Raw genomic sequence first — 57671 nt, forward strand, 5'->3', positions numbered from 1 at the left:
CGCCGCCAGCGTTCGTCCTGAGCCAGGATCAAACTCTTTATAAATGATATTTATCACTTAAAAAGTGTTAAATCGTTTCGCTCAGCACGCAATCGCTTGCGTCCTGTGTGAATTACTTTGTTTGGAATTGTTTAACGTGTTTTTCCAACACGAAAATAGGTTCCGTTACAAGTTTTTCGATATTGTTCAATTTTCAAGGTCCTGTGCGCCTCAGCCTTAGCGGCTGACGACTTGATTATTTTACCACAGAAGTGATTTTTTGTCAAGCTTTATTTTTGAGAAGCTTCTGAAGTTTTGCGAACTTGGAGTGCTTTAAGTTTCTCGGTATCAGCCGGAACTTTTCAGCGTCTATTGGTTCTTTTCAAGGGCTTCCTGCCGAGCTTTCAGAAGTCATTCTTTTGTCTCAGCGCTTGGCGCTCAAGTATAATACCACACCCCGGTGCTCTTGTCAACACTTTCTGACATCTTTTTTCCAAATTCTTTGCGCAGGGCAAAAATCCCCCTGTTTTTCTCTTATTATAATAGCCGCCTTTTCTTGACAAGGCGGCGGACAGAACGTATCATGGAGTCATCCCGTATCCTGTATGATATAGCTATACTTTAATATAAAGGAGAAGCGCCATGTCCTGTGTTCCTGTCCGTGACTGCCGTATCGGCGAAGGCCGCCCCAAAGTCATTCTGCCCATTGTAGAACGCACCGAGGCTGCGATCCTGGAAAAGGCCGCTGCGTTTTCCACACTGTGCGCCGATTGTGTGGAATGGCGTGTCGATCTGTTTGATGCAGCCACCGACCCCGGTGCAGTGGTGCACTGCCTGGCGAAGCTGCGGGTCCTCTTAAAGGAAAAGCTGCTGCTTGTGACCCTGCGCACGAAGGAAGAGGGCGGCAGCATACCGGTCAGCCATGAGGGATATCTCCGTTTTCTCCGCACGGTTCTGGATACCGATTGCGCTGATCTCATTGATATTGAGTTCTTCACCGCAGGCACAGACCTTCCCGCACTGGTTCAGGACGCGCACACCGCCGGGGTCAAGGTCGTGTGCTCCAGTCACGACTTCCACAAGACCCCGCCCAAAGCCGAGCTGGTCTCCCGGATGGTGGCCATGCAGCAGGCAGGGGCTGACCTGCCCAAGCTGGCCGTGATGCCACAGAGCCGTGCCGATGTGCTGGAGCTGCTGGCCGCCACCGCCGAGATGACCGACCACCACCCCGAAACGCCCGTCATTACCATGAGCATGGGCGCACTGGGAGCCGTGAGCCGCCTGTGCGGCGAGGCCTTTGGCTCCGCCATGACCTTTGCCAATCCCGGCACGGCCAGCGCCCCCGGTCAGGTGGGGCTGGATGTGGTCAATGCTGTGCTGGACAGCCTGCGGCTCAGCTGATCTATCAATACACAGCGCCCCCGGAGAGCGATTTGCCTTCCGGGGGTGCTTTCTGTTTTATTCTGTTTCTATTTCCCGCACGATCTTCTGAAAGCAGAAGTACGGGATCACGGTTCCGGCCACAAAGGAAGCGGGCCAGCCAAGCCAGACCACATCCAGATTCCGCATTCCCCATGCACCCACAGCCACCACTGCAATTTTTGTAATGAGCTGCATCACGCCGCCCATCAGTGCCTGATTTGCCCTGTCAATGCCGCGGAGCACCTGCTGATACACCTGCATCACACCGGCCAGGATCCCCGGCACCGCCGTGATCAGCAGAAACCGCTGCACCACAGTCAGGATCTCCGCAGACGGCTCTGCGAGGAACAGCCCCGCCATCTGGCGGCCGCAGAGCAGCAGAAACACTCCCAGCACGGTGCTGACCACCAGAGACAGCTGCAGGGAGGCCTGTACCCCTTGCCGGATGCGCTGCGGCTTGCCGGCTCCGTGGTTCTGGGAGGCATAGACGCTGAGGGAGGAACCGATGGTCTCCACCGGCATCAGGGCCAGCGTTCCGATGCGGCTGGCGGCAGTGTAGGCCGCCATGGTAGCCTCGCCAAACAGATTGACCGCGCTCTGCGCCACCAGATTGCCCAGATTGTTGAAGGCAGACTGCACCGCAATGGGAATGGCCAGCACCGTGATCTGCCGCAGCAGCTTTCCATGGAGCCGGAGGTCCTGCCGCCGCATCCGCATCATGGGATATTTGCGGAACAGCAGCACCGCCGCCACCACTGCCGACAGGGCCTGCGCCAGTGCCGTAGCCCAGGCAGACCCGGCCACTCCCCAGCGGAACACAGCCACAAACAACACATCCAGGCCAATATTGCTCAGAACGGAGACGATCAGGCAGTACAGCGCTGTCTGGCTGTCCCCCAGCCCCCGGAATGCACTGGAAAACAAATAATACATCAGGGGGCAGATCATGGTGATGAAACTGATCTCCAGATAAGCGGTGGCTTCCTGCAGGGGGCCCTCCGGGGTTCCCATCCACCGCAGGATGGTGCCGGAGAAGTTCAGGCCCAGAACCATCATCCCTGCCGACAGGAACAGCCCCAGATACAGGCTGTTCACAAAAGCCCTCCGCATCAGTTCCTCGTTCTTCTGGCCAAAGTACCGGCTGATGATGATCCCCACGCCCACATTGATGCCGATCATCAGGGCTGCCAGCAGCAGGATCACCGGCATGGTGCTGCCCACCGCCGCAAGGGCAGTCTGCCCGAGATACCGCCCCACCACGATGCTGTCGGTGATGGAGTAGACCTGATTCAACAGGTTGCCCATCAATGTAGGAAAGGTAAAGGCCCACAGCAGGGAGATTGGCTTTCCCTCTGTCATATCCAGATTTTTCTTCACGCACATCCTCCTTTGCATCAAAAAGCTCCTTCAGAATGCCCGCAAGCACGTAACCCCGGTTTCAGGGGGGTCCCTGTTTGCAGCACTCCAAAGGAGCCTTTGTTGATTTGATTTTTCTGATACCAGAATACCACAGCGGCGCTGATTTGTCCAGCGCTCCGGGGTCAGCGGACAGAGGTGCGGACGAGGGCGCGCTTGAGGCGGGCCTGGGCCAGCTCATATTCACGCTCATCCAGGTCCTTCCGGGCCAGGATCTCTTCGGCGCGCTTCTTGGAGGCCTCAGCGCGGGCCTGGTCGATCTCCTCGGCCCACTCCCAGGTGGTAGCGACCAGATGGACATCCCCGTTCAGCACGGTGAGCATCCCGCCCATGCAGGCGGCGCGGCGGCGCTGGCCGTCCGCGTCCACGATATGGGCTTCGCCCATTCCCAGCGCGGTGCAGTAATCACCATGCTTTGCCAGAATGGCAAGGTCGCCGTCGATGGCACGGCAGACCACCCGTTCCGCCTGACCGTCAAAGGCACAGCCGTCCGGCGTGACCACCGTCAGATGAAAGGTCGTCATGGTTTACCCTTTCTTCGCCTTGGCGAACACATCGTCGATGGTGCCCGCGAACAGGAAGGCGCTCTCGGGCAGGTCATCGCACTCGCCGTTCAGGATCATCCTGAAGCCGCGCAGGGTCTCCTTCAGCGGCACATACTGACCGGGCATACCGGTGAACTGTTCCGCAACATGGAAGCTCTGGCTCAGGAAGCGCTGCACCTTGCGGGCGCGGCTGACGGTCAGCTTGTCCTCTTCGCTCAGTTCGTCCATACCCATGATGGCAATGATATCCTGCAGCTCCTTGTAGCGCTGCAGCACCTTCTGAACATCACGGGCGATCTCGTAGTGCTCCTGACCCACGACCTCGGGGCTGAGGATCCGGCTGGTGGAATCCAGCGGGTCCACAGCGGGGTAGATGCCCTGAGATGCAATGTCACGGCTCAGGACCGTGGTGGCATCCAGATGGGTGAAGGTTGTGGCAGGGGCCGGGTCGGTCAGGTCGTCGGCGGGAACGTAGACAGCCTGCACCGAGGTGATGGAACCCTTGCGGGTGGAGGTGATGCGCTCCTGCAGAGCGCCCATCTCAGTGGCCAGGGTGGGCTGGTAACCAACGGCAGAGGGCATACGGCCCAGCAGAGCCGAGACCTCAGAGCCTGCCTGCGTGAAACGGAAGATGTTGTCGATGAAGAGCAGCACGTCCTGATTTTTGACATCGCGGAAGTACTCCGCCATGGTCAGGCCGGACAGGGCCACGCGCATACGGGCTCCGGGAGGCTCGTTCATCTGACCGTAGACCAGAGCGGTCTTGTTGATAACGCCGCTCTCGGTCATTTCACCGTACAGGTCGTTGCCCTCACGGGTGCGTTCGCCAACGCCGGTGAACACCGAGTAGCCGTTGTGCTCGGTGGCAATGTTATAGATCAGCTCCTGGATCAGGACGGTCTTGCCGACACCGGCACCGCCGAACAGACCGATCTTGCCGCCCTTTGCGTAGGGGCAGATCAGGTCAACGACCTTGATGCCGGTCTCCAGGATCTCTGTGGTGGACTGCTGCTCCTCATAGCTGGGGGCAGGGCGGTGGATGGGCCAGTAGGCCTCCGGGGTGGGGGCAGGCTTGTTGTCCACCGGCTCACCCAGCAGGTTGAACACGCGGCCCAGGCACTGGTCACCCACAGGCACCCGGATGGACTCGCCGGTGTCCACGGCATCCGTGCCGCGCACCAGGCCATCGGTGCTGCTCATGGCAATGCAGCGGGCCACATTGTCGCCGGTGAGCTGAGCGACCTCCACCACCAGCTTCCGGCCGTGGTTGTCGATCTCAATGGCGTTGAGCAGGTCCGGCAGCTCGCCATCCTTGAACTGGATGTCCAGCACCGGGCCGATGACCTGGATCACCTTGCCGATGTGTTTTTCGGACATAGGCTACAACTCCTTTTTTAGATTTCTGCGCCTGCCACGATCTCGGTGATCTCCTGCGTGATGGCAGCCTGACGGGCGCGGTTGTAATACAGATTCAGATGGTCGATCATCTCGCCCGCGTTCTTGGTGGCGGCATCCATGGCGGTGCGGCGGGCGGCCAGCTCACTGGCCACGCTCTCGCACACGGCACCATAAACGATACCGGCCACATACTCGGGGATGATGGCGCGGAACACTTCCTCGCTGCTGGGCTTGTACAGGATCTGACTGCGGCGGGCAGCGGCCTTCTGCTCCTCGGTGGGCTCAATGGTCAGGGGCAGCACCTCCATGGTGACAGCGGTCTGGGTCATCATCGAGTCGAACCGGGTGTAGCAGAGTTTCACTGCGTCGTAATCGCCCTTCAGGTAGCCCTCGGTGATCTTCCGGGAGAGGGCAAAGCACTCACCCACCGAGACATCCGCCGCCAGCAGCACCTCTTCGGTGAACAGGTCGGCCCCGTGGTGGGCAAAGTACTCCTGACTTCTTTTGCCAATGGGCAGCACCGTGACCGGGCCCTGCTGGGTCTCCGCCTGCTTGAGCACGTTGGAGTTGTATCCACCGGCCAGGCCGCGGTCGCCTGCAATGACGACCAGCAGGGTGCGTTTGATCTCTGCCCGGCGCAGGTAGGGGCTGCGGGCCCGGGGGTCTGCAGCCGCAATGCCGGTCAGCGTGTCGTGCAGCGTTTCAAAGTAGGGGCGGCTGTGTTCCACCCGCTCCTTGGCACGGCGCATTTTGGAGGAAGCCACCAGCTCCATGGCCTTGGTGATCTGCATGGTACTCTCTACGCTTTTGATGCGCAGCTTGATGTCCTTCATGGAACCTGCCATGCGTTACGCCTCCTTCCCTCAGTGCGCCTTGACGAAGCTCTCGGTGTAAGCGGACAGAACGCCCTTGAGTGCTTCCTCGGTGTCCTTGTCCAGATTGCCGGTGGTGCGGATGGTCTCCATCACAGCGGCACCGGCGGCATCATTCTCGAGATATTCGTACAGGCCCTTTTCGTATTCGGCCACATCAGCCACCCTGACCTTGACCAGAAGATCATGGATGGTGGCATACAGGATCGCCACCTGCTTTTCCACGGGCACGGGGGCCGAGCGGTTCTGCTTGAGCACTTCCACAATGCGTTCGCCCTGTGCCAGGCGGGCCTTGGTGTCCGCGTCCAGATCGGAACCGAACTGGGCAAAGGACTGCAGCTCGCGGTACTGGGAGTAGATCAGCTTCAGGGTGCCGGCCACCTTCTTCATGGCCTTGATCTGGGCGTTGCCGCCAACACGGGACACCGAGATGCCGGGGTTGACAGCGGGCATAACACCCGAGTGGAACAGCTCCGTTTCCAGGAAGATCTGACCATCGGTAATGGAGATGACGTTGGTGGGGATGTAGGCCGAAACGTCACCCGCCTGGGTCTCGATGATGGGCAGAGCCGTCAGGCTGCCGCCGCCCAGCTCATTGGAGAGCTTGGCCGCGCGCTCCAGCAGACGGGAGTGCAGGTAGAAAACATCGCCGGGGTAAGCCTCACGTCCCGGGGGACGGCGGATCAGCAGCGAGAGGGCACGGTAGGCCACCGCGTGCTTGGAAAGGTCATCATAGATGATGAGGACATGCTTGCCCTGGTGCATGAAATATTCGCCCATGGCACAGCCGGAATAGGGGGCGATATACTGCAGGGGGGACAGCTCGGAGGCCGTGGCGGACACCACGATGGTGTAGCTCATGGCACCGGCCTCGGTCAGGCTCTGCACCAGGTTTGCCACGGTGGAGCGCTTCTGACCGATGGCGACATAGATGCAGATGACATCCTTGCCCTTCTGGTTGATGATGGTATCCGATGCAATGGTGGTCTTGCCGGTCTGGCGGTCGCCGATGATCAGCTCACGCTGGCCGCGGCCGATGGGGATCATGGAGTCGATGGCCTTGATGCCGGTCTGCAGGGGTTCCTTGACCGGCTGGCGGTCGATAATGCCGGGGGCCGGGCTCTCGATGGCCCGGAACTCGGTGGTCTCAATGGGGCCTGCGCCGTCAATGGGCTGGCCCAGTGCATTGACCACGCGGCCGATCATTGCCTCGCCCACGGGCACGGAAACGACCTTGCCGGTGCGCTTGACGGTGCTGCCTTCTTTGATGCCGACATCGGAGCCCAGCAGAACGATGGAGACCGTGTTTTCCTCCAGGTTCTGGGCCATACCGTATTCGCCGTTGTCAAACTGAAGCAGCTCACCTGCCATGCACTTTTCCAGGCCGCTGGCCCGGGCGATGCCGTCGCCTACCATGATGACCGTGCCGACTTCGCTCTGCTCGATGACATTCTCGTAGTGCTTGATCTGGGCACGGATGATCTTGGAGATCTCTTCAGGTTTCAGTTGCATTGTCTTGTATTCACCACTCAATTCTTAAAATCTTTCGGGTGGAAATTCGATGGATCACAGTGTCACGGACGCGATATCCCTGCGCAGCGCCGCCAGACGGTTCTGAACCGTTCCGTCCAGCTCGGTGCCCTCGATATCCAGCCGGATGCCGCCCAGCACAGCCGGATCGACCTTTGTTTTCAGGTCGATGGTCTTGCCGGTGAGCTTTTCCAGCTTTTCGTGCAGGCTCTTCACCTGCTGCTCCGTCATTGCCACTGCAGTGGTTGCCGCTGCTTCCAGAATACCGTGTGCCTGATTGTAGCGCACCCGGTAGGCCCGGGCGCAGCCGGGCAGCTCCCGCAGGGTGCCCTTCTCGCACAGGATCTTCAAAAAGTTCAGCACATAGAGGTGGACCCGATCCCGCAGTGCTTCGTCCAGCAGGCCGCAGCGCTCCTTTTTGGGGATGCTGGGGGTGCTGAGCAGATGCAGATACTCCGGGCTTGCCTTAAAAAGCGCCACGGCCTCGTCCAGCTCGCCCAGAATGCGGGTCTCCAGCCCTTCCTCTGCTGCCAGGTCATACAGGCTTCCGCCGTACATCCTTGCTGTCTCGGTCATGATGCTTCACCCACGTTTTTGATAAATTCGTCGATCAGGTCCTTGTGGTCGGCTTCCTTGATCTCACGCTCGACCACCTTGGAGGCGATCTCCATGGCCATGCCGCCGATCTCGTCCTTTGCCTCGTTCACGGCCTTCTTGCGCTCCTGCGCAATGTCAGCCTCCGCCTTCTGCTTCAGGGCAGCGGCCTGTGCACGGGCCTCGCCCACGATCTCTTCACTGCGGGCGGTGGCCGTTTTCTGGGCACGGGCAACGATCTGGTTGGCCTCGGCGCGGGCATTCTGCAGGTTCTGCTCGTACTCCGCTTTCATGGCCTCAGCCTCGGTGCGCAGCTTCTGCGCATCTGCGATCTCGCTGTCGGCTTTTGCCTTGCGCTCGGCGATCACCTTTTTGACCGGATTCAGCAGGAACTTTTTGAAGATGAGCAGCTGGATCATCAGGTTGCAGATCTGGGCCAGAAAGGTCCAGCCGTCCAGCGTGATCAACGCCTGGTACAGTTCCATAAGCGTCTCCTTTCGTTCTTTTGTAAAAGGTTCCGCTTATGCCAGGAACTTCATAAACATGCCGGGTGCCAGGAAGATCAGCAGCAGGCCGGTAACAAAGCCGTAAATACCGGTGGTCTCGGAAAGTGCAACGCCCAGGATCAGGGTGCTGGTCACGTCGCTCTTGCACTCAGGCTGGCGGCCCACGGCCTCACAGGCAGCGGCGGCAGCGTTGCCTTCGCCGATACCGGGGCCGATACCTGCGATCAGTGCGCAGCCTGCGCCGATGCCGCAGCCTGCCAGGGCGATACCACGAGCAAGGTACTGAAAGTCAGTCATAAGTTTTGTCCTCCAAAAAAGTTTTTGTTTTGGGAGATGCCGTTGTGAGGGCTTAGTCCTCACCGGCAGCACGTTTGATGAAAATTGCGGTCAGGGTACAGAAGATGAACGCCTGAATGCAGCCGCCGAACCAGTCGAAATACAGGCCCGTGAAGGCCGGGATGCCGATCTGGAACAGCTGGATCTGGCTCAGGAAGCCGGGCAGCCAGCCGAAGATGACATGGCTCAGGCTTGCCAGCGCCCAGTACAGCAGTGTGGAAATGACAGTACCGGACAGGATGTTGCCAAAGTGACGGAACGCCATGCTGACGGGGGTCGAGATCTCCGACAGCACATTGATGGGTGCCATGATGAAGATCGGGTCCAGCAGGCCCTTCAGATAGGAAAGGATGCCGTTGGTCTTGATCTTGTAGTACATGATCAGCACAAACACCACAATGGCCCACGCGGCCTCGGTGTTCAGGTCGGCTGTGGGGCTCCACAGGCCAATGACACTGATGAGGTTGCAGCCGATGCTCAGAGCGAAGATCGAGCCGATCAGGGGGATATACTTGTCAAAGTGATACCCCATGTTGTCGTGCACGAACTGATCCAGCCGCTCCACGATGAACTCGGCTGCGGCCTGCCGCTTTGAGACATTTTCCAGCTTGAGGTTGCTGCCCAGCCAGATGGCCAGGCCCGAAAGCAGCGCCATGACGATCCAGGTAGTGACTAGGGTCTGGGTGATCTTGAGATCGCCCAGCAGGGGGATATCGGTATGGATGGTATACAGGATCTTTGCGCCGTTCAGTTCCATTTGTTACGTTTCACCCCCTTCGTCACGGGGTTCAGCCTCCGGCTCCGGGGCGGGTTCGGGGTCGTCCTCCACAGAGACATCCACCGAGGGCCCGGCCGGTGCAAGGGGCTTGTACTTGCCGGTTATTTGCAGGTAGTAGATCGTGACACGGGGGAACAGCAAGGGCAGAACGCTGGCAAAGGGCTGGAAGCAGGGTGCCCCGATGGACACGATGATCCACACCGCCTGTAAAAGCATTCTGACGTTGTAGGAAGCTTGTAATGTGGCTTTGCGCCGCTTCTCATCCTGCTCGTCGATGACCTTCTGACACACGATGCAGATGCCCGCAAAGTTGCCGATGGCCACGGCTGCGCCGATGAGACTGCCCAGAACGACAGTGTAATCAAATTTCACCCAGCCAACCAGGTGCAGCGCTGCAAACACCACCCACAGGGCAGCGGTACAGATGGCCGTGCCGCAGGCGATGCGCGTCAGCTCCTTTTTGGATTCCGGCTGTAGTTTCATAAAGGGGAACCTCCTGTGATGTTTACTGATGTGAGTTGAACCCCACCCGCTTCGGTTTTTCCTTTTTGGTGCGGTCCAGGTGTTCCTTGGCAAAATACCAGAAGTTCTGCGCCCCGGAGGCAAGGCCCAGCAGGATGGCCGGCAGGAACACCCATTCCGGCCAGCTCCAGCTGTTCACCGCCCACCAGGCACCGCCCAGGCACATGACCAGCGGCAGCAGCATATTCAGGCCCAGCTGAGTCAGCCAGACAAGATCTTCCAGCGCCTTGTACCAGCCCTTCATGCGGTGTCGCCCTCCCTTTGTGCGCAGACCCGAAACAGCAGCCCGCCGCACCCTTTCGCAATGGTTTCGCTCCGGTTAAGAAGCTCATATGGATAGTATAATTCAATCCACTGAACTTTTCAATCAATTTTCCACCGATTTTTGGTAAAACTTCATAGTTCGTTCACACTAACGCCATAATTGTACGTCCACGGTGGAGTATGTCCGTCTCCGGCAGCATCAATACCAAAAATATGATGGGTTTCTTGTGCAAAACACAAAAAACCGCCCAGCTCATTTGAGAGCCGGGCGGCGGTTATCCTGGAAGTGCGGGGGTCAGCTGTCCTTGCGCCTGATCCACACCTGCGTGCCGTAGAAGGGATTGGCAGTGCCAAGGCACAGGCCCTGGTCGGTGGCGGCGAAGGCCCGCAGACCATGGTTATAGGGGTCTCCAAAGCCGTCCACGGTGATGGTCTGGAAGTTCACGCCGTCCTCCGAAACATACAGGTCAAAGCCCTGCTTTGCCTTGCGCATGTAGTTGAGCAGCCGGATGGCACTGGCGATGTTGCCGATCGTGATGTTTTTGAACACGAATTTGTAGGAAAACTTGATGGTCTGGGCCAGGGTGTCGGGGTTCCCGTTGCCGTCGGGGTCCGTCGCCTGCAGTGCCTTCATCAGGGTCTTGAGGTATTCCCACTGGGTCTTCCACTGCGCGGGGGTGCGCGTCAGCAGGTTGCCGTTGACGAACTGACCAATGCACTCCAGCATGCTGCTGGTGTCAAAGGTGCCCACATACAGCTTGCCATCGTACACCTGCATCCGCCAGATGTACTGGTTCTCGCTGCGCCCAAAGCCGGATCCCAGCCCGGACAGGCTGCCGGAGGGAAACATCCTGGTGGCATTGCCCACCACAAGCTCCATGTTCTCGTCCCTGTCCATGCGGTACAGGTTCACCGACTGCTCCAGATTGGCGTTGATGAATCGGCAGTCCAGTCCGCCGCCAAACTGACCGTTGGCGTTCTTGCCGGTCTTGGCAAAGAGGATGCGTTCCAGCGCGATCTCTTCATCGTTGTACTCACCAATATAGAGGTGGTCGTTGTACACGATCAGGTTCGCCGCACCGGAGCGGGTGCGCTCCGGGTCGATGCCGAAGGTGTAGCGGGCACCGTCCTTTTCCTGATCGCCCGCCACGGGTGTCCATGTGAAGGTGCCGTCCGCATTCTGGTCGCCCCGCACCAGTGCAAAGGACTGCATGGTGTTGTCGTCCGGCATATTGTCCTCGGTGCCGGTGCAGATGGAAACATACAGGCGGCCGTTGAACTCAGCCATATCCCAGATACTGCCGCCGTAGATGCTGTCGGCGTAGTGATAGGCGGGGTAGTGGAACAGGCTGTCGGAATCCGCGATCTGGGTAAAGCCCTTTTCCGGGTCGGAGGAGATCAGCAGGGCGGCGCTGCTCTTGCCGGTGGCGGCATCCATGGTCACGTTGCTGATGACCAGCTGATCCTTGTAGACACACATCCCGCGGATGCCCACGGAGATGCCCTGCTGGTAGGCTGCGGCATAATCCTGCACGCTGTTCAGGCCGATATACACCGGCTTGCACACATCGGTGGCCGGGTCCACCTGCCAAATGCTGGGCAGAAAGCCGATGCCGCCGCCACCCACACTGCCGCAGAAGTACAGCTTGCCGTTATACTCCAATGCGTTGCGGAACAGGGGTGTGTAACCGTTATAGGAGCCGGACATCAACAGCCTGGTCTCGCCGGTCCTGGTGTTGATCTTCACCAGCACGCCCTTGGGCCGGCCGCCATCCTCCTCGGTCAGAAAGAAAGTGCCGTTGTAAAGGGCATCGAAGGTGGCGGCAAGCACCTTGTCGTCGTATTCGTCGCCCAGACTGCTCTTCATCAGGGAGAGGGTGTTGCCGATGGCGGCGTAGCAGGTGCCCACATACAGCCAGTCGCCGTAGCCGACCGCCGACCATGCGTAGTTCTGACCCCGGTCACCGGCGTTGTAGGCGGCATCCTCCGGGTCAGTCACCACCGCCACCGCGCTGTCTCCCAGATAGTCCACGATGCCGTCTGCGGTTTTGACATCCTTTTCCGGATGGGTGATCTTCTCAAACGTCTGGTCGTCCTTGCTGTAAAAGAAAGCGTTGCATTCGTCAAGAGGTTCCAGAGTGGTCAGTTCCTCCCAGCCATCGGCCTGCCCGACCGCCTCCGTGCCTTCTGCCGACACCGGAAGCTGCACCGGCAGAGCGAACAGCATCGCTGCTGCCAGCACGCCGCTGATGACACGTTTCCAGTTCATATCGTTCTCCTTATCTACTCTGCCATTTCTTCAAAAACAGGAAAGAGCTGTCAATGTTCTTCATTGTAGCACAGTCCTGCCGGAAGTGCAAAGGTGCCTTGCTACTTTTTGCGGATGATCCTTGTAAAATTTGTGTAGAAGTCCGCAAAAAAGCCGCCCGGCTCCTGCGAACCGGGCGGCAAAAGGCAGACTTTTGAGAATGATTTACCAGAGGTTTGCGGTCTCGTTATACAGGCCCTCGTAGCTCTTGGCGGAGAGGTCCCAGCTGAAATCGCATTCCATGTCGTGCTTGACGAGGTTGTGCCAGTCCTCTTTGTTGTAGTAGCGATCCTGTGCACGGCAGCAGGCATCGTACAGCTCATGGGCGCTGTAACCGGCAAAGGTAAAGCCGTTGCCCTCGCCCAGCGTGCAGTCATGGATGGAATCCCGCAGGCCGCCGGTCTCGCGGACGATGGGAGGCGTGCCGTAGCGGCAGGCCACCATCTGTGCCAGGCCGCAGGGCTCGCTCTTGGAAGGCATGATGAACACGTCTGCACCGGCGTAGATCTCCTGAGACAGTGCGGGCTCAAAGCCGATGTAGGTGCCCACGCGGCCCGGATGACGGGCGCACAGGTCAGAGAAGAAGGTCTCGTACTGGTTCTCGCCGCTGCCCAGAATGACCAGCTCGATGCCGCGGTCCACCAGACCGTCGGCAACGCTCTGCACCAGGTCAAAGCCCTTCATGCCGACCATGCGGCTGACCATGGCAAAAACGGGGCTGCCATCCTTGTGCAGGCCAAACTTGTTCTGCAGGGCCTCCTTGCACTTTGCCTTGCCCTCTTCAAAGTTGGTGACATCGTAGTTGAAGGGGATCTTGGGGTCGGTGGCGGGGTTATTGGCCTCCATATCGATGCCGTTCAGAATACCGCAGAGCTTATACTGCTTTTCCCGCAGCAGGGCATCCAGACCGTAGCTGAACCAGGGGTCCAGGATCTCCTGTGCGTAGGTGGGGCTGACGGTGGTGATCTTATCCGCCGTCTCAAAGGCACCCTTCATAAAGTTGGCGCAGCCATCGTATTCCACGATGTGCTGGTCACGGCGGCCGATGCCGCAGGTATCCTCCAGGATATCGGTGCCGTACTTGCCCTGATATGCGATGTTGTGGATGGTGAAGATGGTCTTGATCCGGTTGAACTTATCCAGATGGCGGTAGTACAGGTTCAGGTAAACGGGAACCAGTGCTGTCTGCCAGTCGTTGCAGTTGATGATATCGGGGGTGAAGTCGATGTAGAACAGGGTCTCCAGCACAGCGCGGGAGAAGAAGGCAAAGCGCTCGCCGTCATCGTAGAAGCCGTACAGGCCGCGGCGCTTGAAGTAATACTCGTTGTCCAGGAAGTAGTAGGTCACGCCGTTGACCTCAGCCTTGAACAGGCCGCAGTACTGGCTGCGCCAGCCCACGGGCACCGAGTAGTTGGTGACATACTCCAGCTTGTCGCGCATTTTCAGGTCGCCGTACAGCGGCATGATGACGCGGGCATCCACGCCGTCCTTGACCAGAGCCTTGGGCAGGGAGCCTGCCACGTCGGCCAGACCGCCGGACTTGGCAAAGGGGGTCGCTTCCGAAGCGGCATACAGGATCTTCATAGTATTTCTCCTTTCCAGAAAAAAGGGCGGATACGCAAAGAGCGGGCGGGGGCGCAAAGGCCCCCGCCCCTCTTTGAGAGGGGCTACCGGGGAGGGGAGCCGCCCCTGTGAAAGTTTCAATGTGTCAGGCTCAGACGGTGTGGTTCTTCTGAACATAGACCGGGAAGCTCTCGGTACCGGAGAGCTTCTTTTCGGCAGTCACACGCACGTTCTTATCGGTGACAACGCAGTCCAGCTGAGCGCCTGGTTCCACAACGGTATCCTGCATCAGGACACAGTTTCTGACCACAGCACCCTTCTTGACGCGAACGCCGCGGAACAGCACGCAGTTCTCCACGGTGCCCTCGATGACACAGCCATCGGCCAGCAGGGAATTGCTGACGGAAGAGCCGTTGACGTAGCGCACGGGGTTGTCGTCACGGATCTTGGTGTAAACAGGGCTCTCCTTGGGGAACAGAGCGTTCAGGTTCTTCTCATCGATGAGCTTGAGGTTCTCATCAAAGTAGCTCTTCATGTCGCAGACATGGGCCACATAGCCGGTGTACTCCAGAGCACGGATGTTCAGGATGTTGACGTTGTGGGCCAGGATGTCACGCTCAAAGTAGATCAGGCCGCGGGAGGTCGCATCCTTGACCAGCTTGATCAGGGTCTCGCGCTCCAGAACGTAGATGTTCAGGTCCAGGTTCTGGACACCGGAGCGGTAATCGTTGAACAGCAGCTCGGTCACACGGCCATCGGCATCCACAGTCAGGGTATAGTTGTCGTTCTTGCGGCCCTCGGGGATCTCGGTCTTCTGGTAGGCGACGGTCACATCCGCGCCGCTGGCCTGATGGGCAGCCAGCAGGGCGTTGAAATCGTAGTTGATGGCGATGTTGGCATCGCTCATCACAACGTACTTCTCCTTCTGGTTCTCCAGGTAGCTCAGGATGGAACCCAGAGCCTCCACACGGCCGGAATAGATGCGCACGCCCTTTTCTGCAAAGGGAGGCACGATGTTCAGGCCGCCGTGACGGCGGGCCATATCCCACTCGCGGCCGGTGCCCAGATGATCCATCAGGGAGTGGTAGTTCTTGCGCACCACGATGGAGACATTGGAGATGCCGCAGTTTGCCATGCTGGACAGCATAAAGTCCACCATGCGGTAACGGCCTGCAAAGGGGATCGAAGCCATGGTGCGCTCAGTCACAAGCTCCGGTACGGTGTTATCATAGCTGTTGGGGAAAATGATGCCCAACGCATTGTTGTTCTGGCTCAGCATACTTCCTCGCCCTCCTTGACGGAATCAAATACTTTGGCACCCTCTTTTACGGTAGCGCCTGCGCCAACGGTAAGGCCGGTACCCACATGTGCAATGGGGCCCTCGCCGCCGATCTTGGCACCGGCACCCACCACAACGTCCTCAGCCAGGATGCAGCGCTTGACCACGGCACCCGCCTTGACCACAACGCCATCCATCAGGACAGCATCCTCAACGGTAGCGCCCTCTTCCACGGTAACGCCTGCGCTCAGGACAGAGTGCTGGACGCGGCCATAGATCTGGCAGCCCTCGGTGATGAGGGAATCCTGCACCACGGCGCGGGGGCCGATCTTCTGGGCGGGCAGCACAGGGTTGCGGCTGTAGATCTTCCACTTCTTGTCGAAGATATCAATGCCGGAGTTCTCGGGGTCCAGCACTTCCATGTTGGCTTCCCACAGGCTGTCGATGGTGCCCACGTCACGCCAGTAGCCGTTGAAGTGGTAAGCATACATCTTGCGGCCATCCCGCAGCAGAGCGGGGATGATGTTCATGCCAAAGTCGTTCTTGGAGTTGGGATCAGCCTCGTCCTCTTCCAGGTACTTCTTCAGCACATCCCAGTTGAAGATGTAGATGCCCATGGAAGCCAGGTTGGACTTGGGAACCGGGGGCTTCTCCTGGAACTCGGTGATCTTATCGTTCTCGTCTGCCACCATCAGGCCAAAGCGGGAAGCTTCCTTCCAATCGACCTCCATGACAGCCACGGAGAACTCCGCGCCCTTTTCCTTGTGGAAGCGCAGGAAGTCGGCGTAGTCCTGCTTGCAGATCTGGTCACCGGACAGGATGATGACGTACTCGGGATCATAGCTGTCGATGAAGCTGATGTTCTGGTAGATGGCGTTTGCAGTGCCCTTGTACCAGTCGGTGCCCTTTGCCTGCTCGTAGGGGGGCAGGGTGTGCACGCCGCCGTACAGGCGGTCCAGATCCCAAGGCTGGCCGTTGCCGATGTACTCGTTCAGCTTCTGGGGCTGATACTGGGTTGCGATGCCCACAGTATCAATGTTGGAGTTGACGCAGTTGGACAGCGGGAAGTCCACGATGCGGTATTTGCCGCCGAACCCCACTGCAGGTTTTGCCGTTTTCTGTGTCAGCGCGTACAAGCGCGAGCCACGTCCGCCGGCAAGGATCATTGCCACAATTTCTTTTGCCATAGCTTTATTCTCCCCTTTTACACATTTCCGGATTTATTGGATTTGGAAATGGTTTGACTGTGTTGTGCGGATGCGCCCCGGTCACTCCTCGGTCTTGGCGGCCTTTTTGGCGCGGGGCTTGCGGGCAGGCTTTTCGGCTGACGCGGGGGCAGCTTCAGCGGGCTCGGCTTTGGGTTTGCGGCCCCGCTTGGCGGGTGCTGCTTCGGGTGCGGCAGCGGCTTCTGCCTTGGGCTTCCGGCCGCGCTTGACCGGGGCCTTTTCCGGTGCAGGTTCCGCTTCTGCCTTTGCCTTGCGGGGGGAGGTCTTTTTGGGCTTTTCCTCCTTCACGGCAGGCTCAGCCTTGGCGGTCTTCGTGGTCTTGGCGGCTGTCTTTTTGGCAGCGGTCTTTTTCACGGTCTGGGCCGTCTTGGCCGGATCTGCTGCCTTGCGGGTGCGCTTGGTGGGCACCTCAAAATACAGGGTGCTCATGGGCGGCAGGGTGATGGTAATGCTCTGCTCAAAGCCATGCAGGGGCTTCTTGTGGGTGCGCACGGACTTGTTATGGACCGCGCCGGAACCGCCGAAGGCCTCGTCATCGCTGTTCAGCACTTCCTTGTATGTACCTGCCACCGGTGCGCCCAGGGTATAGCCCTCGCGCAGGACGGGGTTGAAGTTGCAGACCACCAGGATCTGCTTGCCGTTTGCGTCCTTGCGCAGGAAGGCGACCACGCTCTGCTTGGAGTCATCGGGCACGATCCACTGGAAGCCCTCCCAGCTGTAATCGATCTGCCAGAAGGCGGGGTGCTCTTTATAGAAGGCGTTCAGGGTCTTGACGTAGTTCTGCAGCTCGGTGTGCTTGTCGTAGTCCAGCAGCATCCAATCCAGCTGCTTTTCCTCGTTCCACTCCGTGAACTGGCCAAACTCCTGCCCCATGAACAGCAGCTTCTTGCCGGGGTGGGCCATCATGTAGCCGAAGAAGGTGCGCAGGTTGGCAAACTTAGCATCGTACTCGCCCGGCATCTTGTTGATCAGGCTGCCCTTGCCGTGCACCACTTCATCGTGGCTGATGGGCAGCACAAAGTTTTCGCTGAAGGCATAGAAGAAGCTGAAGGTGACCTTGTTGTGGTTGCCCGCGCGGAAGAGCGGGTCGGTCTTCATGTAGCTGAGCATGTCGTTCATCCAGCCCATGTTCCACTTGAAGTTGAAGCCCAGGCCGCCGTCGCTGGCCGGTTTGGTGACCATGGGCCATGCGGTGGACTCCTCCGCGATCATGCACTTGTGGGGGTGGCGGCCCAGAACCGTATCGTTCAGCTTGCGCAGGAAAGCAACTGCTTCCAGGTTCTCCTTGCCGCCATTCTTATTGGGCTCCCATTCGCCCTGCTTGCGGTTGTAATCCAGATACAGCATGGAGGCCACGGCATCCACGCGCAGACCATCGATGTGGTACTGCTCCAGCCAGTACAGGGCGCTGGAGATCAGGAAGCTCTGCACCTCGCTGCGGCCGAAGTCGAACACCATGGTGCCCCACTCCTTGTGCTCGCCGCGCTTAGGGTTGGGGTCCTCGTAGCAGGCCTCTCCGTCAAAGTTGTACAGGCCGAAGCCATCCTTCGGGAAGTGGGCGGGCACCCAATCCATGATGACACCGATGCCGGCCTCATGCATCTTGTCCACAAAGGCCATGAAGTCCTTGGGGGTGCCGTAGCGGCTGGTGGGGGCAAAATAGCCCGTGACCTGGTAGCCCCAGCTGCCGTCGAAGGGATACTCCATCACGGGCAGAAGCTCCACATGGGTGTAGCCCATCTCCCGGATGTAGGGGATCAGCTCGTCGGCCAGCTCGGAATAGTTATAGGGAACCTTCTCGTCCTTCAGCTTCCAGCTGCCCGCGTGCATCTCGTAGATGTTCATCGGGCCGTTGATCACGTCCGCCTTTTTCTGGGCCGCCTGCCAGGCATCATCGTGCCAGGCAAAGCCGGTGATATCGTAGACCTTGCTGCCGTTGGAGGGCCGGGTCTCCGCGTGGAACGCATAGGGGTCGGCCTTGTAGATCAGGTCGCCGCCCCGGGTGGTCACACAGTACTTGTAGACATCGTATTCCTTTACGCCGGGGATGAACAGCTCCCAGACAGAATCCCCATCCACTTTGCGCATCGGGTGGCTGCCCGGCTTCCAGCTGTTGAAATCGCCCACCACACTGATGGCGGCTGCATGGGGTGCCCAAACACGGAACACCACACCGGACTCTCCGGCGCGGGTCTCAAGGTGTGCACCAAAGTAACGGTATGCTTCGCAGTTGTTGCCCTGCTTGAACAGATAAATCGGCAGATCCGAGGGATCTTTCTGGATCTTTTCTTCCGTCGGTCTCATAAACAGCTCCTCCCCGTACAGGCCGCAGTGAGCCTATACCTTTGTACTCTCTTATATTAAAGAATTTTGTCCGATTTTTCAAGGGCTTTCCGTCAAAATCTACCATAATCTTTTCGTCAATATTTTTCCATTGTGGTCAACTTATCTAATTTTACACAAGAATTCTCGGCAAACCTTACAGAATATAGGGCAAAAAGAAAGACCCGCCTCATTTTTCCTGCAAATCCAGGAAACTGAAGCGGGTGCTTTTTCAAATTTTTCCGTGTGCTATGCGGTTCAGCCTACAACGTAAACGTTGACCTGAATGGCTCCGTTGATGACCGACTCTGCGTAGGTCTCATAGAACAGATCCACCAGAATCTGGCCCTTCTGCACCGCGATACCGGTGTCGGTGGCAACGGCATAACCGTAAACAAAGCTGCCGTCCGTGGAAGTGATGTACAGCAGCGTGCCATAGGGGATGACGCTGGGGTCAACGGCAACGGTGCCATAGCCCAGGCCCAGGCCCGACGAGCCCTTGCCCGTGCGGGAATAATAGCCCGTGGCCTTGCCGGTGAGGACCTGGCTGTACGAGGCGGGGGCGTTGGTGGTGCCGTCCGGCCCGGTCAGGGGAGAAACGGGCGCACCGGCACCATAGGTCTTGATGACATGGTCGGTGGGCTCCACCGTGGTGGTCACATCCACCACCATGCTGTTTTCCAACTCGCCGTCCACATACTTTTCGCGGGTGGTCACGGTCTGCTGACCCTCCGCGCCATGCTGCAGGGTGGTGGCCCGGCCGGTGTTGCGGAAGTACAGGCTGGTGTAGACATACTGGGTGTCGTAGGGAATGGTCTGGGTCTCCACCTTGTCCTGGTAGTCCACCCGGTGCACCGTGATCTCACTGCCCACAGTGACCAGCTGATCCAGCGCAGGCTCGGTGTAGTCATCTGCCTCCAGGGTGATGCCGGCGCGCTCCAGCGCTTCGGCAACAGTGCCAAAGGCCATCTTCACCGGGTACTCCTGGCCGTCGGCCTGGATGTTCACAGTGAAGGCCCGCTCAATGTTCAGGGTGGCAAGATTGCCGCTGAACGCGGTGTAGTAAACGTGGTCGCCCTCTTCGGCCTCAATGCCGGAAAGGCCCATGACGCGGGCAGGGTCAGTCTCACTGCTGACCACCAGCTGACGCGCACCATCGGAGTCGGTGACGTAGGTCAGCCGCAGATTCGCGGCGGTCACGGCCAAAGTGAACACAAGGCTCACTGCCATGACGCAGAACGCCAGCACACGGGGTGTGACCGCACGAGCGCGGTCAGACAATGCTTTTTGAAATTTGACGGAAGCGATACGAGACAACTCCTCTCTTTTCATCATTTTGGAATGCGGCGGGCTCTTTCTTTGCCCGCATAGCGCAGGGCATTTCCCCCTGCAAAGGGCCGTCTTTTTATACGGCGTTTTACTTCCTGAGAAATAAAATTTAGACGCTCCAACGTGTGTATGATCCGTTGAGCGGGCACTATTTTAGCAGACAACGGCCCATTTGTCAAATCCGCGTGATTCAGTTTGACAATTGCTTCACATAGTTTTTTGTGCAATCTGCACATTGTTTTCCCTGATTCAGAATGATTTCGGGCGTTTCCTTCTGAAATTTTCCCAAAAAATTGGTCGTATCCGTTCATAATTTTTTAACATTTCAAGTCTGTTTCCCTGGGAGAAATCGCCGGGTTCTTTTGCACATTCCGGCGCATCAATCATGCGTAATCCGACATTTTGCGGCACAAATTCCCCGCTGTTTTCCTGCCGGAAATAACGGGGAGTTTCTCCGCAGTTTCTGTCAAAAACCGGCTTCCAGCAAAATGCCGAAAGGGAAAAAACACCATAAAAAAAGACCACACTTCCGCGCCCTGCCGCAAACCAGTACAATGGGGTCAAAACGAAGAAAGGAAGGTTTTTATGCAGATCAAGATCACTCCCCGCACGCTGGGCGGCACCGAATTCACAGCCCAGCCCGCCCGGCTGCACCTGGGCGCACAGAACGCCGAGGGCGTGGACCGGCTGGTGTTCCAGCTGCCTGCGGAATGGGCCGGGTGCAGCGTCACCCTGCACATCCGCCACAGCGACGGCACCCTTGCCGCACCCCTTGTGCTGGATGCAGCCCACAGCGCGCCCGTGGGCCGCAGCTTCACGGGCTGGCCCGCCGGGCAATGGATGCTGGCCGCCACCGACGGCAGCGGCTATACCGCTTACACCCGCCCGGGCCGGTACGATGTCTACGACATCCTGCCCACCGACGGCACCGAGGAGGAGCCCAGTCCCTCGGTGTACGAACAGTTCATCGCCCAGGTATCGGGGCAGGCCGATGCAGCGGTGCAGGCGGCCCAGAACAGTGCCGCCAGTGAGGCCAGTGCCGCCCGGCAGGCGCAGGCCGCTGCCGACGCTGCCGAGCGGGCCGCACTGAATGGCAGCCGTGCCGCGACCTCAGCTTCCCGCGCCGAGAGCGCCGCCCTGCGCGCCGAATCCTTTGCGCCCGAGGACGGCACCCTGCTCAGTGTCAACGGCAAAGGCGGCGCAGTGGTGCTGGACGCGCAGGACGTGGGCGCGCTGCCTGCCCCGGTGGCCCCGCAGGCTGGTGCCCTCCTGCGGGTGCTGTCCATCCGCAGCGATGGCAGTCTGGTGGTGGACACCATCACTCCCGCCGCCCTCAAGACCCTGCTGGAGGCCACCTGATGTTCACAGTGCTGGATGTCTCCCGCTGGCAGGGCCGCATAGACTGGGATACCGTAAAAGCCAGCGGCAGGGTCCACGGCGTAATGCTGCGCGCACTGGGCAGCAGGAGCGGCACGCCCTACATCGACCCCATGTTTGAAACAAACTACTCTGCCTGCATCCGGCTGGGCATCCCGGTGGGGGTCTACTATTACAGCTGTGCCGTTACCGCCCCACAGCGGGATGCCGAGCTGGCCCTCCTGCACGATGCCCTCAGGGGAAAGCGGCTTCAGCTGCCCGCTGCCATTGACGTGGAGGATGCCCGTCTGCGTGCCCTGACACCGGACGCGCTCTCCGCCCTTGTTGCCGGGGCGGCACGGCAGCTGGAGCACTGGGGCCTGTACGCCATGGTATACACCTACACCCATTTTGCAGATACCGCCCTGCACATGGACACACTGGCCCCCTTTGACCTCTGGCTGGCGGACTACCGGGGCAAACGCCCGGCCCGCAGGCACGGAATGTGGCAGTACACCAGCAGGGGCAGGGCACCCGGCATCTCCGGCCCCGTGGACCTGAGCCGCACCGAAAAGGATTATCCCGCCCTGCTCCACCGGGCGGGGCTCGACCGTACCATCCTATAAAAGAAAGGAGTTCCCCATGAAGAAATGCAAGATCTCTCCCGCCACGCTGGCCCGCACGGCGGCGCTGGCACTGGCGCTGACCAATCAGGTGCTCAGCGCCACCGGCCACCGTGTCCTGCCCATTGAATCGGCAGAGCTGGAGCAGCTGGTCTCCACCGGCCTGACCATTGCCACCGCGCTGGTCAGCTGGTGGAAGAACAATTCCTTCACCCCGGAGGCCATCGAAGCCGATGACTTCCTCTGCCAGCTGAAGGAGCACAAATAACCAAAAAGGGACGATGCTTTTGCGGCATCGTCCCTTTTTGGTTATCTGCTTTTGTTCTGAAGCACCGGCTCAGGAAATGGCATCCACGTCCCACTTCATGCGGACGGCATCCGCGCCATCCAGTTTGATGTTCAGTGCACCGGCATTGTCCAGCACCTGCTCCGGGGTGCGGGCACCGCACAGCACATGCAGGCCGGGGATCATCCGGGCCGTCAGGGCAATGACCAGCTGGGCCATGGTACAGTCGTATTTCCCGGTCAGGTCATCCCACTTGGCCAGCAGGTCCAGCGCCTGCTTCCGGCGGGCAGGCTGGAAGCAGAGATTGCTGTTCCGGGTGCTGCCCTCGGGGAAGGTGGTCTCCATGGTGACCTTGCCGGTGAGCAGACCCTGCTCCAGCGGGGAGTAGGCCTGCACCGAAACCCCCAGCTCCCTGCAGGTGGGCAGGAGCTGCTTTTCGATGCGGCGGGTCAGCAGGCTGTACTTTTCCTGAATGACATCCAGCTGGCCGTACCGGCAGTAGCCCCGGATGAGATCCGCCGTCACGTTGGACGCACCAATGGCGCGGATCTTGCCCTGCTCCTTCAGCTTCATCATGGCCTCCACGGTCTCCTCCAGCGGATAGAGGCCGAGGTCCGGGCTCTGCCAGTGGGTGTACAGCACATCCAGGTGGTCGGTGCCCAGGCGGCGCAGGCTGTCCTCCACGTCCTCGATGATGCTCTGCGCCGAGAGATTCCGGTAGACGGCGGTGCCGTCCACGACCTTGTGGAGCACCGGCGTTTCATGCCGCCACTCCAGGCCGCATTTGGTGGAGAGCACCACCTTGTCCCGGTCGATGTGCTTCAGGGCCTCGCCCACCACGGTCTCGCTGTGGTACAGGCCATAGATGGGCGCGGTGTCGATCCACCGGATGCCCTGCTCCACAGCAGTCTGGATGGCTTTGACCGAAAGGGCATCATCGTTGTCGCCCCACCAGCTGCCGCCGCCGATGGCCCAGGTGCCCATGCCCAGAAAAGGTACTTCGATGCCGCTGCGGCCAATGTTCAGGTTTTCCATATACGTTTCCCTCCATGCCAGCAGTGTTCCCCGCAATGGGAACCATTCATACAGAGGCTGGCATCTTTTGTTGTGTTTTTTGCTTTTTATAAAAAAGAGAACTGCGGTGCGAGTCAGCTCCGCACAGCAGCTCTCTTTTTTCCAATCAGATATTGCCGAACTCGCTCAATTCCAGCGTGTCGTTGTGGGTCTCGGCCCAGCGGACGGCCCAATCAGAGGTGAACAGCAGCAGACGGTTGCCCTTCATATCCTCCACAGCCTTGGTATCGCTGGTCAGGTCCAAGTCGCGCAGGTTGTAGGTGTCGGGGTCGTTCTTCACCCAGCGCAGCTGCTCGAACGGCAGCTGCTGCATCCGGATCTCCACGTTGTACTCGGTGTTCAGGCGGTACTCCAGCACTTCCAGCTGCAGCACGCCGACCACGCCGACCACGACCTCCTCCATACCGCCGCCGACTTCGCGGAAGATCTGGATGGCACCCTCCTGGGCGATCTGCTCCATACCCTTCACGAACTGCTTGCGCTTCATGGTGTCCTTCTGCTCAATGCGGGCAAAATGCTCCGGTGAGAAGGTGGGGATGCCCGCAAACTCGACCTTTTTTTTGCCGGTGCACAGGGTGTCGCCGATGGAGAAGATGCCCGGGTCAAACAGGCCGATGATATCGCCAGCGTAGGCCTCATCCACGATGGCACGATCCTGCGCCATCAGCTGGGTGCCGGTGGCAAGCTTGATGTTCTTGCCCTCCTGCACGTGGTAAGCCTCCATGCCGCGCTCGAACTTGCCGGAGCAGATGCGCATAAAGGCGATGCGGTCACGGTGGGCCTTGTTCATGTTGGCCTGGATCTTGAAGATGAAGGCCGAGAACTCGTCGCGGCAGGGGTCCACCGGCTCGCCGGTCAGGCTGTCCACACGGGCCAGCGGGGTGGGGGTGAGCCGCAGGAAGTTTTCCAGGAAGGGCTCCACGCCGAAGTTGGTCAGAGCAGAGCCAAAGAACACGGGGCTCAGCTCACCGCGCAGCACCTTGTCGAGGTCAAATTCTTCGGCAGCGCCGTCCAGCAGCTCGATCTCGTCCACCAGCTGCTGGTGCAGGTAGGGGGTCAGCAGCTCGTCCAGTGCGGCATCGCCCAGCTCGGCCTCGGTCTCGTTGACCTTCTTCACGCCGTTGGCGCGGCCGTCGCTGGAGAAAGCCAGCACCTTGCGGGTATTGCGGTCGAACACGCCCTTGAACTCCTTGCCGCAGCCGATGGGCCAGTTCATGGGGTAGGTCTTGATGCCCAGGATCTCCTCGATGTTCTCCATCAGCTCAAAGGGGTCGCGGGCTTCGCGGTCCATCTTGTTGATGAAGGTGAAGATGGGGATGTGACGCAGGGTGCAGACCTTGAACAGCTTGATGGTCTGGGCCTCAACGCCCTTTGCCGCATCGATGACCATGACAGCGGAGTCCGCTGCCATCAGGGTGCGGTAGGTATCCTCCGAGAAGTCCTGATGGCCCGGGGTATCCAGAATGTTCACGCACTTGCCTGCATAGTTGAACTGCAGGACAGAGGAAGTGACAGAAATACCGCGCTGCTTCTCGATGTCCATCCAGTCGGACACAGCGTGCTTGGCGCTCTGCTTGCCCTTGACGGAACCGGCCTGATTGATGGCTCCACCGTACAGCAGTAGCTTTTCGGTCAGGGTCGTTTTGCCGGCATCGGGGTGGCTGATGATCGCAAACGTCCGGCGGCGCTCGATCTCTTCACGATTTGTCATATATTGATTTCTCCTGAATCAGAATGGCTCTTTATTCGGTCAATCTCACGTTACATTGGTGATTCTCCGTAAACTGGCTTGCCCTCTCAGTCTGCTTCGCAGCCAGCTCTCCCAAAGGGAGAGCCGGTTGCTGCTCCAGGTACAGGCCCTGCAGATCTGCAGCACTTCTCCTTCCAGATGCGTTGGCTCCCCCTTCGGGGGAGCTGGCAAAGCCGACAGGCTTTGGCTGAGAGGGCAAGGATGCCAAAATTACACACAACTTATATTTTACCAGCAATTCCACCTAGATGCAAGAGTTTTTGTTATTTTTTCAGGAGGAAGCAGGGCAAGGGGGCGGTATCGGCCCAATTGGCGAAACCGCAGACGAGGACGGTGCACTGTTTCAGGGGCCGGGAGCGCATCCACTGGAGGATCTCGGTCTTTTCGTCGGAACCGATGACCTTGCCGCTGTACAGGATGGCGCTGAGCACCCCGCCGGGCCGCAGAGCCTCGAGGGCAGCTTCCAGCGCCGGGATGCTGCTTTGGGCGTGGGAGAACACCCCATGGTCGGCACCGGGCAGCCAGCCGAAGTTGAACATCACGGCATCAACTGTGCCGGGCTGCACATATTGTAAGAGGTTGGCGTGGCTGTCGCAGTGAAGCTCTGCCGCAAAGCCCTTCCGTGCAAGGTTCTGCCGGGTGGAGGCAATGGCTTCCGGCTGGATGTCAAAGCCCAGCACCCGGCCCTCTTTGCCCACAAGGCGGCAGAGAAAGGCCGTGTCGCCCCCGTTGCCGCAGGTGGCATCGATGCAGAGCCTGGGGTCAGCCAGCCGCGCAGCGAGGAAATCCTGCACAAGCTTCACGGCCGTCAGGTCGGGGGTGCGGCGGCGGCACAGGCCGCTGCCCTCTGCCGCAAAACCGAACTTTGCCCAGAAGGCCAGCTCCCCCGCATCGGCAGGCAGAGGAGCCGTGAACACCGTGGCGCTCTCTTTGTCATAGCCGCCCAGGCTGCGCAATACCTCTTTTAACAGGTAGGAGCCGTAGCCCTTGCGCCGCCATTCCGGCACAATGGTCAGGGCAGTGATGTCCGCGCCCTGCTCCGTGGGCCGGGCCTGGCAGGTGCCAATGATGGTTTTCTCTTTATACAGGGCATAACCGCCCGGGGTCTTTTCCAGTTTCATAATTTGCTCCTTTCGCGGACTTGCCCTCTCAGTCTGCTCTCGCAGACAGCTCTCCCAAAGGGAGAGCCTATTGTGGCTCCGAATAAGGCCCCTGCAAATCAGCGATTGCTCGCCTGTCAGATGTGTTGGCTCCCCCCTTCGGGGGAGCTGGCATCGCGCAGCGATGACTGAGAGGGTCGTTCTTAAAATACCAAGCCCCCGCGCCGCTGTCAAGGCTTCCCGCTGCGACCTTATTTCACATATTCTTCACCCGGTCAGCGATTCCTTTTCACAATTACCGGATACAATAGGAACAGTTCCAAGGAGGTGCGGCAGAAGCGCCCCCTCCGAACCATTCCCTTTGAGAAAGGAAGTAACCAGTATGGATAACGAGAACAAGTGGGAATACGATTATTCCTCTGAACATAGCCAGACCGGCGAGACCGGCTACCCCAACGTCGGCTCCTCCGGCATGAACACCGCCAACACGGCAGGTACCTACGGCGAGGCCGCACAGGCTGCCCCCCAGGCCGAGCCGAACGGCGGCAGCGATGGCGGCGCGGTGCCGCCTCCGGAAGGCCCCCGGTATCAGGCCGCACAGGGAAGCCCCAAGCAGCCTCCCAAGAAGCGCCGCCGGAAAAATGGCAATATCGCCCGCAGTGCAGTTGCGCTGGTGCTGGCCGCAGCCATGGGCTTTGTCGGCGGCTTTGTGGGAGCCCGGGTGGGCAACACAGGCGGCAAGGTAGTCATCCAGCAGGTGGCACCTTCCTCCACGTCCAGCAGTGATTCCGGCTCTGCCTCCGCGGTGAACACCGCTTCCGGCATGACCACCGCTCAGGTCTCTGAGATGGTCAGCCCCAGCGTTGTGGTCATCACCACCGAGCAGGTGGTCTACTCCCAGTGGTCCTGGTACGGCCAGAGCCAGGTGGAGAGCGGTGCTGGCAGCGGTGTCGTGATCAGCTCCGACGGCTATATCCTGACCTGTGCGCACGTTGTGTCCGGCGCTTCCAACATCACCGTGACCATCGGCGATACCGATTACCCCGCCACCGTGGTGGGCGAGGATGACACCAGCGATGTGGCTGTCCTCAAGATCGATGCCACCGACCTGACCCCCGCCACCGTTGGCAACAGCGACAGCCTTGCCGTGGGCGAGAGCGTGCTGGCCGTGGGCAACCCGCTGGGTGAGCTGGGCGGCACCGTGACCAGCGGCATCGTCAGCGCCCTGAACCGCAGCGTGACCATCCAGGGCACCAGCTCCACCAACACCATGTCCCTGATCCAGATGGATGCCTCTGTCAGCCCCGGCAACTCCGGCGGCGGCCTGTTCAACATGAACGGTGAGCTCATCGGTCTGGTCAACGCAAAGTCCTCCTCCAGCGATGCGGAGGGTCTGGGCTTTGCCATCCCCATCAACGATGCCATCAAGGTGGCACAGGATCTGCTGGAGAACGGCTACGTCTCCGGCCGCCCCTACATGGGCATCACTTATCTGGCTGTGACCGATGCCCAGACCGCCGCACAGCTCAACGTCAATGCCTACGGCGTTTACGTTGTGGATGTTGTGCAGGGCGGCCCCGCCGACAAGGCCGGTCTGAAGACCGGTGACCGCATCGTGAGCATCGACGGCACTGAGATCGCCCAGAAGGACGACCTTGGCACCCTGATCCAGCAGCATGCCGCCGGTGATACCCTTTCCATCACCGTGGCCCGGGAAGGCCAGATGCAGACCGTCAGCCTGACCCTGGGCGAAAAGAACGCCCAGACCCAGCAGGCACAGAAAAACTCCTGATTTTCCCCAATCTTTTTCCTGATCCATAAATCAAAAATCCCCTGACCGGCGTTGAACTGGTCAGGGGATTTTCAATTGCAGGTTGTCAAGCAACGGCAGACCGTATTTTTATACCTGCCCGAACACGGTGGCGCTCAGGGGCAGGAGAACGGTCTGGCCGGTGCAGATGCGGCTGCTGCCCCGCCACAGGCTGGAGGAGATGCCGTCGCTCAGCAGCTTCCAGCTGCCGCCGGGCAGGGTGACGACCTGCGCCGTCTCGGTGGGGTTATAGTAGACGCACAGGGCGCTCCACGCTGCGCCGTCGCCCCACTGAGCGGGGAGCCGCCAGCCCACAAGAGGCTGTTCCAGCGAGAAGAACTCGATGGCGGCAGGGCCGGCCTTGTCCAGCGCGCCCAGCCGGGGGAACGCCGCCCGCAGACCAATGAGCCCGCGGTAGTAATCCACAAGGCTGTGGAACTGTTCGGCCCGGTGCCAGTCCAGCCGGTTGAGGGCCGGGCTGGAGCGGTAGCTGTTGCCCTGCCCCTTCTTGGTGCGGGCAAACTCCTCGCCCGCCTGCCAGAAAGGCAGGCCCATGCTGGTCAGGTAGATGCCCGCCGCCAGCCGGTTCTGGGCCAGGGCGGTCTTGTCCACAGCGGCAAACTCCGGGCGGGCGTAGCGCACCATCAGGAGCTTATCCCACAGGGTGAAGTTGTCGTGGGCTGAAACGTAACTGATGATCTGCCCCGGGGCGTGGGGCGGCAGCTTTTCACTGCGGCACCACGCCGCCACCGAAGCACCGATATCCCAGAAACTCCCGGGCTTGCCCTCCACATAGCCCGGCTCCCGGGCATCGAAGCAACCGCCCTTGATGGCATCCCGGGTGTTGTCGCAAAAGATGCCGATGCGCTCGTTCAGCATGTTCAGGTTGTTCTTGTTGGCCTCGTACCGGTGCAGGGCGCTGCAGCCGCCCTGCCACGGCTCACCGTACATCAGAATATCCCGCCCGCCGGGCAGCTTGTCCAGTTCAGCCCGGAGGAGGTTCATGGTCTCCACGTCATACAGGCCCATCAGGTCAAACCGGAAGCCGTCGATGTGATATTCCCGTGCCCAGTAGAGCACCGAATCAATGAGATAGCGCCGGGCCATGGGCCGCTCGGAGGCAAACTCGTTGCCGCAGCCGCTGCCGTTGGAGAGGGAGCCATCGTCGTTCTGGCGGAAGTAGTAGAGGGGCACCGCCCGGTTCAGCACATTGTCGGAACGATACATGTGGTTATACACCACGTCCATTACAACGCCGATGCCCGCCCCATGGAGGGCCGCGATCATCTGCTTGCACTCCCGCACCCGCACCTCGCCCCGGGTGGGGTCGGTGGAGTAGCTGCCCTCGGGCACATTGAAGTTGGTGGGGTCGTAGCCCCAGTTATACTGCCGGGTCAGGGGGCGGCTCTCGTCCACGCTGCCAAAATCGAAGATGGGCATGAGCTGGACATAGCTCACCCCCAGCCGCTTGAGGTAATTCAGGCAGGTGGGGTGGATGCCGTCGCTGCTCAGGGTCGTCCCCTGCTGGGTAAAGGCCAGGAATTTGCCTCGCCAGGCTGTGTGCACGCCGCTGGCCGGGTCCTGCGAGAAATCCCGGATGCCGACCTCCCACACGCTGCGGCGGGCCGGCGGGATCACCGGCCGCACATCCCGCTCCCAGCCCTGCGGGTCCACCCGGGCCGGATCAAAGATCATGCTGCGCACCCCGTTCACCCCGGCCGAGCGGGCGTAAGGGTCCGCTGCATTGCAGGTGCCAAACGGGGTGGTAAGGGTGAAATCGTAGTATTTCCCGTGCTGGTCGCCGGGCAGATAGACGCTCCACACACCCTTGTCCTGCTGCTGCAGGGGCAGGGTGCCCACACAGGCCCCGCCGGTACCCCGGCGGTACAGGTTCACTGCTGCCTGTTTTGCCGTGGGAGCCCACAGGCGCAGGTGCGTCCCGGCGGGGGTATACTCCACCCCCAGCGGGCCGTAGTATTCCGTCTGGCGGGCAAAGGCTTCGCTCTCAAACAGCGTCTTCCATTCAGCAGGTGTTCTTGGCTCCATGGCAATTCATCCTTTCATTTGACAATAGTGTAACGAACTTTGTCCTTTATTTCAACCCTTTCCTTGCAAAACGTACCAGACTCCGCTATACTGAAAGAAAAAACACTGCACGGAGGGTAGTTTTATGGCATACACCGATGATTGGGAAAGTCTGATGAACGGCGTGTTCGGCCCGGGGGGCAGATTCAAGGCCGCCCCCGGCGCTTCTGCACCCAAAACAGGCGGCAGCGCCGCCCTGCCCGACCTGAACGCGGCGCTTCTGGAACAGCAGAAACGGCTGGACGAGCTGTTGAAGCAGCAGAACGCCCAGCTCAAAACCCAGAGCGATGCCACCGCCGCCGCGCTGGAAAGCAGCCGCCAGATGCTGCGGGACATGGAGGACGAAGGCCTGCTGGCCAGGGGCACCACCGACGTGAAGCCGGAACATCTGGGCAGCTTTGAAGGCCTTGCCGCCGAGGTCAGGCAGACGGTGCTGGGGCAGGATGCTTTTGTGGACAGCGTGGTGCGGGCCATGCGCCGCCCCTTTGTGCTGGGCACCGAGGCCCCCGCCGCCCGCAACGTCATTCTGCTCACAGGCGGGGCAGGCACAGGCAGGCATTTTGCACTGGAAGAAACTGCCCGCTGCATGGCGGCCCGGGGCCTTTTGCAGAGCGACAGGATCGCCACGCTGGATCTGGCCCTTTACCCCAATTCCGGAGCCGAGAAGCTCTTCCTGCAGGACCTCTACGCTGCCCTGCACGCGCCCGGGGAGATCCTTGCCTTTGAGCACTATGAGAGCTGCTATCCCGGCTTTCTGAAGACCCTGTCCGATCTGGCCGTCAAGGGCAGCGCCCCCCTGTCCAGCCGGTATCTCGTGAACAAAGAGGGCATCCTTGTGGATGCAGGCACGGCGCTTGCCCCGGGAGCCGTCAGCCGCATCGACCCCTGCGGCAAATACCTCATCTTCTACTCCCACAAGGGCCGGGAGGCACTGGCCGACAAATTCGGCGCGGCGCTGGTGTCGGCGCTGGGGGATGTCTGCGAAACGGCCTCCTACACCCGGGAGGACCTGGCCGCCCTTGCCGCGCAGCAGCTCAACGCGCTGGCCCAGAAGATCCGCACCCGGCTGGGGCTGACCCTTTCCGCCGGGGCCGACGTGCGGGACTATGTCGCGGCCCAGTGCACCGCGCAGAAGGGTGCCGCCGGGCTGGCCGAATGCTGTGACCGCATCTTCCGTGCCCTGAGCGAATACTGCCTGCGCACGGACAAGACCCTGTCCGGCACGGCGGCCCTGACCGCCCGTCCGGAAGGGCTGCTGTTCCGGCTGAACGATGGCCCGGAGGAACCGCTCTTTGACCTGCTGCCTGCGGCCTATACCGGCGCACTGGATGCCATCCGGGCCGAGATCAACGAACTGGTGGGCCTTGCTCCCGTGAAAGAGTATGTGTTCGGTCTGGCCGACAACCTGCAGGTGCAGCAGCGCCGGGCCGCTGCCGGGCTGAAAACGGCCAGCCTGTCCATGCACATGATCTTCACCGGAAACCCCGGCACCGGCAAGACCACCATTGCCCGGCTGGTGGCGAAATACCTGAAAGCCATCGGTGCCCTCAAGGGCGGGCAGCTGGTGGAGGTGACCCGTGCTGACCTGGTGGGCCGCTACACCGGCCACACCGCCCCCCTGACCAACAGCGTCATCGAGAGCGCTCTGGGCGGCGTGCTCTTCATTGACGAAGCATACAGCCTCTACCGGGGTGAACAGGACAGCTTCGGGCTGGAAGCCATCGACACGCTGGTGAAGGGGATGGAGGATCACCGGGACGAGCTTGTGGTCATTCTGGCGGGTTACACCAAGGAGATGGAGACCTTCCTCACCGCCAACAGCGGCCTTGCCAGCCGTTTCCCCAACAAGATCGAGTTCCCGGACTACACTGCTGAGGAGCTGCTGCAGATCACCCACGTTCAGGCAAGGAACAAGGGGTATCGTCTGGCCGAAAGCTGCACCGAACCCCTGCTGGGCTATTATGCCCGCTGGCAGGCTGCCGATGCCCGCACTGCCGGCAATGGCCGCCTTGCCCGCAACACACTGGAAAAGGCCATCTTCCACCAGAGCCGCCGCCTTGTGGCCGAGCCTGCCGCCGCGCTGGATCTGATCCTGCCCAGTGATCTGGAATTGAAGGAACCGGAAGAATAAAACGGAGAAAGGAGTTTCTGATGAATACCAAAAACCTGCACCAGATTTTCGCAAACTATATTGACCGTTTTGAAGAGCTGAATGACCCGGAGCACAATGAAACATTCAAATGGTGGGCAGCAAAACAATTCCGGAAGCAAATGGATGCTGCCTTCAAACAGTCTGGACATAATTTTGCAGTAGCCTTAGATCATATCAAGGGTCACAAAAAAGAGGAACGTGTTGTAGAAACAATCATTGATGGGAAGATGCAGCCTTTTGGCGGATTGGTAAAAATTTCCCAGAAGAACGAAGAAGCAGCTAATTCTGTCAAGCGGCTGTTTCAGGATTTGTTCAAGGATGACTGCGGTGATTTGGAAAAGCGAGAAGAAAAAATCGCAGCATTTCTTGAGGACAGTGAAAAACTACGGCTGAAATATTTTCCGAACTATTACAGCTATAAACAGACGGCTCGTTCCGTTGCCGGATATCTGTTTCTCTATGAACCGGATAAATACTATATGTACAAAGCAAATGAGGCAAAGCTTTTTGCGGATTGCGTGGAGTACTATGGCGATTGGGGCACTGGCGACCAAATTAAACTGAAAGAATATTACCGGATGTGCGATGAACTTGTTGCAGAGATTAAGAACTGCAAAGAATTGATGTCCACGGATAAGAGCCGTTTTGATGGTCATTTCCAGTATATTCGTGATGATCTTGCTAATGATGAAGCAAAACACATACTTGCATATGATATCATCTATTGCACATCTGTGTATAACTTGTACAAAGGACTCACATTCAAAAATATCACATTCAAAGAGAAAAAACTATATCAGGAGCGTTTGAACAAGGCACTGGCACTGCAAGAAGAATATCAGAAAGCGGAAGAAGAGTATACTCTGCTGGATCAGGCAGTACAGCACTATGACGCAGTCTTTGTGCCCGGTACTGCTGTGGCAAATCTCAAGTATGGCCCTGGCAGAATCGTTGCCCGGAGGGATGCGGTTCTTGATGTTCAGTTTGAATCGCAACCGGATTTAATCAAATATGACTTCTGGCAAACTGTTACTGGGCATTATCTTAAATTTGAAGATTCGCTGGACAAAGAAACTGCTCAGCAATATGAGGATATTTTCCGCCGACATGACGGTATCAGCAGTGGACTGGTACGCCTTCAGAAAGAGCTTGAAGGATATCAGGACGTACTGGAATAATTAAAAGCAAGCTATACACAATAAAAGGTGCTGCCCCGTCAGATCAACCTGCGGGGCAGCACCTTTTTGTGTGTATGATTTTTTACTGATTTGCCTTTGCAATTCTGCTGCTCAGGTCAAACAGCCCCTGCCGCACTTCGGGCGGGGCAACCACTTCTATCTTGCCGCCAAAGCCGCAGACCCAGCCATAGAACTGGTCGCTGACGCAGATGGGGACATCAAAATGGAAGCAGCCATTCTCCTCGGGTAAAAACATTGGCGTTGCGCCAAAGCGCTCCCGCATGGCACCTTCCAGATCCGCGGTGCACCGCAGGGTAACGCGATGCTCCGGCCCGCCGTACATTCCAAAGTGCTTGCGCAGATAAGCAGGCAGGTCAAGATCCGCAAACTGCTCCTGACCCCGCCGGGGCGCATCCAGCACCCGGACCCCGCTCATCTTGTCCACCCGATAATGGCGGATGCCCTTTTCATCGGCAAAGGCAATGAGGTAGTAGCACCCGTTCTCCCAGGCCAGCTGCCACGGGCTGACGGTCTTTTTCTCTTTCTCGCGGCTGTCGGCTTTTCTGTAGAGGAACTCCACCATTTTACCGTTGTTGATGGCCTCGTGCAGGGCATCGATGCTGTACAGCAGGCTCTTGCTGTCGGTCTTGGGGCGGCCCTCCACATAGACCTGACGCTGCAGCTGGCTGCCCTCGTAGTTGGAGCAGAGCTTTTCCAGCTTGTGGATCAGCCGCCTGCTCGTGGTGCCGGATACCACCCGGCTTGCCTGCACGGCATCCACCAGCAGCTTGAGCTCCGCCAGATCAAAGGTGCGGCTGGCAAGGAAATACCCGCCGCCCCGGCCTCGGCGCAGCTTGATGTCATAGCCCAGCGCACCCAGTGCCTCAATATCGCTGTACACGCTCTTGCGCTCACAGCGGATGCCCTGCGCCTCCAGCAGCTCCACCAGCTGCGGCACGTTCAGCAGGTGGTTTTCATCGGTCTGCTGCTCAAAAATGCGCAATAGCGCCAGCAGCTTGGATTTCTGGCCTTCCTGTTTGGGCATTCGGTACACCTCATTTTTTCGTGTTGTGCCAAACCTCTCAGTCTCGCTTCCAGCTCCCCAGCAGGGGAGCTGGGAAAAACAGCAGTGCTGTGTGCTGAAAAGGTTACGGCGCTTTCTTATCAAACGCCGCGCGGCGCTGGGTGGACAGGCGGAACATCTCCTCCAGCTTTTCCCGGTCATCGGCCACAAGGGCGTTGCGCATCTCGTTCAGCGCCCCGCTGAACTGGTCGATCTCGGAGATGAGGTTTTCCTTGTTCCAGAGGAACAGCTCCGCCCACATCTTATCGTTGATGCGTGCAATGCGGGTCAGGTCCCGGAAGGAATCTCCGGTGTACTCGCACAGCGAGGTATTGTCGTTGGCGCACATCAGGCTGACGGCGATGGCATGGCAGAGCTGGCTGACATAGCCGATCATCCTGTCATGCTCCTGCACAGTCAGGGTGCAGATATGCTTGAAGCCCAGCACCTCAGCCAGCTCCCTGGCCCACTGAACGGCCTCCGGGGTGTTCCTGTCCGTGGGGGTCACAATGAAGTTGGCCGGGGCAAAATTCACCTCGGCGGCGTGCTCCACGCTGGAGGTCTCACGGCCCGCCATGGGGTGGCTGGCAATGAACTCCACGCCCGGCCTGCACATGGCCTGAATGGGCTCCACCAGACCAGTCTTTACGCCCGACACATCGGTAAAGATGCAGCCCTCCTTCAGCAGGTTGCCGTAGGTCCGGAACCACTCGAGCAGGGCCGTGGGGTACAAGCCAAAGATGATATGATCGGCCTGACGCACCAGATCCTCAAAATCGTGGGTCTTGCCGCTGGCGATATAGCCGTGGTCGAGGGCATACTGCAGATGGCCCTCGCTGCGGTTGATGCCGTCCACATGGAACCCGGCCCTGCTCAGCTCCAAGGCGTACTTGCCGCCCAGCAGGCCCAGGCCCACAATGAGATAACGCTTTGATTTATCCAACATGTTCCACCTCCGCGCCCAAAGGCTTGATGGCTTCCAGAAAATCCGGCCAGCTCTTGGCGATGGCCTCGGCCCCGCTGATGGGCAGGGCCAGCCCGGCGGCCAGCGCCAGCACCGCAAGGCTCATCACCACGCGGTGGTCGTTGTGGCCGGAAAGCGGCCGCTCCGGGGCATGGAGCGCTCCGGCACCCCCATGGATGGTAATGGTGCCGCCCTCGCTCTCCAGCTGCCCGCCGCAGGCCCGCAGCTCGGTCTCCATGGCCTCGATGCGGTCACTCTCCTTGATGCGGAGACGCTCGGCGTTGCGGATGACCGTGGTGCCCTCACACAGCAGGCCCAGCACCATCAGCACGGGGCCCAGGTCGGGGCAGTCGGCAAGGTCGATGTCCGTTCCGTGGAGCGGGGCCTTTTCAAACACCACGCCCTGCCCAGTGCGGGTGAATCTTGCGCCGCACCGCCGGAGGATCTCCAGAATGGCCGCATCGCCCTGCAAGGTCTCCTCAGACAGGCCGGTGATGGCCACACCGCCGGTCACAGCGCCCAGCACGGCAGGAAAGGCCGCCTGGCTGTAATCGCCCTCCACGGTGTAATCACCGGGAAGATAGTGCTGCCCGCCGGGAATTTCCAGCGTGTTTTCATCCAGCCAGCGGCTCTCCACGCCAAAGGCGTGCTGCACCGCGCGGGTCATATCGATGTAGCTCCGGCTCTCCACAGGCGGGATGAGGTGCAGGGTGCTGGTGCCGCCCAGCAGGGGCAGGGCAAACAGCAGCCCGCTGATGAACTGGCTGGACACGTTGCCCGCCAGCTCGTATTCGCCCGGGGTCAGGGCACCTTCCACAGTCAGGCGGTCCGCGCCCTGCTCAAAGCGCAGGCCCTGCTGCTGATACAGCGTTTTGTAGACCGACTGGGGCCGCTCCATCAGCCGCCCACGGCCTGTAAAAGTCACTTCCTGCCCGGTCAGGCTGGCCAGCGGGATGAGGAAGCGCAGGGTGCTGCCGCTCTCACAGCAGTCCACGGGGGCATCAACCGGCAGAAAGCGGCCCAGCCCCTCCACCACTGCGTCGTTTTCACCGGTGGTGACACGGGCGCACAGTCGGCCCGCCGCGCCCAGCGTGGCGGAGATATCCTTGCTGAAAGCAAGATGATGGAGATGGGAGGTTCCCTTTGCCAGCGCCGCGCAGAGCACCGCCCGGTGAGCCATGCTTTTGCTGGGCGGCGCGGCGATGTTGCCGCCCACCGTCCGGCTTGATTTTATCGTAATGTTCATCGTGTTACTTTACCTGGCTCGCCCTCTCCGTCAGCGCTTTGCGCTGCCACCTCTCCCAAAGAGCGAGGCCTTGGCAGTCCACCGCAAGGTCTGTGGTTTCGCCAGAGGCTCTCCCTTTGGGAGAGCTGGCAAAGCCGTCAGGCTTTGACTGAGAGGGTGAGGCCGTTCATCGTGTTACATATCCCGGCCAATGGCCCATGCGACCTGACGGCACTTTGCCATGGCCTGTGCAAAGGCATCCGGGGTCAGGCACTGTGCGCCATCGCTCCATGCGTGGCGGGGATCATAGTGGACTTCCACCTCCAGACCGTCGGCACCGGCGGCCACAGCGGCGATCATCATCGGCTCGACCAGATTGGCCTTGCCGGTGGCGTGGCTGGGGTCCACAATGATGGGCAGATGGGTCTTTTCGTGGATGATGGGCACAGCGGAGAGGTCGAGGGTGTTGCGGGTGTACTTCTCAAAGGTGCGGATGCCCCGCTCGCAGAGAATGACCTGCTCGTTGCCGCCGGCCATGATATACTCTGCGGACATGATCCACTCCTCGATGGTGTTGCACAGGCCGCGCTTGAGCAGAACAGGCTTGTGCATCTTACCCACGGCCTTGAGCAGCTGGAAATTCTGCATGTTGCGGGCACCGATCTGTACCACGTCCACATATTCCTCAAACTCCGGGATCCGGTCCTCGCTCATCAGCTCGGACACGATGGGCATTCCGGTGGCCTCCCGTGCCTTGACCATATCGAGGATACCCTCGGTCTCCAGACCCTGGAAGGAGTAGGGAGAGGTGCGGGGCTTATAAGCGCCGCCGCGGAACAGGCTTGCACCGCCCGCCTTTACGCCGTTGGCAATGCGCAGTGCCTGCTCTTCCCCCTCGATGCTGCAGGGGCCTGCCATCACGGCGATCTTCTCGCCCCTGCCGATCTTCACGCCGCCGCAGTCGATGATGGAATCGGCGGGGTGGAACAGGCGGTTGGCCCGCTTATAGGGGGCGGACACGCGGGTGACGTTGTCGATCCAGGGGTTGGCCAGCACGTCGCGCTCATCGATCTTGGTGGTATCGCCCACCAGACCGAACACATTGTAATCCTTGCCGGTGATCAGGGTCACATCCAGGCCCTGCTTCTCGAATTTGTCTACGATCTTTTCCAGCTCTTCCTTGGGGGTACCTTTTTTGGTCGAAATGATCATCTTGTTTCTTTTCCCTTCTGTTTTGTCTCTATGCTTTCCGTTTTGCTGCACAGCCTGCCCTACTTGCCAAGGGCTCCCCCTTCGGGGGAGCTGGCGAGCGAATGCGAGACTGAGAGGGTTGTTACTGCACCAGGTGCGTCTGCGCGCCGCCATCCAGCCGGAGCAGCTGCACAAGGTAGGCGCAGGCATGGAGATATCCGCTGACCCCCTCGCCTGCAAAGCGTCCCTGACAGCCAAAGGAGACCACGTCCACGCTGCGGAAGGGCTCCTTGCCGCTGGGGTCGGCCAGCATCACTTCCACGGCGGGCACGCCGCACACCTGCAGCGCTTCCAGAATGGCCACGCTGTAATAGGCGTAGCCGCCCGGGTTGAGGATGATGCCATCAGCCCGGCCTGCCGCCGACTGGATCTCATCGATGAGGTCGCCCTCGTGGTTGGACTGAAAAAAGTCCACCTGAACATCCATCTGGGCACAGCCCGCCTCGATATAATCCAGCAGTGTATTGAAATCGATCTGCCCCTCCATGCCCGGCTCCGTGAACTGGGTCAGGTTGAGGTTGGGACCGTTAATGACTAAAAATTTCATCCAGCGCCTCCATTGCCGCCGTCACGGCATCCGCAGGGGTGGTCTTGTTGGGGATCACAGCATCCGCTGCCGCCAGATAGAGCGGACGGCGCTGGGCTTCCATGGTTTTCAGGGCCTCAGGGCTGGTGGAAAGGGGTCTGCCGCCGCCCACCAGCAGATCTTCCAGCGGCCGGTCGATAAAGAGCACGATGCCGTTGGCGTGGAGCGCCCGGAGGTTTGCCGGGTCTTTGACCACGCCGCCGCCGCAGGAGATGACCTGCCGGTTCTCCCTGGCAAAGCGGGCGGTCTGCGCGGCCTCCAGCTTCCGGAAGCCTGCCTCCCCCTCAGCGGCAAAGATGTCCGGGATGCTCCGGCCGTCGGCCTTGACGATCTCCTCGTCCAGATCCACGAACCGCTTGCCCAGCCGTTCCGCCAGAGCTCGGCCCAGGGTGGATTTGCCCGAGGAGGGCATCCCGATGAGGGCAATGTTCAGCTGTTCCCGCCGCAGCTCGCTGGTCACACGGGCGATCTCGGCACCGGCATCCTCAAACTTGCGGTCGAGGAAAAATTCTGCCGCGTACACTGCCTGCGCCACCAGCATTTCCAGGCCGCCGACGGCAATGGGCACCCCCAGCTCCTCGGCCCGGAGGATGAGCTCGGTCTTATCGGGATTATAGATGACATCGATCACGGCTTCCAGCCCGGGCATGGAGGTGATATCCAGGGCGCTCACGCCCACATTGGGGTACATGCCCACCGGCGTGGTGTTGATGATGATCTGCGCCCCGGTGGTCAGGGCCTGAGCATAAGTCAGCTCTCCCTTTTCGGGGTCGGGATGGCGGCTGACGGTATAGATCTGTTTCGCGCCCCGGTCATGGGCCACGGCCCAGGTGGTGTTGTGGGTGCCGCCGGTGCCCAGAATGAGCACGGTCCTGTCCCTGAACTCCACCCCGTGTGCATCGCACAGGTAGGAGAAGCCGGGGTAATCGGTGTTGTAGCCGTAGAGCAGGCCGTTCCTGTTGACGATGGTGTTCACGGCGTTGATGGCCCTGGCGTGGGGGTCGATGTAGGAGCAGTACTCCATGACCACCAGCTTATAGGGGATGGTAACATTGATGGCCCTGAACTGCCGCCGGGTCATAAAGGCCCGGACTTCCTCTTCCGTGGGCAGGGGGCACAGGTCGTACCGGTAGCCGCAGAGCATCTCGTGGATGACCTTGGAGTAGGAGTGGCCCAGCCGCCCGCCGATGAGTCCGTATTCCATTTACAGCACCTCCTTGCGGTAGCCGGTGGGGTCCTCCATCCAGGCCATGCCGTATTTTGCGGTGAGCAGGTCGCCCACGGCCAGCGCGGCGGCGCAGGTCTGCACAATGGCGGCCCGGGGCACGATGCAGGGGTCGTGGCGGCCCTGAATGGACAGCTCCGCGTCCTTCTTTGCGATATAGTCCACCGTGTCCTGCGTTTTGTAGATGCTGGGGGTGGGCTTGACCGCCGTGCGGAACACCACGGGCATCCCGTTGGAGATGCCGCCGTTCAGGCCCGCATTGTGGTTGGTGGCGGTGACGATGCGCTCCCCCTGCATCCGGAAGGCATCGTTGGCCTCCGAGCCCTTCTGGTCCGCAAAGCCGAAGCCGGAGCCGAACTCGATGCCCTTGACCGCCGGGATGGAGAAGGCCAGGTGAGCGAGCTTGCTCTCCACACTGTCGAAATAGGGTTCGCCCACGCCTGCGGGCAGGCCCAGAATGGCGGTCTCCAGCACGCCGCCCACGCTGTCGCCCTCGGCACCGGCGGCACGGATGGCGGCCTTCATGGGTTCTTCCACACTGCCGTCCAGCAGGGCAAAGCCCTCGGACTGATTCAGCAGTGCCTCGGCCTGCGCCGCCAGCGCGGCGGGATCGTCCAGCGCAAAGGGGGCATCGCCGATCCCGGCACACCGCCCGATGTGCGTCACGATCTCGATCCCGGCCCGGTTCAGGGCTCCCAGCACCAGAGCGCCGCCCGCCACCAGTGCGGCGGTGACGCGGCCCGAAAAGTGGCCGCCGCCCCGGGCATCCTGATAGCCGTGGTACTTGGCGTAGGCGGTGTAATCCGCATGGCCGGGCCGCAGCAGGTCAGCTGTTTTGGCATAGTCGCCGCTGCGGGTGTTCTGGTTTTCGATCATCAGGGCAATGGCGGTGCCGGTGGTGCGGCCGTTGACCACGCCGGACAAGAACTGCACCGCATCCCCCTCCACACGGGGGGTGGAAAGGCCGTCGCCCCGGGCACGGCGCTTGTCCATGCAGGCAGCAAGAAAGGCTTCCTCCACGGGCACGCCCGCCGCCATGCCGTCCAGCACCGCGCCGACAGCCCTGCCGTGGCTCTCGCCAAAAATGGTCAGCGAAAGGTCGCTGCCAAAGGTGTTTTTCATGGCTTACTCCTCCACACCCAGCAGGGGGCGCAGGCCCTCCACGGGGATGGTCTCGGCCCGCCAGCAGCCCAGACCCGGCACCTTGATCACCGTGATCTGGCCGCCCTGGGCCTTTTTATCGTGCAGCATCTCGGCCAGCACCTTTTCCTTGTTATAGGTGGTGCGGGTGGGCAGGCCGATGCGGCGGTAGACCGCCCGCACCCGCTTCTGCAGCGCCTTGGATTCGATCATGGGCAGCATCCCCAACGCCACGCACTCGCCGTGGAACAGGCCCACGGTGCGGCGGCCCTTGATGCCCTTGACGGCCTCGATGCCGTGGCCGATGGTGTGGCCGAAGTTCAGGGCCTTGCGCATCCCGCGCTCGGTCTCATCCTGCTCCACAACGTTCTTCTTGAACCGCAGGCTGCGGTAGATGATCTCGCTGATCTGGGTGTCGATATCGCCCTTTTCAAAGATGGCGAACAGCTCGGGGTCCGCCAGCAGGCCCGCCTTGACCGCCTCCGCCAGGCCGTTGATGTAGTGGCGGCGGGGCAGGGTGGAAAGGGTGGCCGGGTCCACGATGACCAGCTTGGGCTGCCAGAACGCGCCCACGATGTTCTTGGTATCCCCCAGATCCACAGCGGTCTTGCCGCCGATGGAGGAATCGATCATGGAAAGGGTGGTGGTGGGGCAGTTGATAAAATCGATGCCCCGCATGTAGATGGCAGCGGCAAATCCGGCCAGATCCCCGACCACGCCGCCGCCCACGGCCACCACCAGGTCGCCGCGGCCCATGTTGAACTCCAGCATCTGCCGGAGCACCGTTTCCAGAACCTTGAAGCTCTTGCTGGCCTCTCCCTGCGGCACCGTGATGATGGTGGATTCCCGGCACTGGTCGGCCACGCGCTGGGCATACTCGGCAGGCACACCGCTGTCGGTGACAACGGCCACCTTGCGGTCCAGCCGGGCAAACTGGTACAGGTTTTCCAGTGCACCGTTTTTCAGGATGATATCATAACTGCGCTCGCCCAGATTCATGGTGAGCTTTGTCCCGATGAAATCGCTCATTTCGTATACACTCCTAACAGCCGTACCGTGCGGCAGACATGATTCAGCTCGCGCAGCAGCGCGGCGGTCTTTTCGGCGGCGGGGTCTCCCACCAGCTCGACATAAAAATAATAATCAAAGGGGACGTGGGGCAGCGGGCGGCTCTTGATGGACTCCATATCGTAGCCGCTGGCACCGATGACCTGAATGACCTCGGCCAGCTTGCCGGGCTTGTTGTCCAGTGTGAACAGCAGGGAGAACCGGTTGCCCGCCGTGGGCTTTTCGCGGCTGAGGACGATGAAGCGGGTGGTGTTGTCGCCGTCGGTGTTGATGCTGGGCACCAGCACCTCCAGCCCGTACAGGGCGGCAGTCTCCACGCTGGCAATGGCCGCCCTGGTCCGGTCGCCGCTCTCCGCCACAAACTTTGCCGCCATGGCCGTGTTGGGCATGGCCGTGGCGGGCAGGCCGAACTGCTTCAGGAAGGTCTCGCTCTGGGCAATGGCCTGCTGGTGGCTGTACACACGGGTCAGGTCGGAAAGCTGGGTGCCGGGCAGCACCAGCAGGTTCTGGGAGATGGGCAGGTCGTAGACATCCACCACCCACAGCCCGGGGTGGTTGTAACACAGGTCCAGCACCGCCGACACATCCCCCGCGTGGCTGTTCTCAAAGGGCACCACGCCGTGGGCGGCATCGCCCTTCTCCACGGCATCGAACACCTCATCCCAGGTGGGGCAGCTCACGGCCTCGGCATGGGGAAAGAGCGCCCGGAGCGCGATGTGGGCAAAGGCACCCTCCACGCCCTGATAGGCGGCGCGGTTGCGGCCCAGCACCTCAGCCTCGTACTGCTTGGCCACGTCCATCATGTTCTGCACATGATCCCGGTAATAGGGGCGCAGGGCCGGGTCCCCGATCCGTGCTTCGGCCTTGTCCAGCACCACCTTTTCGCGGGCGGCATCAAAGATGGGCAGGCCGTGGGCCTTTTTGTATTCCGCCACGCTGAGCACCGCCTTCATCCGCCGCTCAAACAGGGCAGCCAGCTGGGCATCCACCGTGTCGATCTCCCGGCGGGCCTGTTCCAGTGCGTCCATCATTCCACATCCTTTGCATTTCGTGATACTGGATTAGTATACCATAACTCGGACACGGAAACAACAAAGGGCGCGCGGTTTCAGGGTGGATAACTTTTCAACTAGCACCTGCAAAAAGCGAATAGAATTGAAGAGGTGCCGCCCGTGGCAGCACCTCTTCAGCGTTTCAGATCTTCCCGGCTCCGCGCCGTTCCATAGTATCTCCCATAGGGGTTTTCCAGCTCAGCGGCACGGGGCGGAACAGCCGCGGCAGGCGGCTCCGGCGCGGGGGCCGGGCGGCGGGGCGCGCCTTTTTCCCGGCGCAGGAGGCGAAACCTCATCGGCTCACCCCTCCGCTTCCACGGTGGAGACTGCCCCGGCGGTCAGTGCCTGCCAGAGCTCCTCGCCGCCCGCAAGGTTCTCCTCGGTGCCGGTGTTCCAGGCCCCGCGCATCCCGACATAGAAATCCGCGAGATAGGTCTGGCTGTCGCCGCCCTGGGCGTGGGTGGTGTCGGCCCGGTACTCGCCCAGGTCCAGCCCGGCCAGCACCGGGCAGTCCGTCCAGCGGTAGACCATGTTCCACCAGTCGCTGTCGCTTCCGGCCTCGGGCAGGGTGCCGTCCAGATACCGCAGGGAGCCGGTGCTCTCCTGAAAGCCTGCCGGGTCATACAGCAGGAACACCGAGCTCAGGCCGCCCGCCACATCCGTGGCCAGCTTGGTGGTGCCCGCCATGGTCAGGTAGGCATCGCTCTCGGTCTGGGTATCCCCGGCAGAATAATCCAGCGTGTAGACATTCAGGGTCACGACCGTTTTGCCGTCACCGTTCAGGTCCTCGCCGTACTGGGCCAGCTGCTCCTGCAGGGCGGTCACGGTGTCATCCGGCAGGTAGCAGGGGGCCACCACCGCCACATTATAATCGGGCTTGGTGGTAAAGAAATACTGCCCGATGAAGCTGTATGCCACAAAAGCCGCCGCAATGCCGATCAGGAGGACCCACTTGAGGTTATAATCCCACCAGTTGGCCCAGCGCTCTTTGCGGGTATACTGTTTTTCCGCCCGCGGGGCAAGGTCTGCGGGGTCGATGTCCCGCTCGTAACGATAGCTTGCCATAGTTCTCCTCACAGTTGGGCCAGAATGGTCTGGCGCACGGCATCGGGCAGCTGCTTCTGTTCAGCCTTGCTCATGCCTGCGGTCTGGATGGCGGGCAGGATGCGCACCCGGATATCGCCGGGTGTGGCCCGCAGGCCGTGGCCCTCAAACAGGCCCCGCGCACCGGAGATGGCCACCGGCACCACGGGCACCCCCGTCTTGATGGCAATGCGGAAGGCACCGGCCTTGAACTCGCCCGCGCCGCCCTCTTCGCCCTTGTAGCGGGTACCCTCAGGGAAGATGACGAAGCTCCGGCCGCTCTCCACGATGGCGGTGGCATCGTTCAGGGCCTTGACGGAAGCGCGGATGTCATCCCGCTTGACGAACACACAGCCCAGCAGCTTCATCCAGCGGTTGAGCAGGGGGATCTTTTCCAGCTCCTCCTTTGCCAGAATGCCGTGGGGCGCGTCCAGCGCGGTCAGCAGGATGGGGATATCATAGTAGCTGCGGTGGTTGCCCACGAACACGCAGGGCCCCGCCGGGATATTCTCCCGCCCTTCCACCGTCATCCGGGCCCCCGTGACATGCAGGATGCCCCGGCTCCAGCGGGGGATGTTGGCCTTGACGATCTGCTCCACCGTATCCAGATCCCCAGCAGCCAGGGCACGCTCGGCCCGGCGCAGGGTGGCATAGTGCACGATCATATAGCCAAACAGATAAACGAATAACGCAATGGTGCGTAAAATGCTCAAATTCCTTTCCTCCTTCCGGCCCAAAAGGCCAGTATCATTGTAACATACTTTGGGGCAAAATGGGAGAGAACACACTTTTTTTACAAATACGTGCTTTTTAGCTTGCAAAATCCACAAAATCCGGGTATATTTATAAGCAGAAAGGTAGCACAATGGCATTGCTGCCCATTACAAAAGAGAGGTATTCCGGAACAAATGGGTTTATTTCCTTCTTCTAAAGATTTCAAGGACGGGCCGGGCGTTGAAAAGGACACGCCCCGCAAAACGGGCATAGGCCGCTTTTTTGAGCTGGTGGGCCGCGATATGAGCGGCATGTTCCTTGCAAACCTGCTCACCTGCATCGGCTTTCTGCCGGTGATCTGCCTGGTGTACATCGGCTTCCTGATGAACAACCTGACCGTGATGATCGTCAGCGCCATTGCGGGTGGCATCCTTGCAGGCCCCGCGCTGGCCGGCATGTACGACACGGTGCTGCGTGCCCTGCGTGACGAGGCCGGTTACTGGTGGACGACCTACCGCCGGGCCTTCCGGCAGAACTTCAAGGCCAGCATCCTGCCCGGCATCCTGCACTGCGTGGTCGTCACGGTGCAGATCTTCCTGGTCTATTTCTGCTTCAACATGCTGTACCACGGCACCAACGTGGGCGTTCCCATGTGGGTGGCCACGGTGCTGAACCTTGTGCTGTTCCACATGCTGTTTTCCTACATGTGGCCCCAGATCGTGCTGCTGGATCAGCCCCTGCGCCTGACATTGAAAAACAGCCTGAACTGCATGATCGCGTTCCTGCCCCACGCGCTGGCCGCGGCGCTGGTCACCATCCTGTTCTGGGGCCTGGTGATCCTGTGCATGCCGCTGGGCCTGCTGCTGATGCTGGTGTTCGGCTTCTGGTTCCAGTGCGAGATCTGCTGCCAGATCGTCTACGGCGACCTGAACCGGGTGTTCCACATTGAGGAGAGCATCCAGAAGCTCCACGATGCCCAGCTGGAAAAAGAGCTGCGCGCCGAGCGCGGCCAGGACACCCCCGAAGAATAACACTGCGCCGTCCACAGCGCGCAAAGGAGAGAAGTGCGGATGGAACAACGGAACAATCTGGTGCTGCACGGCACCGAGACCTTCTCCCGGGGCGCACTGGACAATGTGGCGCTGGAAAGCGGCGCGGTGGTGCTGGATTCCTCCGCCGGCCGCTACCTGCCCTACGGCAGCTATACCACCCCGGAGTTCGCCATGCCGGCCTTCTGCAACCTGAATGTCAGCTGGAACGCCAGCGCCCCCCACAACACCATGGTCGAGGTGCGCTGCCGGGTCTATGCCGGGAACACCTGGACTGGCTGGCTCAGCTTTGGCAAGTGGGCACCGGATTACCCCCGCTGCAGCATCAAAGCCCAGAGCGACGACGGGCTGGTGTTCCTGATGGGGGACACCGTCACCGTTGCCACGCCGGGCGGCGGCACCGGCATCCAGCTGCAGGTGAACCTTTCCACCAACGATGACAAGGCAACCCCGGCTGTCCGGCTGCTGGCCGCCGCTGTGCGCCCCCTTGCCTGGGAGAAGCACAACGGCCACCCGCTGAACCGGCGGCTCTACCTGCCGGAATACTGCCTGAGCGCCCACGACCCCAGCTTTGGCCGGGAGATGGACCTGCCCCTTGTGATGGCGGCCCTGATGAACCGCTACGGCGAGGATATCCTGCCCGAGGAAGTTGCCTACGCCATGGAGGACAAAGCCACCAGCTCCACCGGCAATGCCGCCTTTGCGGCTGCGGCGGCGGGCTGCTGCGGCTACCCCTGCTGGCAGGCCTGGATGGATCTGGCCGACCTGCGCGCCCAGATCCACGATGACTGCTCCATCGCAGTCCGGGTGGAGCGCCGCGTCCGGGGCCAGCGTGACCCCGTGGGGGTCTGGATGGGCCTGCGGGGCTTCGGGCACGATGATGCCGTTCTGGCGGATTTCGTGCTGCTGAACGACCCCACTGCCGACAGCGACGGTGCCGTGAACTGCACCATGGCGCTGGCGGATTTTATGCGATACTTCACGGGCCGGGCCATTGCCCTGCGGCCCAAGCAGCGGGAAGTGGCCGCCGACCTGCCCAACCGGGTGCGGTGCGACCTGACCCGCGCCGAGGATGACAGCTATTTCTTTGAGCAGCGGGGCCAGCAGGATCCGCTGCCGGAGGATTTTTCCGGCTGGGCGGCCTATGCTGTCCACGATGGTGTGGCCCACGCCACCACCGCCCACCGCACCTTCCGCCGGATGGAGCGCACGCCCGAGGGCGGGCTGCTCTTCCCGCCCGAACAGCTGGCCGCAGGCGGCCGCTGCAGCGTGTACGCGGTGGACCAGACCGGGCGGATGCGGGTGGCGGAAGTCCGTCTCCCCGCGCCCCCCAAGCCCGCGGCAGAGCCTGCCGCACCCCAACAGGACCCAAGCACCGTGCAGCCCGGCCTCTGAGCCGGCAGCGCAAAGCGCTTTTCGGGATAGAAACCACAACATAGGGAGGAACACATTATGGCAAAAACGATCATCACCATTGGACGTGAGTACTGCACCGGCGGCAACTATATCGCAGAAGATGTTGCAAACGCACTGGGCATCAAGCTCTACGACAAGGAGCTGATCACCATGGCCGCAAAGCATTCCGGCCTCTCGGAGGAAGCCGTAGCCGCCAGCGAAAAACGCCGCACCCACAGCCTGCTGTACAGCCTGTATACCATGGGCAACGAGCTCCCGCTGGGCGATCAGGTGTTCATCCTGCAGAGCCGCATCATCAAGCAGCTGGCCGAGGAAGGCCCCTGCGTCATTCTGGGCCGCTGCGGTGACTATGTGCTGCGGGAGCGCAAGGATGTGCTGCGCGTGTTCATCTACGCACCGGTGGAATGGCGGCGTGAGCTGGCCAAGACCGACCCGTTGGTCAAGGCACACGACGAGAAGGGCATCAAGGAAGAGATCGAAAAGACCGACCGCAACCGTGCTGCCTACTACAACTACTACACCCAGAACCGCTGGGGCGATGCCCACAACTACGATCTGGCCATCAACGCCGCCCTGGGCCGCGAGACCTGCGTCAAGATGATCCTGGACGCTGTCGCCGCCAAGGAAAAGACCATGGCTGAGTGATCCCCGCCGGGCCGGACGGCCCAAAAAACAATGCTGCTTCGTGGGCAGGGCGCATTTGTGCTCTGCCCACGTTTTGGGCAACGGCAACGACCGCCGCCAGCAGATGCAGGGAGGAGCCTTCCTCTATCATTCAACGTCAAAAGGAGAAATCGTGGAAAACAAACAGCTCAATCTTTCCGAACCCGAAAATATCATGGGCACCATGGATGTCAACCCGCTGCTGATCAAGCTCAGCATCCCGATGATGATCTCCATGCTGGTGCAGGCACTGTACAACGTGGTGGACTCGATCTTTGTCGCCCGTGTCAGTGAGAACGCTCTGACCGCCGTCTCTCTGGCCTTTTCGCTGCAGAACCTGATGTTCGCCGTGGGCATCGGCACCGGCGTGGGTGTCAACGCCCTGCTCTCCAAGAGCCTGGGCGAAAAGAACCAGTACCGCGCCAACAAGACCGCCGAGAACGGCCTGTTCCTGGCGCTGTGCAGCTACCTGGTCTTTCTGGTGCTGGGCCTGACCGCTGTGCGCCCCTACTTCTACGCCCAGACCGCCGATGCCGACATCGCCGAGCAGGGCATCCGCTACCTGACCATCTGCTGCGTGCTCAGCCTGGGCATGTTCATGCAGGTGATGAACGAGAAACTGCTGGCCGCTACCAGCCGCACCACCCTGAGCATGATCAGCCAGCTGGTGGGTGCCGTCGTCAACATCATCCTTGACCCCATCTTCATCTTCGGCTACTGCGGCGAGGCCCTGTCCGGCACCACCGGTGCAGCCTTGGCCACCGTCATCGGCCAGTTCTGCGGCGCAGGGGTCTCCTTTTACCTCAACCTCCGCAAGAACCCCGATATCCAGCTGGATTTCAAGGGCTTCCGCCCCAGCGCCGAAGCCATCAAGCGGATCTACGTTGTCGGCCTGCCCAGCATCGCCATGCAGTGCGTGGGCAGCGTGATGACCTTCCTGATGAACCAGATCCTGATGGCCTTTACCGCCACCGCCGTGGCCGTGTTCGGCGTTTACTTCAAGCTGCAGAGCTTCGTTTTCATGCCCATCTTCGGCATGAACAACGGCATGGTGCCCATCATCGGCTACAACTACGGTGCCCGCAAGCCCGACCGCGTCAAAAAGACCATCAAGTGCGCCATGTTCTATGCCGAGGCCATCATGCTGGTCGGCTTCCTGCTGTTCCAGTTCCTGCCCGACAAGCTGCTGGGCCTGTTCTCCGCCAGCGAGGCCATGCTGGCCATCGGCAAGCCCGCCCTGCGCATCATCTGCTTCCACTTCCTGCTGGCCGGCATGAGCATCATCCTGTCCTCCACCTTCCAGGCGCTGGGCAACGGCATGTTCAGCCTGATCATCTCGGTCTGCCGCCAGCTGGTGGTCCTGCTGCCCGCCGCCTGGCTGCTGAGTAAGACCGGCAATGTGAATATGGTGTGGTGGTCCTTCGTCATTGCAGAGCTGGCCAGCGTGAGCCTGAGCTTTATCTTCTTTGCCCGCCTGGACAAAAAGATCATCGAGCCCATGTACGACAACGCTGCCGCTGCACAGTAAACCGTTTCAAAACCTGTCCGACACAAGAAAGGAACGTGACCTTTTATGGCAAAGAAGTTGAAATGGAATCTGATCCTGATGAGCGTGCTCTACCTGGGGCTGGGCATCTTCCTGCTCATGCGTCCCTCCACCGCCCTCAACGTGGTCTGCTACGCCCTGGGCGGCGTGGTGCTGGTGTGCGCCGCCGTTCAGCTGGTGCGCTACTTTGCCGTGGAGCGCGGCATCTTCCAGAGCCAGCTCACCCTCATCTCGGGCATCATCTGCCTGGGCCTGGGCGCGTTCCTGATCCTCCGCAGCGACATCGTGGTGCGCATCCTGCCCATCGTGTTCGGCCTGTTCGTCATCTTCGACAGTCTGGGCCGCATCCAGAACGCTCTGGACCTGCGCCGCTGTGAGTACCCCAGCTGGAAGGGCTTCCTGCTGCTGCCGGTGCTCAGCGTGGTGCTGGGCGTGGTGATGATCCTGAACCCCTTCGGCACCATGGAGACGCTGGTCATGGCCATTGGCATCATCCTCATCATCGAGGGTGCCATCAACCTGCTCAGTGCCCTGTACACCGTGCTGGCCATCCGCCGCTTTTCCAAGCTCCACCCCGAGACCCAGTCCATGCTGGAATCCCTGACCGGTCAGGACCTGAACGGCGACGGCGTGATCGCCCCCGATATCGCTCCTGCCGATGTGGAAGCCTCCGCCGTGGAGCTGGATCATGTGGATGAGAGCGCGGAAGTGGAGCAGGAAGAGGATTAAACTCCCTCCGTCATCGCTGCGCGATGCCACCTCCCTCCATGAGGGAGGCTTTGGCCACCCCCATAAAGCTTCCCTCCGAGAAAAGGCTCCCTCTCCGAGGGAGCTGTCGCCGACAGGCGACTGAGGGAGTTTGTAACTAATAGTAAAGGATAAAACTAGAGATGGAAAAATACGATCTGATCATTGTGGGTGCCGGTCCGGCCGGCATCTTCACCGCCGTAGAGCTGCTGCGCCATGGCAGCAAGAAAAAGATCCTGCTGGTGGAAAAGGGCAAGCCGGTGGAAAAGCGCCACTGCCCCAAGGCCGAGCTGGGCCATTGCGTCAACTGCCGCCCCACCTGCGCCATCACCACCGGCTTCTCCGGTGCAGGCGCGTTCTCGGACGGCAAGCTGAGCCTCTCCTATGAGGTGGGCGGCGACCTGCCCAGCCTGATCGGCGAGGAGTTCGCACAGGAGCTCATCCATTACACCGATAAGATCTACCTGGAGTTCGGTGCCGACCCCCATGTGGAGGGCATCTACACCGGCGAGGACATCAAGGAGATCCGCAAGAACGCCATCCACGCCGGCCTGAAGCTGGTGGACTGCCCCATCCGTCATCTGGGCACCGAGAAGGCCCAGCAGCTGTATCTGGCCATCCAGAACTATCTGGCCGACAACGGCGTGGAGATGCTGTTCAGCACCGAGTGCGAGAACATCATCCTGGAGAACGAGGAGTGCAAGGGCGTGTTCATCAAGGGACCCAAGGACGAGGAAGCCCATGCCGTTTATGCCGATACTGTGGTCATCGGCACGGGCCGCCGCGGTGCCGACTGGCTGGAGAAGATCTGCGCCGAGCACCACATCGCCCACAAGCCCGGCACCGTTGACATCGGCGTGCGCGTGGAGTGCCGCAACGAGGTCATGGAAAAGGTGAACAAGGTGCTGTACGAGTCCAAACTCATCGGCTACCCCAAGCCCTGGAAGAACAAGGTGCGCACCTTCTGCCAGAACCCCGGCGGCTTTGTGGCGCAGGAGAACTACGACAACGACCTGGCCGTGGTCAATGGCCACAGCTTCAAGGAGAAGAAGAGCGAGAACACCAACCTGGCCATTCTGGTGTCCCACAACTTCACCGAACCCTTCAACCAGCCCATCGCCTACGCCCAGAAGGTGGGTGAGCTGACCAACATGCTGGGCGCGGGCCACATCCTGGTCCAGCGCTACGGCGACATTCTGGACGGCAAGCGCACCTGGCCCAAGGAGCTGGCGCAATCCAACGTCAAGCCCACCCTGAAGGATGCCGTAGCCGGTGATATCACCGCCGCCATGCCTTACCGCGCCATGACCAACATCATCGAGTTCATCAAGATGCTGGATATGGTCGTGCCCGGCTTTGCCGCCAACGAGACCCTGCTCTACAGCCCCGAGCTGAAGTTCTACTCCAACAAGGTCAAGATGGACGAGAACCTCGACACCAACATCCGGGGCCTGCACTGCCTGGGTGACTCTTCCGGCTGGACCCGCGGCCTGATGATGGCCTCCGTCATGGGCGTGCTCATGGGCCGGAAGCTGGCCGAAAAGGAAGGGTGCTGATCGCACCTTCCCGCCCCTCAAAACGTAAAAAGGACTGCTCCAGCGGAGCAGTCCTTTTTTCACTTTCGGCACCCTGCATGAAAAATTCGCAGGATCCATTACGCCGCCCCCAACACACAGGCCGGTTTTGATGCACCCCGCGCCAAGAAATCCCGGTTTATTTTGGAACGATCTGCATTTTCTTGCCAGATTCAATTGATTTTTCACCAAAAAGCCGGTATACTATTCCCAGAGTACTGTGCGTTGTGCCCAATGCACAGCGCGCACAGGGAGGTATTGCTATGCACGATTCCCCGGGAAGCGTCGTCACCCAGCTGTGCTCCGGGCTCCAGCTTTACAGCGCCGAACGGCGCATTGCGGACTGCATTCTTGCAGATGTAAAGTGGGCCTCGGTCGCCACCTCTGCGGAGCTTGCAAAGGCCAGCCACTCGTCCGAAGCCACGGTCACCCGGCTGTGCCACAAGCTCGGCTACGCAAATTACCGCAAATTCCAACTGGAGCTTGCGCGGGATGTGCTGGAGCAGCAGGAAACGGAGGCCCGCAAAAGGCCCCCCAATGACCCGCTGCATCAGGCCCTGCTCGATCTTCAGAACAACCGTCAGGAGGAGGTTCAGGCCACCATTCAGGCCTTGAACCTTGTCCAGCTGAGAAAAGTGCTGTCCATTCTGCGGGCGGCAGAGATCATTCAGATCGAAGCCAACAGCAGCAGCCTGCCCGTTGCCATGGATGCCTCACTCAAGCTGAGCAGTCTGGGCAAGCGCTGCACGATCAACCCAGTGCCGGAAAAGGCACCGTCTTTTTCTTCGGCACTGACCCCAAAAGATGCCCTGCTGCTCATTTCCAGCGCAGGCCGCTGCGAGGCGTTGGAGACAGCCGCCCGTGCCGCCCGGAAGAACGGCACACCGGTCATCCTCATCACCTGCGACAAGCGCTCGGCGCTGGCAGGCCACGCCAGCTATACCCTGCTGGCCTCCAACCGTATCCAGCGCATTGCCAGCGATATGCTGCCTTCCCAGCTTTCGGCAGCGCTGGTGGTGGAGGTGCTCTACTACCTGCTGGTGGGCAATTTCGATCTGAACCAAGCGTAATGATGCAAAAAGTCCCGGCCATTCTGGCCGGGACTTTTTGTTATGATTAAGTGATCATGCGTTAAAAACGTACTTGTCCATGCGGTGGAACGCCTCCTCGATGCGGGAACGGGGAGAAGCCAGATTCATGCGCAGGTGGCAGGGGCCAAAGAACATGGTGCCATCCTGGATGGCAGCGCCCACATCCCAGCAGGCGTGCTCCACATCCTCAATGGTCTTGCCGTGGGCCTTGCACCAGTCGGTGCAGTCCACGAACAGCATGTAGGTGCCCTGCGGCTTGGAGACAGTCACGCCCTCGAAATGCTTCTCGATGTAATCGCAGGCAAAATCGATGTTGCCGGTCAGCACCTCGCAGAGCTCGTCGGTCCACTCGTAGCCCTCGGGCTTGTAAGCACCGATCAGGGCGTGCATGGAGAGAACGTTCATCATGTTGTAGTGGCTCAGGCTGGACTCCTTCTCCATGCGGTCACGCCACCAGCTGTTGTAAACGATATGGTAGCTGCCCACCAGACCAGCCAGATTGAAGGTCTTGGAGGGTGCATAGAAAGCGGCGGTGCGCTGGCGGGCATCCTCGCTCACAGACTGGGTGGGGATGTGCTTGTTTCCGCTCAGGATGATGTCCGACCAGATCTCATCGGAGACCACATACACATCGTACTTCTTGTACAGCTCCATGGCCTTTTCCAGCTCCCAGCGCTCCCACACACGGCCGCAGGGGTTGTGGGGGTTGCACATGATGGCGGCATGGATCTTTTCCTCTTTCAGGTGCTTTTCCATGTCCTCAAAGTCCATCCGCCACACGCCGTTTTCATCCTTGACCAGCGGGCTGTGGACAGCCTCGTAGCCGTTGTTCTTCAGGCTCATGGTGAAGCCGATGTAGGTGGGGCTGTGGATCAGGATCTTGTCGCCCTTGGAGCAGACGCAGTTCAGGGCGCTGATCACGCCGCCCAGCACGCCGTTCTCGTAGCCGATGCACTCCTTGGTCAGGCCCTGCACGCCGTTGCGCTTTGCCTGCCACCGGATGATGGAATCGAAGTATTCATCGGTGGGGTTGAAGTAGCCAAACGCGGGGTGGTTGGTGCGCTCGATGATGGCTTCCTGGATGGTGGGCACAGTGGGGAAGTTCATATCGGCCACCCACATGGGGATGGCATCAAAGCCCTCCTTGGGGGCGGCGGGGGCAAAGCCGGTGCCAAGGCCATCCACTGCAATGGCATCCTTGCCGTGGCGGTCCATGATGGAAGTGAAATCGTATTTCATAGCGGTGCTCCTTCTCTCAAAATTTTATCTGGCCCCACTTTAACACACTTTGCCGCCGGGTGCAAGCAGCCAGCACGTTTCCCCGGATATCGTGCGGAAAAATCACGAATTTTTACGGTAATTGCACGCAAAAAGCCGGTCGGCATACGCCGACCGGCTTTTATTGGTATTGACTTTCTGGATCAGCCCAGCATCTCGTGAGCGGTCTTGCAGATGGTCGCTGCATCCAGACCGTACAGCTTGAGCAGGTCCCATGCGGGGCCGGAGCAGCCAAACTTGTCCTGCACGCCCACGCGGCGGACAGGGGTAGGCAGCTTCTCGCTCAGGACGGCGCAGACGGCCTCGCCCAGACCGCCGATGACGCTGTGCTCCTCGGCGGTGATGACCTTGCCGCACTCCTTGGCGGCCTTGAGGACGATCTCCTCGTCCAGAGGCTTGATGGTGTGGATGTTGATGACCCGGGCGTGGATGCCCTCGGCAGCCAGCTGCTCGGCAGCCAGGCGGGCCTCGTTGACCATCAGGCCGGTAGCGATGATGGCAATGTCGCTGCCCTCGGTGATCTGCTCGCCCTTGCCCAGCTCAAAGTGGTAGGTGGCCTCATCGTGGAACACAGGCACAGCCAGACGGCCAAAGCGCAGGTAAACAGGGCCCTGCATGGCGTAAGCGGCACGCACAGCGGCGCGGGCCTCCACATCGTCTGCGGGGCAGATCACGGTCATACCGGGCAGGCTGCGCATCAGGGCAAAGTCCTCGCAGCACTGGTGGGAAGCGCCGTCCTCGCCCACAGAGATGCCGCCGTGGGTGGCACCGATCTTGACGTTCAGGCGGGGGTAGGCGATCGAGTTGCGGATCTGCTCAAAGGCACGGCCTGCGGCAAACATGGCAAAGCTGGAAACAAAGGGAACATAACCCATGGTGGCCAGACCTGCGGCCACGCCCATCATGTTGCCCTCGGCAATGCCGCAGTCGAAGTGACGGTCCGGGTACGCCTTACGGAACATGCCGGTCTTGGTGGCGGCAGCCAGGTCAGCGTCCAGCACCACCAGGTCGTCGTGGCCCTCGGCGGCCAGCTCCTTCAGGGTGTTGCCGTAGCTGTCACGGGTAGCGATCTTCTTCACTTCTGCCATCTTACTTGTCCTCCTCTTCCAGCGCGGCGTAAGCTGCATTCAGCTCCTGCATGGCCTGTGCGTATTCCTCATCGTTGGGGCCCTTGCCGTGCCAGTCAACGGAGTTCTCCATAAAGGAAACGCCCTTGCCCTTGAGGGTATCCAGAATGATGCAGGTGGGCTTTTCGTTCTCAGCGCGGAAAGCGGCGATGGCGCTCTCAATGGCATCAAAATCGTGGCCGTTGATGGTCAGCACGTTGAAGTTGAAGGCCTTCAGCTTCTCCTCCAGCGGGGCGCTGTTCATCACGGTCTCGGTGGTGCCGTCGATCTGCAGATGGTTGCGGTCCAGCATGACGCAGAGGTTGGACAGGCCGTAGTGAGAAGCAAACATAAAGGCTTCCCAGCACTCGCCCTCTTCCACCTCGCCGTCACCCAGGATGGTGTAAACATTGATGGGCTTACCGGCGTGCTTGGCACCCAGTGCCATGCCGCAGGCGGCGCTCACGCCCTGACCCAGACTGCCGGTGGACATATCCACGCCCGGCACACTGTTCATGTTGGGGTGGCCCTGCAGGTAGCTGCCAATCTTGCGCAGGGTCTTGAGGTCCTCCACCGGGAAGAACCCACGCTCAGCCAGCGCGGCGTACAGCGCCGGGGCCGCATGGCCCTTGGAGAGCACCAGACGGTCGCGGTCAGGGTTCTTGGGATCCTTCGGATCCACCTTCATCTCTACGAAATAGAGGTACGCCAGCACCTCGGCGATATCCAGGCTGCCGCCCGGATGGCCGCACTTGGCGCTGTGAGTGCCCTCGATCACGCCCATGCGGATGTGGCAGGCGTGTTTTGCCAGGGTAAGTTTTTCTGCATTTGTCATCTTTGGTCCTCCCGTATGAACCTCAGCGTTTGCATCGGATATGGTACGCACCCGGGCCATACGCCCCGATGCGCTATTTCTCAAGTCTATATTATCTATTCTATGCAAAAACGTCAAGGTTCTTTCGTCAAAATGTACATCCCTTGGCAAAATCGCTTGTAAATGTTCCCGTTTTTGTTGAAAATGCAGGTTCATTTTGCCCCCGCAAAACATTTTTGCAGCTTTTGGCCGCTTTGCAATATCATCTTTTGCCGCTGTATGATATAATAAGATGAATTTGTTTGCTTTTTTATCTACAAATTTCAAAAATCCGCAAACACCGCCCCGTAACTATCCTCATCCGCTGAGCTTGACAAGGCAGCTTTGCATCTGCTATACTTTTTGCACAATTCCCGGCTGAAGCCGGGGCTTTGCGGGCCGAAGCCCGTGTTTCTCCCCGCAAACATTATTTTGAAACAGACACCATGAAGGGGTCTGCCGCTGGCGCGTGTGCTGGCGGCAGGCCCTTTTTGTCTGTGCATTTTCAGGAGGAATCATTGATGAATACCAAGACCCGTTCCGCGACCCGTGATCTGGTGCTGGCCGCACTGTTTCTGGCACTGGCCTTTGTGCTGCCCATGATCACCGGCCATGTGCCTCAGATCGGCAATATGCTCTGCCCCATGCACTTCCCGGTGCTGCTGGCAGGCTTTGTGCTGGGCGGCCCCTGGGGCCTGGCACTGGGCTTTGCCGCCCCGCTGCTCCGCTCGGTGCTGTTCGGGATGCCCCCGATGTACCCCATTGCCATCGCCATGGCCTTTGAGCTGGCCACATACGGCGCTGTGGCCGGTTTCATGTACCGCAAGGTGCAGCACACCCTGCCCATGATCTACGCCACCCTTGTCACCTCAATGGTGGCAGGCCGCCTTGTCTGGGGTGCGGTGCGCTTTGTGCTGGCCGGTCTGTCCGGCTCTGGCTTCCCGTTCAGCGCGTTCCTGTCCGGTGCGGTGCTCACTGCCGTGCCCGGCATCATGGCGCAGCTCATCCTCATTCCGCTGATCGTGGCCGCACTGCAGAAAGCAAAGCTGACGGATTAAAACCCCTGCGCTGACCGAACCCACACAGCAAAAAAGCCCGGAACCGTACCTGCTATGGCGGCAGGTGGTTCCGGGCTTTTCAGTTCATATTACAGTGTGGCAGCAGCTGTAACAAAAAGAAGGAGAATCTTCAACCGGCAAATTGGAGAAGATCAGCCGGCAAAGCTTGCATTGACAGCGCGGCGGTTGCTCTGGTTGACAAAGTTCTTCTTTGCGCTCTCGAGCAGGCTTGCAAAAGCCAGGCCAATGCCGCAGTTATCGGACACGCCCTCGGTGACAGTCAGGTAAGCGTCCATCATAGTGTTGTCCAGAATAG

Annotated in this window: 53 protein-coding genes (1 of these 53 running past the window's edge); 15 read left to right on the top strand and 38 right to left on the bottom strand. The window is 60.3% G+C overall.

From position 1 onward, the window contains the following. The first annotated feature begins 621 nt into the window (after positions 1-621). Positions 622-1380: a type I 3-dehydroquinate dehydratase gene (gene aroD / locus D3F01_RS05055; RefSeq protein WP_242886432.1), complete on the top strand. Its 759-nt coding sequence runs from the start codon at positions 622-624 to the stop codon at positions 1378-1380. A gap of 57 nt (positions 1381-1437) precedes the next feature. On the opposite strand, the gene D3F01_RS05060 is transcribed toward aroD, so the two are convergent. From D3F01_RS05060 to D3F01_RS05145, 18 genes are all read right to left on the bottom strand, one after another. Next, entirely contained in the window at positions 1438-2778 is a 1341-nt protein-coding gene (locus D3F01_RS05060) for an MATE family efflux transporter (RefSeq protein ID WP_242886435.1), read from the bottom strand. A 164-nt stretch (positions 2779-2942) separates the two neighbouring features. Beyond that, positions 2943-3341 (bottom strand): ATP synthase F1 subunit epsilon, encoded by a 399-nt coding sequence (gene atpC / locus D3F01_RS05065; RefSeq protein WP_117505706.1) that lies wholly within the window; start codon positions 3339-3341, stop codon positions 2943-2945. Positions 3342-3344: 3 nt separating this feature from the next. Next, on the bottom strand, positions 3345-4739 hold the full coding sequence (gene atpD / locus D3F01_RS05070; protein WP_097769725.1) for a F0F1 ATP synthase subunit beta: 1395 nt from the start codon (positions 4737-4739) through the stop codon (positions 3345-3347). Between the two features lie 17 nt (positions 4740-4756). Continuing rightward, positions 4757-5605: an ATP synthase F1 subunit gamma gene (gene atpG, locus D3F01_RS05075; RefSeq protein WP_097769726.1), complete on the bottom strand. Its 849-nt coding sequence runs from the start codon at positions 5603-5605 to the stop codon at positions 4757-4759. Between the two features lie 18 nt (positions 5606-5623). Then, positions 5624-7144: a F0F1 ATP synthase subunit alpha gene (atpA, locus tag D3F01_RS05080; protein ID WP_117476516.1), complete on the bottom strand. Its 1521-nt coding sequence runs from the start codon at positions 7142-7144 to the stop codon at positions 5624-5626. Positions 7145-7198: 54 nt separating this feature from the next. Further along, positions 7199-7738, bottom strand: coding sequence for an ATP synthase F1 subunit delta (gene atpH, locus D3F01_RS05085; protein WP_005930273.1), 540 nt, complete (start codon positions 7736-7738; stop codon positions 7199-7201). Then, the gene (atpF, locus tag D3F01_RS05090; protein WP_242886438.1) at positions 7735-8241 is read right to left on the bottom strand and encodes a F0F1 ATP synthase subunit B; all 507 of its coding nucleotides are present in this window, start codon (positions 8239-8241) and stop codon (positions 7735-7737) included. The genes atpH and atpF overlap by 4 nt, the downstream gene beginning before the upstream one ends. Before the next feature lie 36 nt (positions 8242-8277). After that, the gene (gene atpE, locus D3F01_RS05095; protein WP_005930278.1) at positions 8278-8559 is read right to left on the bottom strand and encodes an ATP synthase F0 subunit C; all 282 of its coding nucleotides are present in this window, start codon (positions 8557-8559) and stop codon (positions 8278-8280) included. A 52-nt stretch (positions 8560-8611) separates the two neighbouring features. Next, positions 8612-9355 (bottom strand): F0F1 ATP synthase subunit A, encoded by a 744-nt coding sequence (locus D3F01_RS05100; protein ID WP_097769728.1) that lies wholly within the window; start codon positions 9353-9355, stop codon positions 8612-8614. A 3-nt stretch (positions 9356-9358) separates the two neighbouring features. Next, complete coding sequence (locus D3F01_RS05105; RefSeq protein WP_186851009.1) at positions 9359-9859, bottom strand: ATP synthase subunit I; 501 nt, start codon at positions 9857-9859, stop codon at positions 9359-9361. Positions 9860-9881: 22 nt separating this feature from the next. Then, on the bottom strand, positions 9882-10142 hold the full coding sequence (locus D3F01_RS05110) for an AtpZ/AtpI family protein (protein WP_117534565.1): 261 nt from the start codon (positions 10140-10142) through the stop codon (positions 9882-9884). 315 nt (positions 10143-10457) lie between these two features. Beyond that, positions 10458-12431 carry a hypothetical protein gene (locus D3F01_RS05115; RefSeq protein WP_242886442.1) on the bottom strand — a complete coding sequence of 658 codons (1974 nt, stop codon included), beginning with the start codon at positions 12429-12431 and terminating at the stop codon, positions 10458-10460. Positions 12432-12635: 204 nt separating this feature from the next. After that, a complete protein-coding gene (locus D3F01_RS05120) occupies positions 12636-14054 on the bottom strand; it encodes a glycogen/starch synthase (RefSeq protein WP_242886445.1) in 1419 nt (472 codons plus the stop codon). A 130-nt stretch (positions 14055-14184) separates the two neighbouring features. Then, the gene (gene glgD / locus D3F01_RS05125) at positions 14185-15312 is read right to left on the bottom strand and encodes a glucose-1-phosphate adenylyltransferase subunit GlgD (protein WP_097769732.1); all 1128 of its coding nucleotides are present in this window, start codon (positions 15310-15312) and stop codon (positions 14185-14187) included. Beyond that, the gene (locus D3F01_RS05130) at positions 15306-16499 is read right to left on the bottom strand and encodes a glucose-1-phosphate adenylyltransferase (protein WP_097769733.1); all 1194 of its coding nucleotides are present in this window, start codon (positions 16497-16499) and stop codon (positions 15306-15308) included. Before D3F01_RS05130 ends, glgD begins: the two co-directional genes overlap by 7 nt. Positions 16500-16580: 81 nt before the next feature. Further along, entirely contained in the window at positions 16581-18842 is a 2262-nt protein-coding gene (glgB, locus tag D3F01_RS05135; RefSeq protein WP_242886461.1) for a 1,4-alpha-glucan branching protein GlgB, read from the bottom strand. Between the two features lie 276 nt (positions 18843-19118). Then, complete coding sequence (locus D3F01_RS05140; RefSeq protein ID WP_242886464.1) at positions 19119-20177, bottom strand: 3D domain-containing protein; 1059 nt, start codon at positions 20175-20177, stop codon at positions 19119-19121. 261 nt (positions 20178-20438) lie between these two features. Beyond that, on the bottom strand, positions 20439-20714 hold the full coding sequence (locus tag D3F01_RS05145; protein ID WP_242886467.1) for a hypothetical protein: 276 nt from the start codon (positions 20712-20714) through the stop codon (positions 20439-20441). A 60-nt stretch (positions 20715-20774) separates the two neighbouring features. Here D3F01_RS05145 and D3F01_RS05150 point away from each other — a divergent pair, with 60 nt between their 5' ends. From D3F01_RS05150 to D3F01_RS05160, 3 genes are read left to right on the top strand one after another with little or no spacing between them, the layout of a single operon-like run. Next, entirely contained in the window at positions 20775-21548 is a 774-nt protein-coding gene (locus D3F01_RS05150; RefSeq protein WP_242886470.1) for a hypothetical protein, read from the top strand. Continuing rightward, positions 21548-22171 carry a GH25 family lysozyme gene (locus tag D3F01_RS05155; protein WP_117505702.1) on the top strand — a complete coding sequence of 208 codons (624 nt, stop codon included), beginning with the start codon at positions 21548-21550 and terminating at the stop codon, positions 22169-22171. Before D3F01_RS05150 ends, D3F01_RS05155 begins: the two co-directional genes overlap by 1 nt. Positions 22172-22187: 16 nt before the next feature. Further along, the gene (locus D3F01_RS05160; protein WP_005928396.1) at positions 22188-22436 is read left to right on the top strand and encodes a phage holin; all 249 of its coding nucleotides are present in this window, start codon (positions 22188-22190) and stop codon (positions 22434-22436) included. A gap of 69 nt (positions 22437-22505) precedes the next feature. On the opposite strand, the gene D3F01_RS05165 is transcribed toward D3F01_RS05160, so the two are convergent. From D3F01_RS05165 to D3F01_RS05175, 3 genes are all read right to left on the bottom strand, one after another. After that, positions 22506-23489 (bottom strand): aldo/keto reductase, encoded by a 984-nt coding sequence (locus tag D3F01_RS05165; protein WP_242886473.1) that lies wholly within the window; start codon positions 23487-23489, stop codon positions 22506-22508. A gap of 145 nt (positions 23490-23634) precedes the next feature. Next, positions 23635-25239 (bottom strand): peptide chain release factor 3, encoded by a 1605-nt coding sequence (locus D3F01_RS05170; protein ID WP_005928402.1) that lies wholly within the window; start codon positions 25237-25239, stop codon positions 23635-23637. Positions 25240-25541: 302 nt separating this feature from the next. Further along, a complete protein-coding gene (locus tag D3F01_RS05175; protein WP_278252002.1) occupies positions 25542-26612 on the bottom strand; it encodes a GNAT family N-acetyltransferase in 1071 nt (356 codons plus the stop codon). 148 nt (positions 26613-26760) lie between these two features. On the opposite strand from D3F01_RS05175, the gene D3F01_RS05180 reads away from it, so the two are divergent. Beyond that, on the top strand, positions 26761-28170 hold the full coding sequence (locus D3F01_RS05180; RefSeq protein ID WP_117535426.1) for a trypsin-like peptidase domain-containing protein: 1410 nt from the start codon (positions 26761-26763) through the stop codon (positions 28168-28170). Between the two features lie 108 nt (positions 28171-28278). Here D3F01_RS05180 and pulA read toward each other — a convergent pair whose 3' ends face one another. After that, complete coding sequence (pulA, locus tag D3F01_RS05185; protein WP_242886478.1) at positions 28279-30234, bottom strand: type I pullulanase; 1956 nt, start codon at positions 30232-30234, stop codon at positions 28279-28281. Between the two features lie 124 nt (positions 30235-30358). Here pulA and D3F01_RS05190 point away from each other — a divergent pair, with 124 nt between their 5' ends. Both D3F01_RS05190 and D3F01_RS05195 read left to right on the top strand, forming a co-directional pair. Continuing rightward, entirely contained in the window at positions 30359-32404 is a 2046-nt protein-coding gene (locus D3F01_RS05190) for an AAA family ATPase (protein ID WP_242886481.1), read from the top strand. A 20-nt stretch (positions 32405-32424) separates the two neighbouring features. Further along, positions 32425-33603, top strand: coding sequence for a hypothetical protein (locus D3F01_RS05195; protein ID WP_242886485.1), 1179 nt, complete (start codon positions 32425-32427; stop codon positions 33601-33603). Positions 33604-33685: 82 nt separating this feature from the next. On the opposite strand, the gene D3F01_RS05200 is transcribed toward D3F01_RS05195, so the two are convergent. From D3F01_RS05200 to D3F01_RS05255, 12 genes are all read right to left on the bottom strand, one after another. Further along, positions 33686-34648, bottom strand: coding sequence for a WYL domain-containing protein (locus D3F01_RS05200; RefSeq protein ID WP_242886488.1), 963 nt, complete (start codon positions 34646-34648; stop codon positions 33686-33688). Between the two features lie 103 nt (positions 34649-34751). Then, the gene (locus D3F01_RS05205; protein WP_242886491.1) at positions 34752-35612 is read right to left on the bottom strand and encodes a prephenate dehydrogenase; all 861 of its coding nucleotides are present in this window, start codon (positions 35610-35612) and stop codon (positions 34752-34754) included. Continuing rightward, on the bottom strand, positions 35602-36876 hold the full coding sequence (gene aroA, locus D3F01_RS05210; RefSeq protein WP_242886494.1) for a 3-phosphoshikimate 1-carboxyvinyltransferase: 1275 nt from the start codon (positions 36874-36876) through the stop codon (positions 35602-35604). The genes D3F01_RS05205 and aroA overlap by 11 nt, the downstream gene beginning before the upstream one ends. A 174-nt stretch (positions 36877-37050) precedes the next feature. Then, positions 37051-38067: a 3-deoxy-7-phosphoheptulonate synthase gene (aroF, locus tag D3F01_RS05215; RefSeq protein WP_005928429.1), complete on the bottom strand. Its 1017-nt coding sequence runs from the start codon at positions 38065-38067 to the stop codon at positions 37051-37053. A 121-nt stretch (positions 38068-38188) separates the two neighbouring features. Beyond that, positions 38189-38653 carry a type II 3-dehydroquinate dehydratase gene (locus D3F01_RS05220; RefSeq protein WP_005928431.1) on the bottom strand — a complete coding sequence of 155 codons (465 nt, stop codon included), beginning with the start codon at positions 38651-38653 and terminating at the stop codon, positions 38189-38191. Beyond that, a complete protein-coding gene (locus tag D3F01_RS05225) occupies positions 38634-39896 on the bottom strand; it encodes a shikimate kinase (protein WP_242886497.1) in 1263 nt (420 codons plus the stop codon). Before D3F01_RS05225 ends, D3F01_RS05220 begins: the two co-directional genes overlap by 20 nt. Continuing rightward, the gene (aroC, locus tag D3F01_RS05230) at positions 39897-41039 is read right to left on the bottom strand and encodes a chorismate synthase (protein WP_242886500.1); all 1143 of its coding nucleotides are present in this window, start codon (positions 41037-41039) and stop codon (positions 39897-39899) included. Between the two features lie 3 nt (positions 41040-41042). Beyond that, positions 41043-42086 carry a 3-dehydroquinate synthase gene (gene aroB, locus D3F01_RS05235; RefSeq protein ID WP_117505689.1) on the bottom strand — a complete coding sequence of 348 codons (1044 nt, stop codon included), beginning with the start codon at positions 42084-42086 and terminating at the stop codon, positions 41043-41045. Then, on the bottom strand, positions 42083-43153 hold the full coding sequence (locus D3F01_RS05240; RefSeq protein WP_117535434.1) for a chorismate mutase: 1071 nt from the start codon (positions 43151-43153) through the stop codon (positions 42083-42085). Before D3F01_RS05240 ends, aroB begins: the two co-directional genes overlap by 4 nt. Positions 43154-43311: 158 nt before the next feature. After that, positions 43312-43473: a hypothetical protein gene (locus tag D3F01_RS05245; RefSeq protein WP_173016467.1), complete on the bottom strand. Its 162-nt coding sequence runs from the start codon at positions 43471-43473 to the stop codon at positions 43312-43314. Between the two features lie 4 nt (positions 43474-43477). Beyond that, the gene (locus D3F01_RS05250) at positions 43478-44242 is read right to left on the bottom strand and encodes a hypothetical protein (protein ID WP_242886502.1); all 765 of its coding nucleotides are present in this window, start codon (positions 44240-44242) and stop codon (positions 43478-43480) included. A gap of 8 nt (positions 44243-44250) precedes the next feature. Further along, a complete protein-coding gene (locus D3F01_RS05255) occupies positions 44251-44973 on the bottom strand; it encodes a lysophospholipid acyltransferase family protein (protein ID WP_117534581.1) in 723 nt (240 codons plus the stop codon). 195 nt (positions 44974-45168) lie between these two features. Between D3F01_RS05255 and D3F01_RS05260 the strand changes: the two genes are divergently transcribed. From D3F01_RS05260 to D3F01_RS05290, 7 genes are all read left to right on the top strand, one after another. Next, a complete protein-coding gene (locus D3F01_RS05260) occupies positions 45169-46005 on the top strand; it encodes a DUF624 domain-containing protein (RefSeq protein ID WP_242886505.1) in 837 nt (278 codons plus the stop codon). A 39-nt stretch (positions 46006-46044) separates the two neighbouring features. Further along, on the top strand, positions 46045-47418 hold the full coding sequence (locus tag D3F01_RS05265) for a hypothetical protein (protein WP_242886508.1): 1374 nt from the start codon (positions 46045-46047) through the stop codon (positions 47416-47418). Between the two features lie 57 nt (positions 47419-47475). Further along, positions 47476-48084 (top strand): cytidylate kinase-like family protein, encoded by a 609-nt coding sequence (locus tag D3F01_RS05270; RefSeq protein ID WP_097769755.1) that lies wholly within the window; start codon positions 47476-47478, stop codon positions 48082-48084. Positions 48085-48235: 151 nt separating this feature from the next. Continuing rightward, the gene (locus D3F01_RS05275) at positions 48236-49630 is read left to right on the top strand and encodes an MATE family efflux transporter (RefSeq protein ID WP_242886510.1); all 1395 of its coding nucleotides are present in this window, start codon (positions 48236-48238) and stop codon (positions 49628-49630) included. A gap of 45 nt (positions 49631-49675) precedes the next feature. After that, positions 49676-50377 (top strand): DUF308 domain-containing protein, encoded by a 702-nt coding sequence (locus D3F01_RS05280; protein ID WP_097769757.1) that lies wholly within the window; start codon positions 49676-49678, stop codon positions 50375-50377. A 161-nt stretch (positions 50378-50538) separates the two neighbouring features. Then, positions 50539-51951: an FAD-dependent protein gene (locus tag D3F01_RS05285; RefSeq protein WP_005928470.1), complete on the top strand. Its 1413-nt coding sequence runs from the start codon at positions 50539-50541 to the stop codon at positions 51949-51951. 281 nt (positions 51952-52232) lie between these two features. Beyond that, positions 52233-53039, top strand: a complete 807-nt coding sequence (locus D3F01_RS05290; RefSeq protein ID WP_242886513.1) for a MurR/RpiR family transcriptional regulator — start codon at positions 52233-52235, stop codon at positions 53037-53039. A gap of 54 nt (positions 53040-53093) precedes the next feature. Here D3F01_RS05290 and D3F01_RS05295 read toward each other — a convergent pair whose 3' ends face one another. The 3 genes from D3F01_RS05295 to D3F01_RS05305 form a co-directional block, all read right to left on the bottom strand. Then, positions 53094-54299, bottom strand: coding sequence for an aminotransferase class I/II-fold pyridoxal phosphate-dependent enzyme (locus tag D3F01_RS05295; protein ID WP_005928475.1), 1206 nt, complete (start codon positions 54297-54299; stop codon positions 53094-53096). 182 nt (positions 54300-54481) lie between these two features. Continuing rightward, complete coding sequence (locus D3F01_RS05300) at positions 54482-55426, bottom strand: transketolase family protein (protein ID WP_097772995.1); 945 nt, start codon at positions 55424-55426, stop codon at positions 54482-54484. A gap of 1 nt (position 55427) precedes the next feature. Continuing rightward, positions 55428-56279 (bottom strand): transketolase, encoded by an 852-nt coding sequence (locus D3F01_RS05305; RefSeq protein ID WP_035393178.1) that lies wholly within the window; start codon positions 56277-56279, stop codon positions 55428-55430. A gap of 539 nt (positions 56280-56818) precedes the next feature. Here D3F01_RS05305 and D3F01_RS05310 point away from each other — a divergent pair. Beyond that, positions 56819-57355, top strand: coding sequence for an ECF transporter S component (locus tag D3F01_RS05310; protein WP_242886516.1), 537 nt, complete (start codon positions 56819-56821; stop codon positions 57353-57355). A 152-nt stretch (positions 57356-57507) separates the two neighbouring features. Here D3F01_RS05310 and D3F01_RS05315 read toward each other — a convergent pair whose 3' ends face one another. Further along, a protein-coding gene (locus D3F01_RS05315; RefSeq protein WP_035393180.1) for a hypothetical protein crosses the window boundary here: on the bottom strand, positions 57508-57671 show its 3' portion. Its footprint extends 19 nt past the window's final position; only the last 164 of its 183 coding nucleotides appear in the window; the start codon falls outside the window, past its right edge; it ends in the stop codon at positions 57508-57510.

Source organism: Faecalibacterium sp. BCRC 81149 (assembly GCF_022750605.1).
Classification (GTDB): Bacteria; Bacillota; Clostridia; order Oscillospirales; family Ruminococcaceae; genus Faecalibacterium; species Faecalibacterium duncaniae.

What these genes read in the sequence shown, in the direction of transcription:
- aroD (WP_242886432.1), top strand. Translation starts at nt 622, where the DNA reads ATGTCCTGTGTTCCTGTCCGTGACTGCCGTATCGGCGAAGGCCGCCCC.
- atpC (WP_117505706.1), bottom strand. Translation starts at nt 3,341, where the DNA reads ATGACGACCTTTCATCTGACGGTGGTCACGCCGGACGGCTGTGCCTTT.
- atpD (WP_097769725.1), bottom strand. Translation starts at nt 4,739, where the DNA reads ATGTCCGAAAAACACATCGGCAAGGTGATCCAGGTCATCGGCCCGGTG.
- atpG (WP_097769726.1), bottom strand. Translation starts at nt 5,605, where the DNA reads ATGGCAGGTTCCATGAAGGACATCAAGCTGCGCATCAAAAGCGTAGAG.
- atpA (WP_117476516.1), bottom strand. Translation starts at nt 7,144, where the DNA reads ATGCAACTGAAACCTGAAGAGATCTCCAAGATCATCCGTGCCCAGATC.
- atpH (WP_005930273.1), bottom strand. Translation starts at nt 7,738, where the DNA reads ATGACCGAGACAGCAAGGATGTACGGCGGAAGCCTGTATGACCTGGCA.
- atpF (WP_242886438.1), bottom strand. Translation starts at nt 8,241, where the DNA reads ATGGAACTGTACCAGGCGTTGATCACGCTGGACGGCTGGACCTTTCTG.
- atpE (WP_005930278.1), bottom strand. Translation starts at nt 8,559, where the DNA reads ATGACTGACTTTCAGTACCTTGCTCGTGGTATCGCCCTGGCAGGCTGC.
- D3F01_RS05100 (WP_097769728.1), bottom strand. Translation starts at nt 9,355, where the DNA reads ATGGAACTGAACGGCGCAAAGATCCTGTATACCATCCATACCGATATC.
- D3F01_RS05105 (WP_186851009.1), bottom strand. Translation starts at nt 9,859, where the DNA reads ATGAAACTACAGCCGGAATCCAAAAAGGAGCTGACGCGCATCGCCTGC.
- D3F01_RS05110 (WP_117534565.1), bottom strand. Translation starts at nt 10,142, where the DNA reads ATGAAGGGCTGGTACAAGGCGCTGGAAGATCTTGTCTGGCTGACTCAG.
- D3F01_RS05115 (WP_242886442.1), bottom strand. Translation starts at nt 12,431, where the DNA reads ATGAACTGGAAACGTGTCATCAGCGGCGTGCTGGCAGCAGCGATGCTG.
- D3F01_RS05120 (WP_242886445.1), bottom strand. Translation starts at nt 14,054, where the DNA reads ATGAAGATCCTGTATGCCGCTTCGGAAGCGACCCCCTTTGCCAAGTCC.
- glgD (WP_097769732.1), bottom strand. Translation starts at nt 15,312, where the DNA reads ATGCTGAGCCAGAACAACAATGCGTTGGGCATCATTTTCCCCAACAGC.
- D3F01_RS05130 (WP_097769733.1), bottom strand. Translation starts at nt 16,499, where the DNA reads ATGGCAAAAGAAATTGTGGCAATGATCCTTGCCGGCGGACGTGGCTCG.
- glgB (WP_242886461.1), bottom strand. Translation starts at nt 18,842, where the DNA reads ATGAGACCGACGGAAGAAAAGATCCAGAAAGATCCCTCGGATCTGCCG.
- D3F01_RS05150 (WP_242886470.1), top strand. Translation starts at nt 20,775, where the DNA reads ATGCAGATCAAGATCACTCCCCGCACGCTGGGCGGCACCGAATTCACA.
- D3F01_RS05155 (WP_117505702.1), top strand. Translation starts at nt 21,548, where the DNA reads ATGTTCACAGTGCTGGATGTCTCCCGCTGGCAGGGCCGCATAGACTGG.
- D3F01_RS05160 (WP_005928396.1), top strand. Translation starts at nt 22,188, where the DNA reads ATGAAGAAATGCAAGATCTCTCCCGCCACGCTGGCCCGCACGGCGGCG.
- D3F01_RS05165 (WP_242886473.1), bottom strand. Translation starts at nt 23,489, where the DNA reads ATGGAAAACCTGAACATTGGCCGCAGCGGCATCGAAGTACCTTTTCTG.
- D3F01_RS05170 (WP_005928402.1), bottom strand. Translation starts at nt 25,239, where the DNA reads ATGACAAATCGTGAAGAGATCGAGCGCCGCCGGACGTTTGCGATCATC.
- D3F01_RS05180 (WP_117535426.1), top strand. Translation starts at nt 26,761, where the DNA reads ATGGATAACGAGAACAAGTGGGAATACGATTATTCCTCTGAACATAGC.
- pulA (WP_242886478.1), bottom strand. Translation starts at nt 30,234, where the DNA reads ATGGAGCCAAGAACACCTGCTGAATGGAAGACGCTGTTTGAGAGCGAA.
- D3F01_RS05190 (WP_242886481.1), top strand. Translation starts at nt 30,359, where the DNA reads ATGGCATACACCGATGATTGGGAAAGTCTGATGAACGGCGTGTTCGGC.
- D3F01_RS05195 (WP_242886485.1), top strand. Translation starts at nt 32,425, where the DNA reads ATGAATACCAAAAACCTGCACCAGATTTTCGCAAACTATATTGACCGT.
- D3F01_RS05200 (WP_242886488.1), bottom strand. Translation starts at nt 34,648, where the DNA reads ATGCCCAAACAGGAAGGCCAGAAATCCAAGCTGCTGGCGCTATTGCGC.
- D3F01_RS05205 (WP_242886491.1), bottom strand. Translation starts at nt 35,612, where the DNA reads ATGTTGGATAAATCAAAGCGTTATCTCATTGTGGGCCTGGGCCTGCTG.
- aroA (WP_242886494.1), bottom strand. Translation starts at nt 36,876, where the DNA reads ATGAACATTACGATAAAATCAAGCCGGACGGTGGGCGGCAACATCGCC.
- aroF (WP_005928429.1), bottom strand. Translation starts at nt 38,067, where the DNA reads ATGATCATTTCGACCAAAAAAGGTACCCCCAAGGAAGAGCTGGAAAAG.
- D3F01_RS05220 (WP_005928431.1), bottom strand. Translation starts at nt 38,653, where the DNA reads ATGAAATTTTTAGTCATTAACGGTCCCAACCTCAACCTGACCCAGTTC.
- D3F01_RS05225 (WP_242886497.1), bottom strand. Translation starts at nt 39,896, where the DNA reads ATGGAATACGGACTCATCGGCGGGCGGCTGGGCCACTCCTACTCCAAG.
- aroC (WP_242886500.1), bottom strand. Translation starts at nt 41,039, where the DNA reads ATGAAAAACACCTTTGGCAGCGACCTTTCGCTGACCATTTTTGGCGAG.
- aroB (WP_117505689.1), bottom strand. Translation starts at nt 42,086, where the DNA reads ATGAGCGATTTCATCGGGACAAAGCTCACCATGAATCTGGGCGAGCGC.
- D3F01_RS05240 (WP_117535434.1), bottom strand. Translation starts at nt 43,153, where the DNA reads ATGGACGCACTGGAACAGGCCCGCCGGGAGATCGACACGGTGGATGCC.
- D3F01_RS05245 (WP_173016467.1), bottom strand. Translation starts at nt 43,473, where the DNA reads ATGAGGTTTCGCCTCCTGCGCCGGGAAAAAGGCGCGCCCCGCCGCCCG.
- D3F01_RS05250 (WP_242886502.1), bottom strand. Translation starts at nt 44,242, where the DNA reads ATGGCAAGCTATCGTTACGAGCGGGACATCGACCCCGCAGACCTTGCC.
- D3F01_RS05260 (WP_242886505.1), top strand. Translation starts at nt 45,169, where the DNA reads ATGGGTTTATTTCCTTCTTCTAAAGATTTCAAGGACGGGCCGGGCGTT.
- D3F01_RS05265 (WP_242886508.1), top strand. Translation starts at nt 46,045, where the DNA reads ATGGAACAACGGAACAATCTGGTGCTGCACGGCACCGAGACCTTCTCC.
- D3F01_RS05270 (WP_097769755.1), top strand. Translation starts at nt 47,476, where the DNA reads ATGGCAAAAACGATCATCACCATTGGACGTGAGTACTGCACCGGCGGC.
- D3F01_RS05280 (WP_097769757.1), top strand. Translation starts at nt 49,676, where the DNA reads ATGGCAAAGAAGTTGAAATGGAATCTGATCCTGATGAGCGTGCTCTAC.
- D3F01_RS05285 (WP_005928470.1), top strand. Translation starts at nt 50,539, where the DNA reads ATGGAAAAATACGATCTGATCATTGTGGGTGCCGGTCCGGCCGGCATC.
- D3F01_RS05290 (WP_242886513.1), top strand. Translation starts at nt 52,233, where the DNA reads ATGCACGATTCCCCGGGAAGCGTCGTCACCCAGCTGTGCTCCGGGCTC.
- D3F01_RS05295 (WP_005928475.1), bottom strand. Translation starts at nt 54,299, where the DNA reads ATGAAATACGATTTCACTTCCATCATGGACCGCCACGGCAAGGATGCC.
- D3F01_RS05300 (WP_097772995.1), bottom strand. Translation starts at nt 55,426, where the DNA reads ATGGCAGAAGTGAAGAAGATCGCTACCCGTGACAGCTACGGCAACACC.
- D3F01_RS05305 (WP_035393178.1), bottom strand. Translation starts at nt 56,279, where the DNA reads ATGACAAATGCAGAAAAACTTACCCTGGCAAAACACGCCTGCCACATC.
- D3F01_RS05310 (WP_242886516.1), top strand. Translation starts at nt 56,819, where the DNA reads ATGAATACCAAGACCCGTTCCGCGACCCGTGATCTGGTGCTGGCCGCA.